General features: G+C 69.5%; 55 protein-coding genes and 2 pseudogenes (2 of these 57 running past the window's edge). 17 read left to right on the top strand and 40 right to left on the bottom strand.

Features of this window, described 5'->3' with window-relative positions; translation table 11 throughout:
- From AB0B82_RS02850 to AB0B82_RS02875, 6 genes are all read left to right on the top strand, one after another.
- Positions 1-515, top strand: the end of a protein-coding gene (locus AB0B82_RS02850; RefSeq protein ID WP_360161778.1) for a hypothetical protein. Its footprint begins 796 nt before the window's first position; only the last 515 of its 1,311 coding nucleotides appear in the window; its start codon lies beyond the left edge, outside the window; it ends in the stop codon at positions 513-515.
- Positions 516-525: 10 nt separating this feature from the next.
- On the top strand, positions 526-1,929 hold the full coding sequence (radA, locus tag AB0B82_RS02855) for a DNA repair protein RadA (protein WP_360161780.1): 1,404 nt from the start codon (positions 526-528) through the stop codon (positions 1,927-1,929).
- A 157-nt stretch (positions 1,930-2,086) separates the two neighbouring features.
- Positions 2,087-3,034: a beta-ketoacyl-ACP synthase III gene (locus AB0B82_RS02860; RefSeq protein ID WP_360161782.1), complete on the top strand. Its 948-nt coding sequence runs from the start codon at positions 2,087-2,089 to the stop codon at positions 3,032-3,034.
- 178 nt (positions 3,035-3,212) lie between these two features.
- Positions 3,213-4,307: a DNA integrity scanning diadenylate cyclase DisA gene (disA, locus tag AB0B82_RS02865; protein ID WP_360161784.1), complete on the top strand. Its 1,095-nt coding sequence runs from the start codon at positions 3,213-3,215 to the stop codon at positions 4,305-4,307.
- Between the two features lie 121 nt (positions 4,308-4,428).
- A complete protein-coding gene (locus AB0B82_RS02870) occupies positions 4,429-5,001 on the top strand; it encodes a PadR family transcriptional regulator (protein WP_360161786.1) in 573 nt (190 codons plus the stop codon).
- Complete coding sequence (locus tag AB0B82_RS02875) at positions 4,977-6,488, top strand: DHA2 family efflux MFS transporter permease subunit (protein ID WP_360161788.1); 1,512 nt, start codon at positions 4,977-4,979, stop codon at positions 6,486-6,488. Before AB0B82_RS02870 ends, AB0B82_RS02875 begins: the two co-directional genes overlap by 25 nt.
- On the opposite strand, the gene AB0B82_RS02880 is transcribed toward AB0B82_RS02875, so the two are convergent.
- Complete coding sequence (locus AB0B82_RS02880) at positions 6,476-7,177, bottom strand: hypothetical protein (RefSeq protein WP_360161790.1); 702 nt, start codon at positions 7,175-7,177, stop codon at positions 6,476-6,478. The two genes, AB0B82_RS02875 and AB0B82_RS02880, sit on opposite strands and share 13 nt — an antisense overlap.
- Positions 7,178-7,201: 24 nt before the next feature.
- On the opposite strand from AB0B82_RS02880, the gene AB0B82_RS02885 reads away from it, so the two are divergent.
- Positions 7,202-8,095, top strand: a complete 894-nt coding sequence (locus tag AB0B82_RS02885; protein ID WP_360161792.1) for an A/G-specific adenine glycosylase — start codon at positions 7,202-7,204, stop codon at positions 8,093-8,095.
- A gap of 67 nt (positions 8,096-8,162) precedes the next feature.
- On the opposite strand, the gene AB0B82_RS02890 is transcribed toward AB0B82_RS02885, so the two are convergent.
- From AB0B82_RS02890 to AB0B82_RS02915, 6 genes are all read right to left on the bottom strand, one after another.
- Positions 8,163-9,113, bottom strand: a complete 951-nt coding sequence (locus tag AB0B82_RS02890; protein ID WP_360161794.1) for a DivIVA domain-containing protein — start codon at positions 9,111-9,113, stop codon at positions 8,163-8,165.
- A 72-nt stretch (positions 9,114-9,185) separates the two neighbouring features.
- Positions 9,186-11,135, bottom strand: coding sequence for a kinetoplast-associated-like protein (locus tag AB0B82_RS02895; RefSeq protein ID WP_360161796.1), 1,950 nt, complete (start codon positions 11,133-11,135; stop codon positions 9,186-9,188).
- Positions 11,136-11,518: 383 nt separating this feature from the next.
- Positions 11,519-14,068 (bottom strand): ATP-dependent Clp protease ATP-binding subunit, encoded by a 2,550-nt coding sequence (locus tag AB0B82_RS02900; RefSeq protein ID WP_360161798.1) that lies wholly within the window; start codon positions 14,066-14,068, stop codon positions 11,519-11,521.
- A 352-nt stretch (positions 14,069-14,420) separates the two neighbouring features.
- Positions 14,421-14,750 (bottom strand): Lsr2 family protein, encoded by a 330-nt coding sequence (locus tag AB0B82_RS02905; protein WP_360161800.1) that lies wholly within the window; start codon positions 14,748-14,750, stop codon positions 14,421-14,423.
- 229 nt (positions 14,751-14,979) lie between these two features.
- Positions 14,980-16,500: a lysine--tRNA ligase gene (lysS, locus tag AB0B82_RS02910; RefSeq protein ID WP_360161802.1), complete on the bottom strand. Its 1,521-nt coding sequence runs from the start codon at positions 16,498-16,500 to the stop codon at positions 14,980-14,982.
- A gap of 10 nt (positions 16,501-16,510) precedes the next feature.
- The gene (locus tag AB0B82_RS02915) at positions 16,511-17,746 is read right to left on the bottom strand and encodes an MFS transporter (RefSeq protein ID WP_360161804.1); all 1,236 of its coding nucleotides are present in this window, start codon (positions 17,744-17,746) and stop codon (positions 16,511-16,513) included.
- Positions 17,747-17,804: 58 nt separating this feature from the next.
- On the opposite strand from AB0B82_RS02915, the gene AB0B82_RS02920 reads away from it, so the two are divergent.
- From AB0B82_RS02920 to AB0B82_RS02935, 4 genes are all read left to right on the top strand, one after another.
- Complete coding sequence (locus AB0B82_RS02920; RefSeq protein WP_360161806.1) at positions 17,805-18,371, top strand: winged helix-turn-helix domain-containing protein; 567 nt, start codon at positions 17,805-17,807, stop codon at positions 18,369-18,371.
- Between the two features lie 105 nt (positions 18,372-18,476).
- Entirely contained in the window at positions 18,477-18,923 is a 447-nt protein-coding gene (locus AB0B82_RS02925; RefSeq protein ID WP_360161808.1) for an NfeD family protein, read from the top strand.
- Positions 18,911-19,858, top strand: a complete 948-nt coding sequence (locus AB0B82_RS02930) for an SPFH domain-containing protein (protein WP_360161810.1) — start codon at positions 18,911-18,913, stop codon at positions 19,856-19,858. The genes AB0B82_RS02925 and AB0B82_RS02930 overlap by 13 nt, the downstream gene beginning before the upstream one ends.
- Before the next feature lie 47 nt (positions 19,859-19,905).
- The gene (locus AB0B82_RS02935) at positions 19,906-20,589 is read left to right on the top strand and encodes a DedA family protein (RefSeq protein ID WP_360161812.1); all 684 of its coding nucleotides are present in this window, start codon (positions 19,906-19,908) and stop codon (positions 20,587-20,589) included.
- Here AB0B82_RS02935 and AB0B82_RS02940 read toward each other — a convergent pair.
- The 8 genes from AB0B82_RS02940 to AB0B82_RS02975 all read right to left on the bottom strand — a co-directional run bounded on the left by AB0B82_RS02940 (position 20,575) and on the right by AB0B82_RS02975 (position 28,989).
- On the bottom strand, positions 20,575-21,882 hold the full coding sequence (locus tag AB0B82_RS02940) for a hypothetical protein (protein ID WP_360161814.1): 1,308 nt from the start codon (positions 21,880-21,882) through the stop codon (positions 20,575-20,577). The genes AB0B82_RS02935 and AB0B82_RS02940 overlap by 15 nt on opposite strands.
- Positions 21,883-21,970: 88 nt before the next feature.
- Positions 21,971-23,407 carry a multicopper oxidase family protein gene (locus AB0B82_RS02945; protein ID WP_360161816.1) on the bottom strand — a complete coding sequence of 479 codons (1,437 nt, stop codon included), beginning with the start codon at positions 23,405-23,407 and terminating at the stop codon, positions 21,971-21,973.
- A gap of 34 nt (positions 23,408-23,441) precedes the next feature.
- On the bottom strand, positions 23,442-23,849 hold the full coding sequence (locus AB0B82_RS02950) for a hypothetical protein (protein ID WP_360161818.1): 408 nt from the start codon (positions 23,847-23,849) through the stop codon (positions 23,442-23,444).
- Between the two features lie 109 nt (positions 23,850-23,958).
- A complete protein-coding gene (locus tag AB0B82_RS02955; protein ID WP_360161820.1) occupies positions 23,959-24,768 on the bottom strand; it encodes a type III pantothenate kinase in 810 nt (269 codons plus the stop codon).
- Positions 24,768-25,622: a carboxylating nicotinate-nucleotide diphosphorylase gene (gene nadC / locus AB0B82_RS02960; RefSeq protein WP_360161822.1), complete on the bottom strand. Its 855-nt coding sequence runs from the start codon at positions 25,620-25,622 to the stop codon at positions 24,768-24,770. The genes AB0B82_RS02955 and nadC overlap by 1 nt, the downstream gene beginning before the upstream one ends.
- Positions 25,615-27,291, bottom strand: coding sequence for an L-aspartate oxidase (locus tag AB0B82_RS02965; RefSeq protein WP_360161824.1), 1,677 nt, complete (start codon positions 27,289-27,291; stop codon positions 25,615-25,617). The genes nadC and AB0B82_RS02965 overlap by 8 nt, the downstream gene beginning before the upstream one ends.
- A gap of 22 nt (positions 27,292-27,313) precedes the next feature.
- Complete coding sequence (gene panC, locus AB0B82_RS02970) at positions 27,314-28,141, bottom strand: pantoate--beta-alanine ligase (RefSeq protein ID WP_360161826.1); 828 nt, start codon at positions 28,139-28,141, stop codon at positions 27,314-27,316.
- Positions 28,138-28,989 (bottom strand): Rossmann-like and DUF2520 domain-containing protein, encoded by an 852-nt coding sequence (locus AB0B82_RS02975; protein ID WP_360161828.1) that lies wholly within the window; start codon positions 28,987-28,989, stop codon positions 28,138-28,140. The genes panC and AB0B82_RS02975 overlap by 4 nt, the downstream gene beginning before the upstream one ends.
- A gap of 237 nt (positions 28,990-29,226) precedes the next feature.
- Here AB0B82_RS02975 and AB0B82_RS02980 point away from each other — a divergent pair.
- Positions 29,227-29,865 (top strand): annotated as a pseudogene (locus AB0B82_RS02980) (SAM-dependent methyltransferase); the annotation flags it as partial.
- A gap of 101 nt (positions 29,866-29,966) precedes the next feature.
- Here the strand turns inward: AB0B82_RS02980 and AB0B82_RS02985 are convergent.
- Positions 29,967-31,427 carry a PH domain-containing protein gene (locus tag AB0B82_RS02985; protein WP_360161830.1) on the bottom strand — a complete coding sequence of 487 codons (1,461 nt, stop codon included), beginning with the start codon at positions 31,425-31,427 and terminating at the stop codon, positions 29,967-29,969.
- Positions 31,424-31,912, bottom strand: coding sequence for a PH domain-containing protein (locus AB0B82_RS02990; RefSeq protein ID WP_360161832.1), 489 nt, complete (start codon positions 31,910-31,912; stop codon positions 31,424-31,426). The genes AB0B82_RS02985 and AB0B82_RS02990 overlap by 4 nt, the downstream gene beginning before the upstream one ends.
- Positions 31,913-31,938: 26 nt before the next feature.
- Between AB0B82_RS02990 and AB0B82_RS02995 the strand changes: the two genes are divergently transcribed.
- Entirely contained in the window at positions 31,939-33,138 is a 1,200-nt protein-coding gene (locus AB0B82_RS02995; protein ID WP_360161834.1) for an NADH-quinone oxidoreductase subunit D, read from the top strand.
- A 60-nt stretch (positions 33,139-33,198) separates the two neighbouring features.
- Here AB0B82_RS02995 and AB0B82_RS03000 read toward each other — a convergent pair whose 3' ends face one another.
- The 16 genes from AB0B82_RS03000 to dacB all read right to left on the bottom strand — a co-directional run bounded on the left by AB0B82_RS03000 (position 33,199) and on the right by dacB (position 47,145).
- Positions 33,199-34,155, bottom strand: a complete 957-nt coding sequence (locus AB0B82_RS03000) for a hypothetical protein (protein WP_360161836.1) — start codon at positions 34,153-34,155, stop codon at positions 33,199-33,201.
- A 130-nt stretch (positions 34,156-34,285) separates the two neighbouring features.
- On the bottom strand, positions 34,286-35,053 hold the full coding sequence (locus tag AB0B82_RS03005; protein WP_360161838.1) for an inositol monophosphatase family protein: 768 nt from the start codon (positions 35,051-35,053) through the stop codon (positions 34,286-34,288).
- A 24-nt stretch (positions 35,054-35,077) separates the two neighbouring features.
- Entirely contained in the window at positions 35,078-35,482 is a 405-nt protein-coding gene (locus AB0B82_RS03010) for a hypothetical protein (protein ID WP_360161840.1), read from the bottom strand.
- A gap of 22 nt (positions 35,483-35,504) precedes the next feature.
- On the bottom strand, positions 35,505-35,861 hold the full coding sequence (locus tag AB0B82_RS03015) for a hypothetical protein (RefSeq protein WP_360161842.1): 357 nt from the start codon (positions 35,859-35,861) through the stop codon (positions 35,505-35,507).
- A 95-nt stretch (positions 35,862-35,956) separates the two neighbouring features.
- Entirely contained in the window at positions 35,957-36,409 is a 453-nt protein-coding gene (locus AB0B82_RS03020; protein WP_360161844.1) for a DUF3180 domain-containing protein, read from the bottom strand.
- Positions 36,410-36,477: 68 nt separating this feature from the next.
- Positions 36,478-37,035, bottom strand: a complete 558-nt coding sequence (gene folK / locus AB0B82_RS03025) for a 2-amino-4-hydroxy-6-hydroxymethyldihydropteridine diphosphokinase (protein ID WP_360161846.1) — start codon at positions 37,033-37,035, stop codon at positions 36,478-36,480.
- Positions 37,032-37,421, bottom strand: coding sequence for a dihydroneopterin aldolase (gene folB, locus AB0B82_RS03030; RefSeq protein WP_360161848.1), 390 nt, complete (start codon positions 37,419-37,421; stop codon positions 37,032-37,034). Before folB ends, folK begins: the two co-directional genes overlap by 4 nt.
- Entirely contained in the window at positions 37,418-37,891 is a 474-nt protein-coding gene (locus AB0B82_RS03035; protein ID WP_360161850.1) for a nuclear transport factor 2 family protein, read from the bottom strand. The genes folB and AB0B82_RS03035 overlap by 4 nt, the downstream gene beginning before the upstream one ends.
- A complete protein-coding gene (folP, locus tag AB0B82_RS03040; protein ID WP_360161941.1) occupies positions 37,888-38,685 on the bottom strand; it encodes a dihydropteroate synthase in 798 nt (265 codons plus the stop codon). The genes AB0B82_RS03035 and folP overlap by 4 nt, the downstream gene beginning before the upstream one ends.
- Positions 38,686-38,823: 138 nt before the next feature.
- Entirely contained in the window at positions 38,824-39,993 is a 1,170-nt protein-coding gene (locus AB0B82_RS03045) for a S1 family peptidase (protein ID WP_360161852.1), read from the bottom strand.
- A 163-nt stretch (positions 39,994-40,156) separates the two neighbouring features.
- Entirely contained in the window at positions 40,157-40,729 is a 573-nt protein-coding gene (gene folE, locus AB0B82_RS03050) for a GTP cyclohydrolase I FolE (protein ID WP_360161854.1), read from the bottom strand.
- A 91-nt stretch (positions 40,730-40,820) separates the two neighbouring features.
- Positions 40,821-42,857: an ATP-dependent zinc metalloprotease FtsH gene (ftsH, locus tag AB0B82_RS03055; RefSeq protein WP_360161856.1), complete on the bottom strand. Its 2,037-nt coding sequence runs from the start codon at positions 42,855-42,857 to the stop codon at positions 40,821-40,823.
- 221 nt (positions 42,858-43,078) lie between these two features.
- The gene (hpt, locus tag AB0B82_RS03060; RefSeq protein ID WP_360161858.1) at positions 43,079-43,630 is read right to left on the bottom strand and encodes a hypoxanthine phosphoribosyltransferase; all 552 of its coding nucleotides are present in this window, start codon (positions 43,628-43,630) and stop codon (positions 43,079-43,081) included.
- Positions 43,631-43,635: 5 nt separating this feature from the next.
- Complete coding sequence (gene tilS, locus AB0B82_RS03065; RefSeq protein WP_360161860.1) at positions 43,636-44,676, bottom strand: tRNA lysidine(34) synthetase TilS; 1,041 nt, start codon at positions 44,674-44,676, stop codon at positions 43,636-43,638.
- Positions 44,648-45,742, bottom strand: a complete 1,095-nt coding sequence (locus tag AB0B82_RS03070; protein WP_360161862.1) for a zinc-dependent metalloprotease — start codon at positions 45,740-45,742, stop codon at positions 44,648-44,650. Before AB0B82_RS03070 ends, tilS begins: the two co-directional genes overlap by 29 nt.
- Before the next feature lie 35 nt (positions 45,743-45,777).
- A complete protein-coding gene (dacB, locus tag AB0B82_RS03075) occupies positions 45,778-47,145 on the bottom strand; it encodes a D-alanyl-D-alanine carboxypeptidase/D-alanyl-D-alanine-endopeptidase (protein WP_360161863.1) in 1,368 nt (455 codons plus the stop codon).
- Between the two features lie 50 nt (positions 47,146-47,195).
- Between dacB and AB0B82_RS03080 the strand changes: the two genes are divergently transcribed.
- The 3 genes and pseudogenes from AB0B82_RS03080 (at position 47,196) to AB0B82_RS03090 (ending at position 48,093) form a co-directional block, all read left to right on the top strand.
- On the top strand, positions 47,196-47,684 hold the full coding sequence (locus AB0B82_RS03080) for an inorganic diphosphatase (protein WP_360161865.1): 489 nt from the start codon (positions 47,196-47,198) through the stop codon (positions 47,682-47,684).
- 32 nt (positions 47,685-47,716) lie between these two features.
- Positions 47,717-47,878, top strand: a pseudogene (locus tag AB0B82_RS03085) (LysR family transcriptional regulator); the annotation flags it as partial.
- Complete coding sequence (locus tag AB0B82_RS03090) at positions 47,878-48,093, top strand: hypothetical protein (protein WP_360161945.1); 216 nt, start codon at positions 47,878-47,880, stop codon at positions 48,091-48,093. The pseudogene AB0B82_RS03085 and the gene AB0B82_RS03090, both read left to right, overlap by 1 nt.
- A 65-nt stretch (positions 48,094-48,158) precedes the next feature.
- On the opposite strand, the gene AB0B82_RS03095 is transcribed toward AB0B82_RS03090, so the two are convergent.
- The 5 genes from AB0B82_RS03095 to AB0B82_RS03115 form a co-directional block, all read right to left on the bottom strand.
- Positions 48,159-49,595, bottom strand: a complete 1,437-nt coding sequence (locus AB0B82_RS03095) for a C40 family peptidase (protein WP_360161867.1) — start codon at positions 49,593-49,595, stop codon at positions 48,159-48,161.
- Between the two features lie 285 nt (positions 49,596-49,880).
- Positions 49,881-50,693 (bottom strand): endonuclease/exonuclease/phosphatase family protein, encoded by an 813-nt coding sequence (locus AB0B82_RS03100; protein WP_360161869.1) that lies wholly within the window; start codon positions 50,691-50,693, stop codon positions 49,881-49,883.
- 85 nt (positions 50,694-50,778) lie between these two features.
- Complete coding sequence (locus tag AB0B82_RS03105; RefSeq protein WP_360161871.1) at positions 50,779-51,858, bottom strand: oxidoreductase; 1,080 nt, start codon at positions 51,856-51,858, stop codon at positions 50,779-50,781.
- A 10-nt stretch (positions 51,859-51,868) separates the two neighbouring features.
- A complete protein-coding gene (locus AB0B82_RS03110; RefSeq protein WP_360161873.1) occupies positions 51,869-53,185 on the bottom strand; it encodes an RICIN domain-containing protein in 1,317 nt (438 codons plus the stop codon).
- Between the two features lie 42 nt (positions 53,186-53,227).
- Positions 53,228-54,094, bottom strand: coding sequence for a helix-turn-helix transcriptional regulator (locus AB0B82_RS03115; RefSeq protein ID WP_360161875.1), 867 nt, complete (start codon positions 54,092-54,094; stop codon positions 53,228-53,230).
- 99 nt (positions 54,095-54,193) lie between these two features.
- Between AB0B82_RS03115 and AB0B82_RS03120 the strand changes: the two genes are divergently transcribed.
- Positions 54,194-54,934 (top strand): SDR family NAD(P)-dependent oxidoreductase, encoded by a 741-nt coding sequence (locus tag AB0B82_RS03120; protein WP_360161877.1) that lies wholly within the window; start codon positions 54,194-54,196, stop codon positions 54,932-54,934.
- A 6-nt stretch (positions 54,935-54,940) separates the two neighbouring features.
- Here the strand turns inward: AB0B82_RS03120 and AB0B82_RS03125 are convergent, their stop codons facing one another.
- On the bottom strand, positions 54,941-55,240 hold the full coding sequence (locus tag AB0B82_RS03125; protein WP_360161879.1) for a thiamine-binding protein: 300 nt from the start codon (positions 55,238-55,240) through the stop codon (positions 54,941-54,943).
- Between the two features lie 29 nt (positions 55,241-55,269).
- On the bottom strand, positions 55,270-55,830 hold the end of the coding sequence (locus AB0B82_RS03130; RefSeq protein WP_360161881.1) for an MDR family MFS transporter. The gene runs 1,014 nt beyond the window's last position; 561 of the gene's 1,575 nt are visible here — the last part of the coding sequence; the start codon falls outside the window, past its right edge — the gene reads right to left on this strand; it ends in the stop codon at positions 55,270-55,272.

Genomic DNA, 55,830 nt, shown 5'->3' on the forward strand with positions numbered 1-55,830 from the left:
ACCTCGCGGCCGACGTGGCGATCGGGATCAACCTGGCGGCCGTTCAGCTGTACCAGCACGACGCCGACGGTGCGCTCGAACAGCTGCGGACCGCGGTGGCGCGCGCGACCGCGGCCGGCGACGTCAGCGGACAGGCCCACGCCTTCGAACTGATGGGCGTCGCCGCGTGGATGCTCCGCAACACCCACGAGGCCCTCAGCCGCTGGGAACACGCGGCCCACCTGTACGCCGAGATCGACGAACGCGAGGGCCACGCGCGCTGCCTGCAGCACCTCGGCTCCGCGGCCGTCGTCACCGGCTCCCTCGATCGCGCCCTGGAACTGCTCGAACAGAGCGCCCTGCTGCGGGCCACCGACAGCGAGATCCTGACCACGTACCTCGATGCGGCCCGCCGCACCGCGGAGCTCCCGGCCGTCGCCGAGGATCCACCGCACCGGCGGCCGGCCACCTGGCTGAAACGCACCTTCTGGCGCGGTGAACAGGCCTTGCGGCGATTTGTCGGTGGGCTGAAATAGGTTGACCCGTATGGCGAAGGCGGCGGCGACACAGGCCAAGGGCAAAGCGGCGTACGCGTGCTCCGAGTGCGGATGGACCTCGGCGCGCTGGATCGGGCGATGCGGCGAATGCCAGGCCTGGGGCACGGTCGCCGAAGTCGGTGCACCGAAGGCTGCCCGGATCGCGGCCGGGCCGGTGACGTCGCCCGCGATGCCGATCGCCAAGGTGTCCGCGATCGAGGCCGAGTCCCGGCCGACCGGGATCGGTGAGCTCGACCGGGTGCTCGGCGGCGGTGTCGTGCCGGGTGCGGTGATCCTGCTCGCCGGCGAGCCGGGTGTCGGCAAGTCCACGCTGCTGCTGGAGGTCGCGGCGCAGTCCGCCCGCGGCGGCCAGCGCACGTTGTACGTCTCCGGCGAGGAGTCCGCCGCCCAGGTGCGGCTGCGCGCCGGGCGGACCGACGCCCTCGTCGACGACCTGTTCCTGGCCGCGGAGACCGACCTGTCCGCGGTGGTCGGCCAGGTCGACGCGGTCGAGCCGACCTTCCTCGTGATCGACTCCGTGCAGACCATGGCGCATCCCGAGGTCGACGGTGCGCCCGGCGGCGTGACGCAGGTGCGCGAAGTGACCGGAGCGCTGGTCCGGCTCGCCAAGGAGCGGCACATCGCGGTCGTGCTGGTCGGCCACGTCACCAAGGACGGCGCGATCGCCGGCCCGCGGATGCTCGAGCACCTGGTCGACGTCGTGCTCGCGTTCGACGGCGACCGGCACTCCGGGTTCCGGATGGTGCGCGCCACCAAGAACCGCTTCGGCCCGTCGGACGAGGTCGGCTGCTTCGACATGGTCGACACCGGCATCGTCGAGGTCACCGACCCGACCGGCCTGTTCGTCTCCGAGCACGCCGAGCCCGTCGCCGGCACCTGCGTGACCGTGATGATGGAGGGCCGCCGGCCGTTGCTGGCCGAGGTCCAGGCGCTGGTCGGCCCGTCCGCCGCGCCACAACCCCGCCGTACGACGTCCGGGCTGGAGTCGTCCCGGGTCGCGATGGTGCTCGCCGTGCTCGGTAACCGCGCCGGCCTGAAGCTCACCGACCAGGAGGTGTACGTCGCCACGGTCGGCGGCGTGAAGATCACCGAGCCGGTCGCCGACCTGTCGGTCGCGATCGCGGTCGCGTCCTCGGTGATGGACAAACCGATCCACCCCGGGCTGGTGGCAATCGGCGAGGTCGGCCTGGCCGGTGAGGTGCGCCGCGTCGGCGGGCTGGAGAAGCGGCTCGCGGAGGCGGCCCGGCTCGGGTTCACCAAGGCGATCATCCCGGCCGACGTGCCGAACCGCGGCAAGGAGGCCAAGCCGATGGACATCCAGAAGCGCTACGGCCTGCGCACCTTCGCCGCCGGCGATCTGCGCTCCGCCCTGCACGCCGCGGGGCTGGCCTGACGCCCGGGGCCTGACTCGTGGCCGGAGACCCCTGTGGCGCGCGCCACAGGTGAGACGGGCCATCCCCAGCCGCTGCGCCGGGAACGTACTCTGGGTGCGCCCCCCGCCGGGTTCAGTGTCGAGCACCGGCGCCTCGCCGCGGACCGCAGGAGACCTGATGACCGGATCCAGAGTTGTCGCGCTCGGCCACTACCAGCCGGAACGGGTGCTCACCAACGACGAGCTCGCCACCATGGTCGAGACCAACGACGAATGGATCCAGAGCCGGGTCGGGATCCGCGAGCGGCGGATCGCCGCGCCGGACGAGTCCGTCGACGAGATGGCCTGGCGCGCCGCCGACAAGGCGATTGCGAACGCCGGTCTGGACGTCACCGAGATCGACTACGTCGTGGTCGCCACCTGCACCGCGATCGACCGCTCGCCGAACGTCGCAGCCCGGGTCGCCGCCCGGCTCGGCCTGGGCAACCCGGCCGCCATCGACCTGAACACCGCCTGCTCCGGGTTCGCGTACGCGCTGGCCACCGCCGACCAGGCGATCCGCGCGGGCGCGGCGAGCAAGGCGATCGTGATCGGCGTCGAGAAGCTCAGCGACTGGACCGACTGGACCGACCGCACCACCTGCGTGCTGATCGGTGACGGCGCCGGTGCCGCGGTGCTGGTCGCCGACGAGACCGAGGACGCGGCCGGCGTCGGTCCGGTGGTCTGGGGTTCGGTGCCGGAGATGTCCGACGCGGTCCGGATCGAGGGGCGCGAGGGGCCGTTCCAGCAGGAGGGTCTGAGCGTCTTCCGCTGGGCCACCACGCAGCTGCCCGAGATCGCCCGGCAGGTCTGCGCGAAGGCCGGCCTGGAGCCCGAGGAGCTCGGCGGCGTCGTCCTGCACCAGGCGAACCTGCGGATCATCGAGCCGCTCGCCAAGCGCCTCGGCGCGGTCAACGCGGTGGTCGCCCGGGACGTCGTGGAGTCCGGCAACACCTCGGCCGCGAGCATCCCGATCGCGCTATCCAAGCTGGTCGAGAAGCGCGAGATCCCGTCCGGCGCGCCGGTACTGCTGTTCGGATTCGGCGGCGGTCTGTCGTACGCCGGACAGGTCATCCGCTGCCCCTGAGCCGGCCGTTCCGGTCCCCGCGCGGGCGGGTCCACGCGGGGATTCGGCGTTGCACGGTCCGATGCACGAGCGGGTGCACGCGCAGGCCCGCCCGGGGGCCGACCGGTGACCGACCGCGCACCCCGCTGGGCGGATATCGGCAGAACCGCAGGTACCTGACCGCATAGACTCAGGTTCCGTGGCGGCGAACACGGACAAGAACAGCACCGGCGCCCGGCTCCGCGCGACCCTCGCGGCGGTGGCGCCGGGGACCGAACTACGCGAGGGCCTGGAACGCATTCTGCGCGGCCGGACCGGCGCACTGATCGTGCTCGGCCACGACAAGGCCGTCGACGCGATCTCCACCGGTGGCTTCGAGATCGATGTCGAGTTCACCGCGACCGGGTTGCGGGAGCTGAGCAAGATGGACGGCGCGATCGTGCTGGATCGGGACGCCACCCGGCTGATCCGGGCCGCCGTGCACCTGATGCCGGACCCGTCGATCCCGACCCAGGAGACCGGCACCCGGCACCGGACCGCGGACCGGGTCGCGCGGCAGACCGGCTTCCCGGTGATCTCGGTGTCGCAGTCGATGCACATCATCGCGCTGTACGTCGACGACCAGCGCTACGTGCTCGAGGACTCCGGCGCGATCCTGTCCCGCGCCAATCAGGCGCTCGCCACCCTCGAGCGCTACAAGCTCCGCCTGGACGAGGTGTCCGGCACGCTGTCCGCGCTCGAGATCGAGGACCTGGTCACCGTCCGGGACGTCGCCGCGGTCGCGCAGCGGCTGGAGATGGTCCGCCGGATCGCGACCGAGATCGACGGGTACGTCGTCGAGCTCGGCACCGACGGCCGGCTGCTCACGCTGCAGCTGAACGAACTCGTCGCCGGGGTCGCCGGCGAACGCGAACTCGTCGTCCGCGACTACCTGCCGCCGGCCACCGGGCGCCGCCCGAAGACCGCCGACGACGTGCTCGCCGAGCTCGACGCGGTCAGCGCCACGGACCTGCTGGACATCGGCCAGGTCGCCCGCGCACTGCAGCTCGGCGGCGCCGAGCAGCTGGACGCCGCGGTCACACCGCGCGGCTACCGGCTGCTGGCCAAGGTGCCACGACTGCCGGGCGCCGTGATCGACCGGTTGATCGACCACTTCGGCCATTTGCAGAAGTTGCTCGCGGCAAGTATCGACGACCTGCAGACGGTCGAGGGCGTCGGCGAGAACCGGGCCCGCACGGTCCGCGAAGGCCTGTCCCGGCTGGCCGAGTCCAGCATCCTCGAGCGCTACGTGTAAGCACCTTTCGCAACCTGTCGCCTCCGGTTCGTGATCGAGCCGGAGGCGACTTGCGTTCTGCTGCTCCGTGACGAATACTCCATATGGAACATTTCGCACGGAACAATCCACGTGGAGCACTATGGCCGACCTGACCCCGCTGGCGATCTCGGTGCTGGCGCTGCTCGAGGAGCGGCCGATGCACGCCTACGAGATGTACCAACTGCTGATCGCCCGCCACAACCACCGGCTGGTGAAGGTCCGCCCCGGCTCGCTGTACCACACGGTCGAACGGCTCGCCGGTCAGCAGTACGTCCGCGCGATCGGCACCGAACGCGCGGGCAACCGCCCGGAGCGGACGACGTACGAGATCACCGCGGCGGGCAGCGAAGCGTTGCGGCAGCGGGTGGAGACCGCGATCGAGACCTGGACCAACGAGTACCCGCTGTTCCCCGTGGTGCTGAGCGAGGCGCACAACCTCGACGCCGACGACGCGGTCCTGCGGTTCCGCCGTCGCATCGAGCAGCTGAACCAGCAGCTGGCCGAGATCACCGAACGGCTCGACGACGCCCGGGCACGCGGGGTACCGGAGGTCTACTGGATGGCCGGGGACCTCGTCCGCGGTCAGCTCACCGCGGAACGCGACTGGCTGACCGCGACCACCGAACGTATCGAGAGCAAGGATCTGGAATGGCAACCCCGCAAGGAACAGTGAGGCCGGAGGTCCGGCCGTGGCCGGCGCTGTGGGCGCTGGTGCTCGGCTTCTTCATGATCCTGGTCGACTCCACCATCGTCTCGGTCGCCACCCCGGCGATCCTCGAGGACCTCGGCTCGGATGTCGGCACGGTCGTCTGGGTGACCAGCGCGTACCTGCTCGCGTACGCCGTCCCGCTGCTGATCACCGGCCGCCTCGGCGACCGGATCGGCCCGAAGAAGCTGTACCTGACCGGACTGACGGTGTTCACGCTGGCGTCGGTGTGGTGCGGTCTGACCGGCACGATCGAGCTGCTGATCGTGGCCCGCGTGTTCCAGGGTCTCGGCGCCTCGATGATGACGCCGCAGACGATGGCCGTGATCACCCGGATCTTTCCGCCGGATCAGCGCGGCCGGGCGATGAGCCTGTGGGGCGCGACCGCCGGCGTCGCCACGCTGGTCGGCCCGATCCTCGGCGGCGTCCTGGTCGACGGACTCGGCTGGCAGTGGATCTTCTTCATCAACGCACCGGTCGGAGTGGTCGGGTTCGTCCTGGCGCTGCGCCTGGTCCCGGATCTGCCGACGCACGAGCACAAGTTCGACCTGCTCGGCGTTGTGCTGAGTGCGATCGGATTGTTCCTGCTGGTGTTCGGGATCCAGGAGGGGCAGAAGTACGACTGGGGCCAGATCGCCGGCCCGATCTCGGTGTGGTCGCTGATCATCGCCGGGCTCGTCGTGCTCGCGGGCTTCGTCTTCTGGCAGTCCCGCAACCAGGGCGAGCCGCTGCTGCCGCTGCAACTGTTCAAGGACCGGAACTTCTCGCTGGCGAACGTCGCGATCACCACGGTCGGCTTCGCGATCACGGCGATGGCGTTCCCGCTGATGCTGTGGGCGCAGGCAGTTCGTGGCCTGACGCCGACCCGTGCCGCCTTGCTGCTGGTGCCGATGGCCGTGATCTCGGGTGCGCTGGCGCCGTTCGTCGGCCGGCTGGTCGACCGTACGCCGCCGCGGTTCATCGCCGGATTCGGGCTGCTGTGCTGCTCGGTGTCGCTGTTCTGGATGAGTCAGGTGATCGAGCCCGACGTCCCGATCTGGGAACTGCTGCTGCCGATCGCACTGCTGGGCGTCGCCAACGGATTCATGTGGGCGCCGATCGGGACGACGGCGACGCGGAACCTCCCGCTGCACCAAGCCGGCGCCGGCGCAGGCGTCTACAACACGACCCGGCAGGTCGGTGCGGTGCTCGGCAGCGCGAGTATCGCCGTACTGATGGAATCGCGACTCGCGCACAACCTGCCGGCCGCGGCCGGTGGAACGCCGGCCGGCGAAGGGTTCACGACCGGCCGGTTGCCGGAAGTGATTCGGCCCGGGTTCAGTGACGCGATGGCGCAGTCGCTGATCCTGCCGGCGCTGGTGCTGCTGATCGGGCTGGTCGCCGCGCTGCTGTTCGTCGCGCCGAGCCACCTGCGCCGGCCGGCCGAAGCGCAGCCGGTCGATCAGACGACCTGAAAAGCCTGCAGGCTCGACGGGCGGCCGGCGTACTCGGCCTTGACCACATAGGTCCCGGGCTTGGCGACCGGCTGGCCCGGCAGGCAGCCGGGCCGGGACCGGCGTCCGTCCCACGGCACGGTCACCGCCGTCTGCTTGCCCTTGGCAACGACCAAGGTGGCCGTCTTGATCGCTTTCGTGCACTGCGTGGACGTCCAGATCAGGTCCGCGCCCGAGGTCACGGTGACGGTCAACCGGTCGGCGTCGACGGTCGCCTTGCAGCCGTCACCGGTCGGCTTCAGTTCGACCACGAAGTTCAGCACCGAGCCGGAGACGATCTTGCGGTTCGCCGGTAGCGCCTGGACGGTCACGTCGCTGCCCTGACACGGCAGGTCGGTGGGCGGCGTGGTCTTGGCGGGTGTGGTCGGTGTGGTCGGTGTGGTCTTGGTCGGCGTCGCACTGGTCTTGGTGCTCGTCGCCGCTGAAGTGGTACCGGCCGACGGGCTGCTGGTGGGGGTCGTGGTGGGTGCCGGAGCGGCGCCGCTGGGATTCGGCAGCGGATCCGACGCGGCGGCGTTCTTGGTGTCGTCACCGCCGAACAGCCGGGCGATCAGGATGACCAGGACCACGACGACCGCGAGCACAAGTCCGCGCCGGAACCAGTAGACGCTGGCGGGCAGATGCCCGACCGGACGGAGCAGGCTGCTCATGAAGCGCACTCTAATATCGGCCCTGTGCTCCAAAGCTCAGGCTCGCCGGTAGGTGCACTCCACGCCGCAGTGCTGGAGTGGTACGACGCGAACGCCCGCCAGTTGCCGTGGCGGGAACCCGGGGCCGGAGCCTGGGCGGTCATGGTCAGCGAGTTCATGCTGCAGCAGACACCGGTCAACCGGGTACTCCCGGCGTACCTGCGCTGGCTGGAGCGGTGGCCGAAGCCGGCAGACCTGGCCGCAGAGCCGCCAGGCGAGGCTGTGCGGGCCTGGGACCGGCTCGGGTACCCACGGCGTGCACTCCGCCTCCATGCGGCCGCTCAGGCGATCGTGGAGCGTCACGGCGGCGACGTACCGGACGACCACCAGGCGCTGCTCGCACTGCCCGGCGTCGGCACGTACACCGCGGCCGCGATTGCATCGTTCGCGTTCGGCCAGCGGCACGCGGTCGTCGACACGAACGTCCGCCGCGTCCTCGCCCGTGCCCTCACCGGAGTCGCCCAGCCGAGCATCTCCCCCACCGCCGCCGACCAACGGCTGGCGGTCAGCGCACTGCCCGCCGACGAGGCCACAGCGGCGCGATGGGCCGTGGCGTCGATGGAGCTCGGCGCTCTCGTCTGCACCGCCCGCACGCCGCGGTGCGCCGACTGCCCGATCCGCGCGCAGTGCGCATGGGTCCTCGCCGGCAGTCCGCCGTACGACGGCCCGCCGCGGCACGGACAGACCTACGAGGGCACCGACCGCCAGGCCCGCGGGCGGCTGCTCGCCGTACTGCGGTCCGCATCGGCGCCGGTGCTGAAAGCCGACCTGGACGCGTGCTGGCCGGACGCGGTGCAGCGCGAACGCGCACTGGACGGCCTGGTCGCCGACGGCCTCGTCGAACCACTGAGCCGCGGCCGCTACCGGCTGCCGGCCTGAACTGTGCCCGGACGCCGAGAAGCCGGCTCGAACGGACTCGAGCCGGCTTCTTCGGTGGGTGCTGCGGTCAGTTCTTCTTGCTGCCCGCGGCGGCGTCCTCGTCGTCGTCGGCCAGCAGGTCGAGCGGCATCGCCGGGCTGCCGGACAGCGTCGCCAGCATCTGGCGGACGTTGGTCAGCTGCGCGTTGATGCTGTCGCGGCGCTGGGTCGCGGCCGCGAGCTCGCGCTCGGACTCGGCCCGGATCCGCTCCGCCTTGTCCTTCGCGGCGGCGACGATCTCCTGGGCCTGACGGTTCGCGTCGGCGAGCTGCTGCTGCGCCAGCCGCTCGGCCTCGGCCCGCGCGCGGTCGGCCTCACGCTGCACCTGAGCAGCGCGGTCGGTCACGGCGGCCAGCTGCTGCTCGGCCAGGGCGGTCCGGGCGGCGAACTCCTGCTCGACCTTGCCCCGGCGCTCGGCCAGGGTGGTCTCGAAGGCGGCCGCGGCCTGGGCGGACTTCGCGCGCTCCTGCTCGTACAGCGCCTGAGCCTCGCTGCGCCGCGCGGTGGCGTCGCGCTCGGCCTCGTCGCGCATGTCGTCGGCCTGGGTACGGGCCTCCTCGAGGATCCGCGCGGCCTCGGCGTCGACCTCGCTCTTCCAGTCCAGCGAGTACTGCTCGGCCTCCTTACGGACCTTCTTCGCGTGCGACTCGGCGTCGGCGATGATCGCCTCGGCGTCGGTGCGCGCACGGGTCACCAGGTCGCGGGCCTCGTCGTCGGCCAGCGACAGGATCTTCGCCACCCGCTCACCGAACTCGGTGAAGGTAGGCGCACGGTCCTTGGATTCCTCCTGGGCGGAAATCACCGCCGCCTCAGCCGCATCCGTGCGGGCCTGCAGCTCCTGCACGTGCCGCTGCAGCTGCTCGGACTGCTGCTGCAGGGCAGTCAGAGAGGTGGTCAGCTCACGGATGTGCTGGTCCACCTGGGCTGGCTCGTAGCCGCGCAGAACGGTACGGAAGGGGGTTGGGCTTTCACTGCTCATGTTTTCCGATGCTCACTTCGATGGGTGGGTGGATCACACATTGTCACTGACAAGGATCTGACTGTCACGTCCTCATCCTGATTCCCCCGTGGAACCCTCACTGGAGGACATTCCACCACCTGGGCGGAACCCCGGTACAGCGAGTGCCTCGATCACACCCGAAAGCTGAGTGAGCTCCTTGGTGATCTCATCACGGCGCTGGTTCAGCACCGCGACTCTCGCCTCGGCGTCGGCGAGAAGTTTCCGGGCCTGGGCCCGCAGATTGTCGGCGTGCTCGCGGGCCTGGGCCTCCAGCTGCTGCGCTTCCGAGCGGGCCTTGCGGATCAGTTCGTGCGACTGGCGCTGCGCCTCGGACAGGTCGTTGGCAGCGCGCTCCCGCAACACCTGTGTGCTTGCCTGGGCCTCGGCCTCGCGGCGGTTCGCCCGCTCGATGATCTCCTGCGCGTCCTGGGCGGCGGAAGCCTTCAGCCGGTCGGCCCGGGCCTGCGCCTGGGCGGTGACCTTCTCGGCCTCCTGCTGGGCCTTGGCCAGGGTCGCCTCGGCCTGCTCGCCGGCCGAGTACAGCGTCTCCTCGGCGAGCTTCGTCATTTCGGCATTCTCGCGGGCGATCGCCTCCTGGGTCTGCTTGAGCCGGCTGGTCGACCGGCCGACCACGCGGCGCAGGTGCGCGCGCTTGTCCTTCAGCAGCCGGGCCGCGTCGGCGGCGGCCTGGTCGCGGATCGCCTGCGCCTCGGACTCCGCGGCGGCGATCAGATCGTCGACGGTCTTCCGGCTCCACTGCGTCTGCTTCTCGGCTTCGGCCAGCGCCTGCTCGGCAGCCTGGTTGGCCTCCTCGACGATCCGGCGGGCCTCGGCAGTCGCGGTCCGGCGGTCCGCCTCGATCGAGTCCACGACCAGCTTGGCCTGGGCCCGGGCATCGGCCATCAGCCGCTCGTTCTCGGCCTCGGCCGCGGCCTTGCGCTCGGCGATCTCCGCGACCGCCTCGGCCCGCAGCTTGTCGATCTCCAGCGAGATCGCGGCCAGCTTCGCCCGCTCGGTTTCCTCGAGCTCGGCGGTCCGGCGCTCGAGCTCGGTCCGGTTCTCACCGCGCAACCGCTCGATCTCGGCGTGCGCCTCGGCGATCTCGGCCCGGGACCTCTCCCGGGCAGCCTCGACCTCACGCTCGACCGCGGCCCGCAGCTCGCTCGCCTCGGCCTCGGCCCGGGCGATCAGCTCGGCCTCGTTGCGGACGGCGGCCTGCGACACCAGCGCGGCCTGCTCGCCCGCGTCGGCGACCAGCTGCTGCGCCTCCTTGCCGGCCCGGTCGACCATCGCCTGCGCCGACTGCCGGGCCAGCTGCGCCTCTTCGAGCAGCTCGTCGGCCTCCTCGCGCAGCCGAACGGCCTCGCTCTCGGCCTCCGCGATCCGCCGATCGGCCGCCGCCTGCGACTCGGCCCGCAGCTTCTCCGCCGCGGCTTCGGACTCGGTCTTCAGCCGATGCGCGAGCTCGCCGGCTTCGCGGCGGACCCGCTCGGCCTCGGCCGTCGATTCGGTGCGAAGGCGGTCGGCCGTCTCGGCGGCCGCGGAGCGCAGGCGTTCGGCCTCGGCGGCCGCTTCGGAGGTCAGTTGCTCGGCTTGCGCGGCCGCTTCGGAGGTCAGTTGCTCGGCTTGCGCGGCTGCCTCGGAGGTGAGTTGCCTGGCCGCGGCGGCAGCTTCCCGCCGTACCCGCTCGGCGTCGGCCTGCGACTCCGAACGCAACTGCTCGGCGGCTCGCTCGGCGTCGTCCAGGACCCGCTGGGCGGCGGCCATCGCATCCGACCGGAGCTTCCGGGCGGCCTCCTCGGCCTCGGACTTGAGGCGCTCGTTCTCCGCGCGAACCCGGCTCGCCTGCTCGAGGGCGAGATCGTTCTCGCGCTCGGCCTGCTCCCGCAGAGTGTCGGCGATCCGCTGGGCCCGCTCGAGCACCCCGCCCGCCTGCCGCACGCCAAAGGAACCGGCGTCGACGACCGGTTCCTGGGTCAGTGGCAGACGCGGTGCGTCCATGCGACGAGATGATTCCATCCCCGGCCCCCTTTCCGACAGTCCGGGTCCGAACAGCGTGCTCACACGGTGACAACGCGGTAGACAGGCGGTAAGTAACTGCCTCATCAGCAGTTGCGCGATCTTCCCACCGAACCGGCGACCCACGGAAGCGGTCTCCGTACCGAGTTGATCACGCTCCGCAGGACGATACGACCAATCAGTAGCCTGCACGCAAATCAGGCGTGTCATCGGTACGCCGAACGCGCCACCAGTACTCCTGCGGTACTGCCCGCCGCCGCGGCGCGTCGTGCCGGTCCAGGCCGGAACGAGCGAGACGCTCGGCGGCCAGTTGCCGCCGAGCGTCTCGGGTTGGTGCTTCGGGCAGGGGTCCTGCAGTACCTCGGTTACGAGTCCTGCAGACCGGTCGAGCCGGTGGAGCCGGTGCCGGTGGTCAGGTCGGTGAGCTCCAGGTCCGACGTCGAGGACTTCTCGGTGCCGGTGAAGGTGAAGTACTCCGCCAGGCCGTCGGAATTGACCGTCCCCTCGGGGGCCGCGTCGACCACGACGATCTGACCGGGGCGCAGTTCCCCGAACAGGATCTTCTCGGCCAGCACGTCCTCCACGTCGCGCTGCAGTGCGCGGCGCAGCGGGCGGGCACCCAGGACCGGGTCGAAACCACGCTTCGCGACGAGTTCCTTCGCCGCCGGCGTGAGCTCGATGCCCATGTCCTTGTCCTTCAGCCGCTCCTCGATCTGGCCGACCATCAGGTCGACGATCTTGACGATCTCTTCCATACCGTGCTGGTGGAAGACCACGATCTCGTCGACGCGGTTCAGGAACTCCGGCCGGAAGTGCTGCTTGAGCTCCTCGGTGACCTTGGCCTTCATCTTCTCGTACGACGTGGTGGTGTCGTTCGCCTGCGAGAAGCCCAGGCTCACCGCCTTCGCGATGTCCTTGGTGCCGAGGTTCGTGGTCATGATGATCACGGTGTTCTTGAAGTCGACCACGCGGCCCTGGGCGTCGGTCAGGCGACCTTCGTCCAGGATCTGCAGCAGCGAGTTGAAGATGTCCGGGTGGGCCTTCTCCACCTCGTCGAACAGCACCACGCTGAACGGCTTGCGGCGGACCTTCTCGGTCAGCTGGCCGCCCTCTTCGTAGCCGACGTACCCGGGCGGCGAACCGAACAGCCGGGAGGCCGTGTGCTTCTCCGAGTACTCCGACATGTCGAGGCTGATCAGCGCGTTCTCGTCGCCGAACAGGAACTCGGTCAGCGCCTTCGACAACTCGGTCTTACCGACACCGGACGGACCGGCGAAGATGAACGAGCCGCTCGGGCGGCGCGGGTCCTTCAGCCCGGCGCGAGTACGCCGGATCGAGCGGGACAGCGCCTTGACCGCGTCCTCCTGGCCGATGTACCGCTTGGCCAGCTCCTTCTCCATGTCCAGCAGCCGCGAGGACTCCTCCTCGGTCAGCTTGAAGACCGGGATGCCGGTCGCGGTGCTGAGCACCTCGGCGATCAGCTCCTCGTCGACCTCGGCGACGACATCCATGTCGCCGGCCTTCCACTGCTTCTCCCGCTCGGACTTCGCGTTGATCAGCTTCTTCTCGTCGTCGCGGAGCCGGGCGGCACGCTCGAAGTCCTGCGCGTCGATCGCGGACTCCTTCTCCCGGCGCACGGTGGCGATCTTCTCGTCGAACTCGCGCAGGTCCGGCGGCGCGGTCATCCGGCGGATCCGGAGCCGGGCGCCGGCCTCGTCGATCAGGTCGATCGCCTTGTCCGGCAGGAACCGGTCGGAGATGTACCGGTCGGCCATCTGCGCGGCGTTCACCAGCGCGGCGTCGGTGATGGTCACCCGGTGGTGCGCCTCATACCGGTCGCGGAGGCCCTTGAGGATCTCGATCGTGTGCGCGATCGAGGGCTCGGCCACCTGGATCGGCTGGAACCGGCGCTCCAGCGCGGCATCCTTCTCGACGTACTTGCGGTACTCGTCGAGGGTGGTGGCGCCGATCGTCTGCAGCTCACCGCGGGCCAGCATCGGCTTCAGGATGCTCGCCGCGTCGATCGCACCCTCGGCCGCGCCGGCGCCGACGAGGGTGTGAATCTCGTCGATGAACAGCACGATGTCGCCGCGGGTGCGGATCTCCTTGAGCACCTTCTTCAGGCGTTCCTCGAAATCGCCGCGGTAGCGCGAACCGGCCACCAGGGCGCCCAGGTCGAGGGAGTAGATCTGCTTGTCCTTCAGCGTCTCCGGGACGTCACCACGGACGATCTGCTGGGCCAGACCCTCCACGATGGCGGTCTTGCCGACGCCCGGCTCACCGATCAGGACAGGGTTGTTCTTGGTCCGCCGGGACAGCACCTGCATGACCCGCTCGATCTCGGTCTCGCGACCGATCACCGGGTCGAGCTTGGCCTCGCGGGCCGACTGGGTGTAGTTCCGGCCGAACTGGTCGAGCACCAGGGAGCTGCTGGGCGCCCCTTCCGGAGCGGTGCCCTGCGGCTGCGTCTCCTTGCCCTGATATCCGCTCAACAGCTGGATGACCTGCTGCCGGACCTTGTTCAGGTCCGCGCCGAGCTTGACCAGGACCTGCGCGGCGACACCCTCACCTTCGCGGATGAGGCCGAGCAGGATGTGCTCGGTGCCGATGTAGTTGTGGCCCAACTGCAGGGCCTCACGCAGGGAGAGCTCCAGCACCTTCTTGGCGCGGGGGGTGAACGGGATGTGCCCACTCGGTGCCTGCTGGCCCTGGCCGATGATCTCCTCGACCTGGGAGCGAACGGCCTCGAGCGAGATACCCAGGCTCTCGAGAGCCTTGGCGGCGACACCCTCACCCTCGTGGATCAGGCCGAGCAGGATGTGCTCGGTCCCGATGTAGTTGTGGCTGAGCATCCTGGCCTCTTCCTGTGCCAGGACGACTACCCGACGGGCGCGGTCCGTAAATCGTTCAAACATCGCCAAAGCGCTCCTTGCCTCAGAGGAGTCGGACGTGCCGTGTAGGCCGACCCCCGTACATGCATGCTAGTCCCCGGCGCCGACAGGCTCGCTCTCGGCGAACACCCGATCACGTTGCTTCCGGCCGTCAGGGCGGCATCACAAGGGAACAACCGCACTGATCACCAGCCTGTTCCCGGATCACCGCACCCGCACAGCGTGTTCGCCACCAGCGAATTTCCCCGAACTACCTGCGAGGTCAGCCATCGACGCGACACGCCGGTGTCCCACTCTGTGAAACAACCGGAATGCGGACGGTCCCGGCGCCCGCATTGGGCGCCGGGACCGTCGGCAAGCGGATCGCGACCGGTATTTACTTGGCCTCGTTGTACGCCGCGCGCACCTCGGCGGAGATCCGCCCGCGCTCGCTGACCTCGTAGCCGTTCTCCTTCGCCCAGGCCCGGATGTCGGCGGAGTCCGAGGCCGAGCGGCTCCGGCTCCGCGCCCGGCCCGCCGAGCCGCGGCGGCCGGAGACCCGGCGGCCGGCGCCGACGTAGGCCGCGAGGGCGTCGCGCAGTTTTGCGGCGTTCTTCTTGGACAGATCGATCTCGTACGTCGTCCCGTCCAGCCCGAATGTCACGGTCTCGTCGGCCTTACCGCCGTCGAGATCGTCCTCGAGAACCACCTGCACCCTTTGCGCCATCGATGACAACCTTTCTGCGCCCGCCATCGGGCACAATCCCCCTGTCGAATTCTTCGCACCTGATTTGTACCGCACAAACCAGGTACTTGTCATTCATCGACGCTGTGCAGTCATCGTGACCTTGTGTATTCACCCCGCTGATCCGGCCCGGCCGGAATACATTCGGACCCGGGATTTGCGAAGGCCGTCCGTTGTGCTATGCAACGACCTCCGCACGGAATAGGGGGAATCACTCCGGACGCAGCAACGGGAACAGAATCGTCTCCCGGATACCGGTTCCGGTGAGCAACATCACCAAGCGGTCGAGCCCCATTCCCATACCGCCGGCCGGCGGCATCCCGAACTCCATCGCGCGCAGGAAGTCCTCGTCCAGCTCCATCGCCTCCGGGTCGCCGGCGGCGGCCTGCAACGACTGCTCCACCAGGCGTTCGCGCTGGATCACCGGGTCGTTCAGCTCCGAGTAGGCGACCCCGAGTTCGACGCCGTTGACGAACAGGTCCCAGGCCTCGACCAGGCCCGGAATTTCCCGGTGCGGCTTGGCCAGCGGCCGCGCCGACTCCGGATAGTCGCGGACAAACGTCGGCTGGATCAGCGTGTGCTCGCACAGCTTCTCGAACAGGTCGACGGCGATCTCGCCCGCATTCCGGCCCGGCCGCAGCTCGACGTCGTGCTGTTCGGCGAGCTTGGTCAGGGTGGCCAGGTCGGTGTTCACGTCGACGTTCTCGCCGACCGCCTCCGACAGCAGGCCGAAAAGCGTCGCGTGCCGGAACGGCTGCTCCACGTCGATGGTCTGACCGTCGCGCGCGGTGATCGAGGTCCGGCCGATCGCGCGGCCGGAGTTCCGGATCAGCTCCTGGATCAGCTCGGCCATCGTGTCGTAATCGCCGTACGCCTCGTAGGCCTCGATCATCGAGAATTCCGCCGAGTGGGTCGAGTCGAGTCCCTCGTTGCGGAACGTGCGGCCGATCTCGTACACCCGATCGACGCCGCCGATCATCGCGCGCTTGAGGTCGAGCTCGAGCGCGATCCGCAGCTTCATCTCCTGGTCGAACGCGTTCAGGTGGGTGGTGAACGGCCGGGCCGCGGCGCCGCCGTTGGTCAGCTGCAGCACCGGCGTCTCGACCTCGATGTACCCGTGCGCGTCGTACGTCGCGCGCAGCGCCTTGAGCACGGCCGCCTTCGCCCGGACCATCTCGCGCGCCTCGGGGCGGACGATCAGGTCGACGTACCGCATCCGGACACGCGCCTCTTCGCTGAGCGGCTTGTGCTCGTTCGGCAGCGGACGGAGGGTCTTCGCGGCCATCTGCCAGCTGGTGGCCTGCACGGACAGCTCACCGCGCCGGCTGGTGATCACCTCGCCGTGCACGGACAGCAGGTCGCCGATGTCGACGAGCTGCTTGAACCGGGCCAGCTCCTCCTCACCGAGATCGGCCAGCGACAGCATCACCTGCAGCTCGGTCCCGTCGCCTTCCCGGAGCCGCACGAAGCACAGCTTGCCGGTGTTGCGCAGGAAGATCACCCGGCCGGCCACCGAGACCTCTTCACCGGTCCGGGTGTCCGGCGGCAGGTCCTGGGCGTCGTACTTGGCCCGGAGGTCCTTCAGCAGGTGCGTCCGGGGCACCGAGATCGGATACGGCTCGACGCCCTCGGACAGCAGGCGGTCACGCTTCTCCCGGCGAACCCGCATCTGCTCGGGCAGGTCGTCCTGCCCGCTGTCGGGGTTCACCGGGTCCACGTGTGCGTCAGTCATGGCCTCAAGGCTAGTGACTGACTGCCTCCAGCTCCGAATCCTTTGTTGAATCCTTGGTTTCGGCCTGACTCCGCGCGACCGGGTATCCGACCACCACAGCGGCCACCGCGCAGGCCACGCCGCAGGTCACGAAGGTCCACCTCGGACCGAGCAGGGTGCCGGCCAGACCGCCCAGCAGCATCGCCAGGATGCTGAACGACCGGACCGTACCGTTCAGCGCCGCGATCACCCGGCCGCGCACCCGCTCGGCCGACCTGGTCACCACGAGCGCACTCGTCGCCGCGTTCAGCATCCCGCTGCCGACGCCGATCGCGAAGGCCCCGACCATCAGCGTCACGAAGTCCTGGGCAAGCCCCATCAGCACGCTCGATCCGCCGATCGCCGCCATCCCGGCGACGACGCTGAACGCCCGGGCCCGGTCACCGTTCAGCCGGCCGCTGTACCAGGCACCGGCGATCGCCCCGGCGCCGGTGGCCGCGCCCGCAGCGCCGTACAGTGCCGGGCCGAGACCGAGTTCGCCGGTGATCAGGAAGACCTCGACGACGTTCACCGCCTCGCCGGCGACGACGAACACCCACAGCGCCGGGACCAGCACCCGCAGCAGGCTGTCGTCGAAGATCACCCGCAGACCGGCCGACACCCCGCCACGCTCGCGGGCCGTGCCCGGCTCCGGCTGCCGCCGGGTCCGGACCGCCCGGGCGACGAAGACCAGGACGAGGAACGTCGAGGCGTCGACGAGCAGTGCGCCGCGCGTCCCGACCCATCCGACCAGCAGACCGCCGGCCGCCGAGCCCGCCAGGGTTGCGGCTCCGATCAGGGCCTGGCTGGTCCCGGTACTGCGACCTACGAGTTCCTCACCCACGATCCGCGGGATCAGTGCGCCCCAGGCGGGTCCGGAGACCGCTTGGCCGACCTGCAGTACGCACACCAGCGCGAGCATCGGGACCAGGTCATGGACGAACGCGACGCCGACCCCGGCCGCGACCTGCAGCAACCCTGACCAGACCAGGACGGTCCGCGAGTCGAAGCCGTCCACGATCCGTCCGGCGAACGGGATCATCGCCACGGTCGGGACGGCGAAGGCGAGCAGCAGCGCGGTCACCGCGGCCGGACCGTGGCCGTCGGACACCCGCAGCATCAAGGCGATCAACGCGATCGCGTCCCCGGCGTAGGACAGCGCCCGGGCCGGCAGTACCAGCCGGACGTCCCGGTACGACCAGATCGAGGTCTGAAGGGTTTGCTTCATAATTGTGAAGTAAACCCTTCACGATTGACGTCGTCAAGGTCTTCGCTACGCTGATCTCGTGGCGACGAAGAAACGGCTGGTGATCACGGACCCGCGGGCGATCCGCGCGCTCGCGCATCCGGCGCGGCAGGTCGTCATCGACGAGCTCTTCAACGGCAAGGTGCTGACCGCGACCGAGTGCGCGGAGCTGGCCGGGCTGACGCCGTCGGCGATGAGCTACCACCTGCGGGCGCTGGAGAAGTGGGGCATTGTCGAGCGCGCCGAGGAGTCCGCCGACGGCCGCGAGCGCCCGTGGCGGGCGCCGGCCGCGAGCCTGACCATCACCTCGCAGTCCAGCAGCGCCGGGCGGGTGGCCAGCCAGGCGATGATCCGGACCGCGCTGGACAACGTTGTGAGCCAGTTCGAGGAGATGGACGCCGACGACCCCTGGGACGACGTCAGCTCGCTGCGCCGGTCGCGATTGTGGCTGACCCACGAGGAGGCGGAGGAGCTCGTCCAGGAGCTCCAGGACCTCGTCGACCGGTACAAGAAGGGCCGGACGGCGACCCGGCACCCGGCCGGCACCCGCGAGGTGACCGCGCTGACCGTGGTCGTCCCCAACCCGGAGCACCCGCGGGGCAACTGAACCGAAGGCCCGCGGGCAGCCGAACCGTTAGCTGCGAGCCCGGGAAAACCTGCGGATCCAGGAGTACCTTCGAATCCAGAGGGTTCCAACCGCCAGGTGGTCGTCATGCAGTCCTGGATCCTGTGGTTGATCATCGCCGTCGTCCTCGGATCGGCCGAGTTGATGACAGCGACCTTCGACCTGCTCCTGCTCGCCGTCGCCGCGCTCGCCGCGGCCGGGGTGGGCGCGGTCGGCCTCGGTCTCGGCTTCCAGCTGCTCGCGTTCGCCGTCACCGCGGCCGCGATGATCGTGCTGGTCCGGCCGGTCGCCCGCCGGCACCTGATGGGTCACCCGAAGCTGCAGACCGGCGTCGCCGCGCTGGTCGGCCGGGAGGCCGTCGTGCTCGCCGACTGTGACCGCGACACCGGCCGGGTCCGGATCGGCGGCGAGGAGTGGAGCGCCCGTTCCTACGACCCCGGCCTGCGGATTCCCGCGGGGACGCGGGTCGACGTGTTCGCGATCGAGGGGGCCACCGCCCTCGTGCATCCCCAGGAGGAACCATGGCCGAACTGATCATCGGACTGGTCGCCGCCCTGCTCGCCGTCGTGCTGGTCCTGCGGACCGTCCGGATCGTGCCACAGGCCCGGGCCAGCAACGTCGAGCGGCTCGGCCGGTACCTGCGCACGCTCGAGCCCGGGCTGAACCTGGTGATTCCGTTCGTCGACCGGCCCCGGCCGCTGATCGACCTGCGCGAGCAGGTGGTCTCGTTCGAACCGCGGTCGGTGATCACCGAGGACAACCTGGTCGTCGACATCGACACGGTGCTGTATTTCCAGGTGACCGATCCGCGCGCGGCGGCGTACGAGATCGCGAACTACATCCAGGCGATCGAGCAGCTGACCGTGACCACGCTGCGGAACGTGATCGGCTCGCTCGACCTCGAGCAGGTGCTGACCTCGCGCGAGCACATCAACTCGACGCTGCGCGGCGTCCTCGACGAAGCGTCCGGCAAGTGGGGGATCCGGGTCAACCGGGTCGAGCTGAAGGCGATCGAGCCGCCGCCGTCGATCAAGGAGTCGATGGAGAAGCAGATGCGGGCCGAGCGCGAGAAGCGCGCCGCGATCCTGGCCGCCGAGGGCCAGCGGCAGTCCCGGATCCTGACCGCGGAGGGTGACCGGCAGGCCGCGATCCTGCGGGCCGAGGGCCAGGCGAAGGCGATCGACACCGTGTTCGACGCGATCCACCGCAACGACCCCGATCCGAAGCTGCTCGCGTACCAGTACCTGCAGATGCTGCCCGAGCTGGCCAAGGGACCGGGCAACACGTTCTGGGTGATCCCGTCCGAGGTCACCGCCGCCATCCAGAACGTCACCAAGGCCTTCACCGGCGCGGCCGGCACCAAGGCCGACACCAGGAGCGACACCAGCACCGACACCGAGATACCGGCACCCCAGGCCCAGGACATGCTGTCCGGGAACGGGCACAACCCTGAAATCACCCGGAGTTAGCTGTCCGGTCATCAAATCGTTTGTCCCTCGATGTCAAGATAGTGGGCATGGGGGAACCTCTGCTGCTCGCGCAGGCGATCACGATTCCGACCTCGATGGCCGTGCTGGCATACCTGGTGGTGGGGCTCGTCATCGGCGTGGAGAGCATGGGGGTGCCACTCCCCGGTGAGACCACGCTGATCGCGGCCGCGCTGATCGCGTCCCAGCAGCACGAGCTGAAGATCGAGTGGGTGATCGCCGCCGCGGCCATCGGCGCGATCGTCGGCGACTCGATCGGCTACTTCATCGGCCGCAAGGCCGGTCGCCGGTTGTTCGAGCGGCTCGGCCGCCGGTTCCACCATTTCTCGCGGGACCGGATCGTCCGGGCCGAGAAGTACTTCCACAAGTACGGCGTCTGGACGGTGTTCTTCGGCCGGTTCGTCGCGCTGCTGCGGATCTTCGCCGGACCGATGGCGGGCATGTTACGGATGCACTACCCGCGCTTCCTGGCCGCGAACGCCGCCGGCGGTATCGCCTGGGCGACCACGATCGGCCTGGTCGCGTACAAGATCGGCGACAACGCCGACACGATCTTCGGGCGGCTCTCGGTCGTCGCGCTGGCCGTCCTGGCGGCCGCCGCGGTCGCGGTGTACGTCGTCCGCAAGGTCCGCGCGCGGCGCCGTACCCCTGGGACGACCGCAGACGAGCCGGCCGGGGTCGCCGTACCGGCAGTCGAATCAGCGGACGTGTAGCACCAGCTGCGGTGTCGTGGTGCCGTCCATCGGGCGGCCGAACATCATCGCGCCCGGAATCACGAACCGGTAGGCGAAGTCGCCCGGCTGCGAAACCTTGAACGCCAGCGCGGCCTGCCCGTTGCGCATCGGCACGGCCTTCGAGTTCACCCAGCGCCGGGTCTGCCGGTTCCAGGACTGCAGCATCACGGTCGTGTTCATCGCCGGCTTCACCGCGACCGACACAGTCACCGTCGAGCCACGCGGCTTCGACGCCGGACCGCCCGCGAAGCCGGCCGACGCGACCCGGACGACGCTCTTCGTGTACGCCGGTTTGCTGGTCGACGTACCGGTGTGCGTGTTGCCCTTGGTGTATTGCGGAACGGTGATCTTGTACGGACGGCTGGCGCCGGTCGGGACCGAGATGTCGTAGTACCCGCCCGCGGTGGTCGAGCCGCGCGCGGCCGGTGTCCAGCGCGCGCCGGGTGTGACCTGGGTGAGCACCACGACCGGCACGCCGGCCGGCGTTGCGCGCTTCGTCGTACACGGCGATTCGAGGTCACAGCTCACCTGCTGCAGGACGACCCGCCCGCGGACCCGGATCGGCACACTGAACTGGGCCTTCGACGGCACGGCGGCGTTGATCGAACTGGTCAGCCCGAGCACCTGTCCGCCGATCCGGTCACCCCACTCGTTCTCGGTCCGCAGCTGGAACGTGTACGGCGGCTTGACGCTCTTGATCAGCTGGTGGTTCGCGGTCGTCGCCGGGCCGATCTCCTTCAGCATCTGGCCCGGGCGCCCGATCATCGGCACGTAGCGCTGAGTCTTCTTGCCCTGCACGTCCAGCGGATCGTTCGGCGTGAAGTCCTGCGGCGCGGCCGGGACCGACCATTTGATCAGCACGCCGCGCCCTTGCTGGGCGACCGTCGTCGCGCTCGGCAGCACCGGCCCGTCGGTGTCGAACACCGGTGACCTGGTGAGCTTGCTGGTCACGCCGCCCTGCGACGTGCCGGTCGCCACCGCAATCTTGTAGTTGCCCTCGGGCGGGAACGCGGCCGTCGGGATCTCCCAGCGGTTCGGGTCACCGGCCGGGATGTACTTCACGTACGACGGGCTCTCACTGAGCACGCCCTCGATCGTGATCCGGTTCGGCTGCCCGGTGTCCTTCCAGGTGACGACCACCGCGGGCCGGCCCTTCGGGGCCCAGGCGACGGCGACGTCGGTCGGTGCCGGGTCGGACGCGCAGGCGGTCAGCCCGGCGGCTCCGGCCGCCAATGCCGACGCCACGGCGACCACTCGCCGCACTCCAGCCATCCGCAGTCTCCTCACCCCGACCGGGTGAACCATACCCAGTCCGCGGGGGCCTGCCCCCACCACCGTTGCCGGATCGGTACCGAGGGTGCTACTCGGGCTGGTTGTCCGCGGCGCCGCCGAGGCGGAAGCCGGTGGTGACGCCGTTGTACATCAGATGCGTGATCAGGCCCTCCGCGGCGTGCGGCAGGTTGTGGCAGTGGTCCACCCAGATGCCCGGGTTGTCGGCCACGAAGGCGACCTCGTAGGTCTCCTTGTCCTCGACGTTCAGCGAGTCCGTCCACCACGGGCTCCCGGACGCCGGTACGCCGTTGCGGCTCAGCACGACGACGTGATGGCCGTGCAGGTGCATCGGGTGGACCTGGCCGGACCCGTTCTTGATCGTCATCCGGACGACCTCGCCCTCGTTCACCATGAACATCGGCACGTCCGGGAACTGGTGCCCGTTGATCGTCCACCACAGCCCGGGTTTGCCGTCGAAGAACCCGGGGCGCCGGCCGATCTCGTACCGGAACGACCGGGTCGCCTTCGCCGGGTCGAGGCCGAGCGGCTTCGGCGTGCCGTAGGTCAGCAGATCCACCCGTTCGCCCGGCTCGGGCCCGCTCGGTGCGTCGCCGTCGCCGATCACCAACGTCGTCGGTCCGCCGCCGAGCCCGATCCGGACCGCCTGTCTGGTCGGCACCTCGAGATCGATCCGGCCGCCTGCGGTGACCAGGATCGCCTTGTTCTCGACCTGCGTCGGCGCGTTGATGTCGGTCCCGTCGACCGCGAGCACCTGGTACGGCGCCCCGTCGACCCAGATCGCCATCGGCCCGTTGTCGGTATTGATCACCCGTACCCGCGTCACCGGACCGGGTGCCTTGACGCGCCGTTCGCCGTACTCGCCGTTGACGGTTCGCACCTTGTCATACGTGTGCACGGCCGCGACCACGTCCGCCGGCGTCGGCTGGATCACGAGGACGCCGTACAGCCCCTTCCGCACCTGCTCGTGCGAGACCTGATGCGAGTGGTACCAGTACGTGCCGGCGTCCTCCGCGACGAACCGGTACACGTGCGATCCACCGGGCCGTACCGCGTCCTGCGTCACGCCTGCGACGCCGTCCTCCGCATTCGGTACGTCGACGCCGTGCCAGTGCAGCGTGATCCCCTCGGGGATGTTCTCGTTGCGCAACGTGATTTCGACCAGATCACCCTGGCGCGCGACGATCCGCGGCCCTGGCGACGTGTGGTTCAGGGTGTAGCCGTCGGTCTGTCCGCGGCCCGGGATGTCGAAGCGCTCCTTGCGCGCGACGAGTTCCACCGCCACCGCGGGCTTCCCGGTCGCGGGACCGGTCAACTGGCGGACGTCGGTGCCGGTCGCGTGATGCTGGTGCGTCGCGGCCGGCCCGCCACCGTGGTCGGCGTACCCCATCTGCATCGGCGACAGGTCGTTCGGGACCAGGCTGCGCTGCCAGAAGAACGCGAGCGGCGCCAGCACCACGACCGTCGCGACGATCGCGATCAGTGCACGGCGCGGCGGCGGCCGCATTTCACGACCGCCGCCGCTCAGTTGCCAACGGCATCTAAGTGGTCGTCCTGGTCGCCGCGGCCGACGGCTGCACGGCCGGCGCCGAAGCCCGGCGCGCGGCCATCGCCGCGACGGCCGCCAGGGCAAAGGCGTTCAGCCCGTGCAGCGCACCGACGAACGGCGCACCGAACGACCCGAACGCCAGCGCGATCTGCAATGCCACCAGGCCGAACACGTACAGCGCCCACTTGACGCCGCCGTCGACCTTCGCGAAGAACGAGATGATCAGCAGCAGGATCGCCAGCAGCGGAATGATCCCCATACCGAAGATCGTGTGCGTCATGTGGCCGACGTTGAAGTCGGAGTTCTTGTCGAACACCAGACCGCCGTCGACGTCCTTGATGACCGTGAACCACGCGAGCCCGATCGCCATCGCCTGGATCACGACACTGATCGCGATCAAACCGGACAGGGCACGATAAACAGACCTCATGTGTTCCCCCAAACCCCCAGAAGTCACCCGTGGGGGACATAGTGATCCCGATCACTCGGGGGCACAAGAGGTTGTGCAACTACTGCGCGTGATTGCGCACGAAGGCCTGGTGCAGACCACGCAGCGTCAGCAGGGGTTCGTCGTGCACCGGTGTGGTGAGTTCGGCGGTCAGCAGCGGCGCGAGGGCGCCGGTGAGAACGACCGGCTGGTCTTCAACGGACTGCTCGGTCCGGATTCGCTGGATCAGCCCGTCGACCATCGCCGCGAACCCGTGGATCGCGCCGGACTGCAAAGCCTCGACGGTGTTCTTGGCGACCACCGACCGCGGCCTCACCAGCTCGACGCGGCGTAACTGCGCGGCCGACTGCCAGAGCGCGTCAGTGGCCGTTTCGATGCCGGGGGCAATCACTCCGCCGACGAACGCGCCGGCCGGGTTGACCACGTCGATCGTGATCGCCGTACCGACGTCCACGACCAGGCACGGAGCGCCGTACAGCGTCATCGCCGCCAGAGCGTTGGCGATCCGGTCGGTGCCGACCTCGCGCGGATTGTCCACCAGCACCGGCAGGCCGGTCTTCACGCCCGGCTCGACGACCACGCTGGGGACCCCCGGGTAGTACCGCGCGACGACGTCCCGCAGCTCGTGCAGCACGTGCGGCTCGGCCGAGCAGACCGCGATCCCGGACGCCGGTGGCTCGCCCGCGAGCAGGCCTTGGAGCAACACACCCCACTCGTCCGCCGTCCGCCGCGGGTCGGTGCCGACCCACCAGTGCCGTTTGACCGTGCCGTCGAACACCAGGCCGATCAGAGTCCTGGTGTTCTCGACGGCGACGGCCAGCACGTTCGTCGGCACCGCGGCGTTCGCCGGCACCGCAGCGTTCGCCGGCATCAGGCCGCTCGCAGGTCCAGACCGATGTCGAGGACCGGGGCGGAGTGCGTCAACGCGCCGATCGCGAGGAAGTCGACGCCGGTCTCGGCGACCGCGCGGGCCTTGTCCAGCGTCAATCCGCCGGAGGCCTCGAGCTTCGCCCGGCCGGCCACCTTCTCGACCGCCTCCCGCAGCAGCGCGACGTCCATGTTGTCCAGCAGGATCAGCTCGGCGCCGGAGTCGACCGCGACCAGCGCGTCCGCCACCGAGTCCACCTCGACCTCGACCGGAATCTCCGGGTACGCCTTGCGCACCAGCCGGAACGCCTCCGCGACACCACCGGCGGCGACCACGTGGTTGTCCTTGATCAGCGCGGCGTCGGACAGGCCCATCCGGTGGTTCTTCCCGCCGCCGCAGCGCACGGCGTACTTCTCCAGCGACCGCAGCAACGGCATCGTCTTGCGGGTGTCACGGATCACCGCGCCGGTGCCCTCGACCTCGTCCACCCAGCGCCGGGTCAGCGTGGCGACGCCGCTCAGGTGGCACAGCAGGTTGAGCGTGGTCCGCTCGGCCGTGAGCAGCTGCCGGGTCCGGCCGCGGGCGGTCAGCAGCACGTCGCCGCGACGGACGGTCGCGCCGTCGCGGACCGAGTGCTCGATCTCGATCTCGGTCGGTGCGGCCACCTGCCGGAGCACCAGCTCGGCAATCTCCAGGCCGGCCACCACGCCGTCGGCCCGGGCCACCAGCTCGGCGACCGAGACCTGGCCCTCGTCGATCGTGGCGGTGGTCGTCACGTCGACGCCTCCGGCCAGGTCCTCCTCGATGGTCGCCCGCACGAGGTCATCGACCCATTGCCGGTCGACTGTCTCATCCATGCCGGTCATTCTCCTCGGATTCGCGCGAAACAAACGTCGCCCGCGGCACTGCCTGGTCGCCGGTCGCGGGCTCGAGTGTCAGGTCCAGGCTTCCGGACCAGTGCAGATCATCGCGGTCCGGGTGGTCTTCCCGCCAGTGCGCGCCGCGGCTTTCTTCGCGCGCGGCCGCCGCCGCGATCAAGGCCGAGGCGACGGTCACCAGGTTGGTCGCCTCCCAGCCCGGGGTCCCAGCCTCGCCGGCGGGCTGCTCCGCCAGCTTGCCGATCGTCGCCGTGGCCTCGGCCAGCCCGGACGCGCTCCGGATCACCCCGGCGCCGACGGTCATCGACCGCTGCAGCTCGGGGACGACGTCGGCGTCGGCGAGCCCCGCCGTACGCCGGTCCGCGGCCGGCTGGCGCAGCGCGGGCAGGGCGTCGGCGAGGTGCGCCGCGATCCGGCGGGCGAACACCAGGCCTTCGAGCAACGAGTTGGAGGCCAGCCGATTGGCGCCGTGGACGCCGGTGCAGGCGACCTCGCCGCACGCGTACAGGCCGGGCACCGAGGTGTGGCCGTTCAGGTCCGTCCAGACGCCACCGGAGGAGTAGTGACAGGCGGGTGCGACCGGGATCAGCTCACGGACCGGGTCGATACCGTGCGAGCGGCAGGACGCCAGGATGGTCGGGAACCGGACCCGCCACTTCTCGTCGCCGAAGTGCCGGGCGTCGAGGTACACATGGTCATTGCCGGTGGCAAGCATCTGCCGCATGATCGCCTTCGCGACGACGTCTCGCGGCGCCAGGTCGGCGAGCTCGTGCTGCCCTTGCATAAAACGCTTTCCGGTGTGATCCACCAGGAAAGCGGCCTCACCGCGGACCGCCTCGGAAACCAGCGGTTGCTGGCCTTTCGCGCTTTTTCCGAGCCACAGCACGGTCGGATGGAACTGGACGAACTCCAGGTCGCGCACCTTCGCACCGGCCCGCAACGCGAGCGCCATCCCGTCACCGGTGGACACGCTGGGGTTGGTCGTTGCCGCGTACAACTGCCCGAGACCGCCGGAGGCCAGGATCACCGCCCGGGCACGGATCGCGCCGACGCCGTCGAGCTGCCCCTCACCCATCACGTGCAACGTGACGCCGGCGACCGCGCCGTCCTCGGCGGTCAGCAGATCCAGCACCAGCGCGTGTTCGACCAGCCGGATGTCCGGCGCCCGCTTCACCGCGGCGACCAGCGCCCGCTCGATCTCGGCGCCGGTTGCATCACCGCCCGCGTGCGCAATCCGGTTGCGGTGATGGCCGCCCTCGCGGCCCAGCGAGATCTCGCCGTCCGCCAGGGTGTCGAAACGCGCGCCCAGCTCGATCAGGTCGCGGACCGCCTCCGGCCCTTCGGTGACGAGCACCCGGACGGCCTCCTCGTCACTCAGGCCGGCGCCCGCAACCAGGGTGTCGTGCAGGTGCTCCTCGGGTGAGTCCTCCGGATGGAGGGCAGCGGCGATCCCGCCCTGCGCCCACTGCGTGGACCCCGAGGCGACGACGTCCTTGGTCACCACCAGCACCGAGCCCAGCTCGCGGGCCTTCAGCGCGGCCGTCAACCCGGCGACCCCGGACCCGATCACCACCACGTCGACGGTGTCGGTCCACCCGGGCTCCGGCGCGGCCAGCCGCTGCGGGACCGGGACTGCGAATGCGGTCATCCCGCGACCGTATCAACGGTTTTCATCTGAGGGTGATGGAAATGTTGTCAATGAGACGCGTCTGGCCGACCCGGGCGGCGATCAGCATCCGCGCCTCGCCGGGCCCGATCACCGGGCCCAGATCGGGGGCCCGCAGCGCCAGGTAGTCGATCTTCACCGATGGCACCGCCTCGAGCTCGGCCTGCGCGGCGGCCAGCACCGCGTCCGGCCCGTTCATCCCGGCCTTCGCGCCCGCGCTCAGCGCCCGGTAGAGCACCAGGGCCTCGTCACGCTCGGTTTCGCTCAGGTACCGGTTGCGTGAGGACATCGCCAGACCGTCGGGCTCCCGGACGGTCGGCACCGGCACGATGTCGACGTCCATGTCGAGGTCGCAGACCATCTCCCGGACCAGCGTGAGCTGCTGATAGTCCTTCTCGCCGAACAGCGCCATGTCCGGAGCGGTCAGGTGCAGGAGCTTCGCCACGACCGTGAGCACACCGGAGAAGTGCCCCGGGCGGAACACGCCTTCCAGCTCGTCGGCGAGCGGGCCGGGATGGATCGTGATCGACGGCTCGTTCGGGTACAACTCGTCGCGGGACGGGTTGAAGACCAGGTCCACCCCCTCGTTCTTCGCGATCGCCAGGTCGCTGGCCAGCGTCCGCGGGTACCGGTCGAAGTCCTCGGCCGGCCCGAACTGCAGGGGATTCACGAAGATCGTCAGCACCACGCTGCCGTCCGGTCCGACCCGCTCGCGGGCCTCGGCCAGCAGCGCCGCATGGCCTTCGTGCAGTGCGCCCATCGTCATCACGACCGCGCGGGGCCGGATCGCGGCCGCCGCCCGCAGTTCGGCCTTGGTCTGGGTGAGTCTCATCGAGGTGCCTCCCCTGTCCGATGTGCCCGGTGCCCGTCCAGTACGTCGGTCAATCGGCGGGCCGTTTCCGCGTCCAGCCGGCCGTCCGCCGTGGCCAGTTCGACGGTCGCGTGCGCCAGCTCGGCGTACGTGCGCGCGGTCCTCCCCCGCAGTACCGACAGGTGTGCTGCCACCGTCTCGACATCTCCCCGGGCGATGGGCCCGGTGAGCGCATGATGACCGGATCGCAGCGTGTTGTCGAGGGTTGCGGTCACCAGCGGACGCAGCGTCGCCTCCGGGTCCGCCACGCCCGCTTCCCGCAGTACGGCGACCGCCTGCGTGATCAAGGTGGTGAGGTGGTTCGCCCCGTGGACCAGGCCCGCGTGGTACCTGGACCGCTGCTCGTCGGCCACCCACTGCACCTGCGCGCCGACCGCCTTGACGATGCGCTCCACAAGCGGCCGCGCCGCATGGGGCGCGGTCGCGGTGAACATGACCCTGGTCAGCTCGACCGGACTGCCGGTGAACGTCATCGAGGGGTGCAACGCGACCGGCGTGGCCGCGAGGCCGGCCAGTGGCGCCAGGCCGTGCGCTCCGGACAGGTGCACGACGTACTGCGTGTCCGTGAGCGGCAGCGTCTGCGCCACCTGCTGGATCAGGTCGTCCGGTACGGCGACCAGGACGACGTCGGCGCTTCTCGTCACCTCGTCGGCGCTCAGCACCGGCACAGCGGGCAGCAACCGGGCGGCGCGCTCTCGGGACGCGTCCGACCGCGCGGTGACTCCGACCAGGGGATGTCCGGCTGCCGCCATGGCTGCTCCCAGGGCGGTCCCGGCCCGGCCGGCTCCGATTAGGCCGATCCGTTCCATTGCTCACTCTCTTCTCGTTCCAGTCCCGCTGCCGGGTACCAGACGATGTATCTGTCAGCGTAGGTGATGAGAGCATGGCGCGGTGAGTGATGCGTGGGCAGCAAAGACCGAATTGACGGCGATCCTCATCACAGTCCCCGAGCTCACGGCCTACCTCCACCCATGGCAGTCGGTGTCTCGCTCTCAGCTGCCCCTGACCAGCCTCATCCCACCGCACTCGGTGTCGGCCGGTGTCCGATGAGGTTTCGGGCGGCGTGGGAAGGGGCGCTGTACGGAGCTGGTGGGTTCTACCGGCGGGAGCGGCCGGGGGCGCATTTTCGGACGTCGGTGCATGCGTCACCGCTATTCGGGCGGGCGATCGCGCGGCTTGCCGGGGAGCTGGGGCTGTCCACCGTTGTCGACATCGGCGCCGGATCCGGTGAGCTGGGGGTTGTCCTACGAACTGCAGGTCTGACGGTCGTCGACGTCGAACTGGACGACGAGCTGCCCGAGCAGCTGACCGGTCTGGTCGTGGCGAACGAGTGGCTCGACAACGTCCCGTGTGAGGTCGTGGAGTGGGACGAGGACGGCGTACCGCACTATCTACTCGCCGACTTCACGCCAGGACCTGTTGTCGACGGCAAAGATCTGGCATGGCTCGGCCACTGGTGGCCTGGTGCGCCAGGCGACCGCGCCGAGATCGGCCGCACCCGCGACGAGGCCTGGGCCGACATCATCGGCCGGCTCACCGGGGGAAGCCTTGCCGTGGCGATCGACTACGGACATCTGCGGTCGTCGAGGCCGCCGTACGGGACGCTGACCGGCTTCCGCGCCGGCCGCGAATGCGCACCGGTCCCCGACGGTAGCTGCGACATCACCGCGCATGTCGCGCTGGACTCACTCGGCGGCACACTGATGACGCAGCGCGACGCCCTGCAGGCCTTGGGTGTCAGCGCGCAGCGCCCCAGCATCGAGCTGGCATACAGCGAACCGCAGCGCTACCTGTCCGAGCTGTCCTCGGCCGGAGAGGCTGCCGAGCTGCTGGACCCGTCCGGGCTCGGTGGGTTCGGCTGGGTGTGGACCGCTGTCGACGAACCGACGGTACGGCGCGCCTCGCGCGCCCTGGCCGCCTGAGCCTCGACGAGCGCTGCAGCCTCCACCTGGTCGCGGTGCAGCGCGGTGGCGTCGGTCGGACCCAGCGGTGTGTCCACGTGAACGTTGGCGAGTCCGAGGCGGCGCTGCAGCGGCCCCTGTTCCATCCGTACCGACTGCGTCTTGTGATGCAGCACGATCGACGTACGACGGCTCACCCAGCCCTTGGTGGTGACCAGGACCTGCGCGTCGACGCCGTACGCCAGGAACCGCCAGCCGATCGGACGCAGCCACTTCGCGCGCTCCGGTGCCCGGCGCATCTCGATGCGGCTCAGGTCCAGACCGGGCAGCACGCGGTTGAGGACGTACGCGACCTCGGCCCGCTCGCCGACCGGCAGCAGCTGCGCGCCTTCCAGCTCGTCCTCGCCGTCTTCCTTCTGGCCCGCGACGCCGGCGATGTCCAGGTCGACCCGAGCCCAGCCGAGCAGGCGCCAGATCAGCGGCTCGGTGATCAGCAGACCCTGCACCCGGCCCGGCGGGACGGTCTGCCGCTGGACGTCGAACAGACCGCGTTTGGTGCGTAGCCCGTGCCTGGACTCGGTCAGCGTGAACCCGTGGTTCCCGACGACCTGCTTCCAGATCGGCTGCACGACACCGAGCAGCAGCGGCAGACCGGCGAACAGACCGATGTGGAAGTCCAGCACCATCGTCGCGACGATCAGCCAGATCAGCGCACCGGCGCTGGCGACCACGGTGGACGACAACAGCGTCGCCCCGAGCAGACGACTCGTCGGAACCGTCAACAGCGGCGGAACCAGCGCCTCGGCCTGCTGCTCGTCCGCCTGCTGTTCAGCGGCCGTCTTGCCCTTCGCCCGGATCAGCAGCGTGGTGCGGAGCTCGTGCGCCTCGGCGTACCGGAAGAAGCTCAGCCGCCCGTCGCTGCGGCCACCGCCGGCCACGTCCATCCGCAGCTCGGCCATGCCGAACAGGCGCGCGACGAACGGCTGGGCCACGTCGATGGCCTGGATCCGGTCGAAGCGGATGATCCGGGTACGACGGAACAGGAACCCGCTGTCCACCCGGATCGCGTCGTCGGTCAGCTGCCACTTGGTGAACCACCACGACAGCGCGCCGAGCAGGATGCCGCCGACCAGCACCGCGGCCAGGCCGATACCGGCGATGGTCAGGTTCTGCCGCAGGCCTTCGTTGTTCACCAGGGCGATGGCCGCGACGACGAAGTACCCCCAGCCCTTCACGAACGGGGTGAGCGGATGCAGCCGCTGCCCGACGACCTCCGGGGCGCGCCCTGGCTCGCCGGTCTGGTTCGCCCGACCGGTGTGGCCGGTCTGCTCGGCTTGCTCGCTCATAGGCCCCACGCCTGTGCCTGACCGAGGGCGGACAGCCGGTCGCGCAGCCGGCCCGCCTCGTCCGGATGCAGCCCCGGGATCTTCGCGTCGGTCGCCGGCGTCGCGGTGTGCAGCTCGACGGTGGCCAACCCAAACGCGCGCTCCAGCGGACCGGCGGTCACGTCCACGAACTGCATCCGGCCGTACGGTACGACGACCAGCTCGCGGAACAGTACGCCGTGGCTGACCAGCAACTCGTCCTCGCGCTCGGCGTACTTCCACGACCGCTGGTTGCGGCCGATCAGTACCCACGCCCACGCGAAGAGCAGCGCGATCACCACCACGGCGAGCAGCCCGTACCACCAGCCCACCGTCAACCCGAGCGCAACCAGCGCCACGATCGCGGCCAGCCCCGAGGCGATCGCCGCGTTCAGTCGGCGCAACGTCGCCAACTTCGGCGAAACCGGCGTCCAGCTGACATCCGAGGGTGCGAAGAGGTCATCCACGGGTCAAGCCTGTCACGATAGTGGTCATGGGTACCGAAAGAGTCGTCGGTGTTGGCGCTGGGGCCGCTGGATTCGACCCGGCGTACGAGCGGGGTGGGGCCGGGAACGGGTCGGAGCTGCCGACCACCGACATGGTGCTCAACATCGGGCCGCAGCACCCGGCGACGCACGGCGTACTGCGGTTGCGGCTGACCCTGGACGGCGAACGGATCGTCAGCTGCGAGCCGATCATCGGTTACATGCACCGCGGCGCGGAGAAACTGTTCGAGGTCCGCGACTACCGGCAGATCATCGTGCTGGCGAACCGGCACGACTGGCTGTCCGCGTTCGCCAACGAGCTCGGTGTGGTGATCGCGGTCGAGCGGATGATGGGCCTCGAGGTCCCCGTCCGCGCCGTCTGGCTGCGGACCCTGCTGGCCGAGCTGAACCGGGTCCTCAATCACCTGATGTTCCTCGGCTCGTACCCGCTGGAGCTCGGCGCGATCACGCCGGTGTTCTACGCGTTCCGCGAGCGGGAAACCATCCAGGCGGTGATGGAGGAACTGTCCGGCGGCCGGATGCACTACATGTTCAACCGCGTCGGCGGCCTCAAGGAGGACCTGCCGTACGGCTGGCTCGGCCGCGCGGCCGCCGCCTCCGCCGCGGTCCGCACCCGGCTGCCCGACATCGAGGAAATCATCCTCGGCAACGAGATCTTCCGCGCCCGCACGATCGGCGTCGGCAAACTCTCCCCCGAACTCGTCGCGCAGTACGGCGTCTCCGGCCCGATCGCCCGCGCCTCCGGCGTCGACGCCGACCTGCGCCGCGACGAGCCCTACCTGGCGTACGGCGAACTGCAGGACGTGCTGCGCGTCGTCACCCGCCCCGAAGGCGACTGCTACGCCCGCTTCTCGGTCCTGCTCGACCAGGTGAAGGTCTCACTCGACCTCGTCGACGCCTGCCTCGACAAGCTGTCCGCCCTCCCGGCCGGCCCGGTCAACGTCCGGCTGCCGAAGATCCTGAAGGTCCCCGAAGGCCAGACCTACGCCTGGACCGAAAGCCCGCTCGGCATCAACGGCTACTACCTGGTGTCCCGCGGCGACAAGACCCCCTGGCGCCTGAAGCTCCGCTCCGCCAGCTTCAACAACATCTCCGCCCTCCCGGCCCTGCTCCCCGGCACCATGATCCCCGACATGATCGCCATCCTCGGCAGCATGTTCTTCGTCGTCGGCGACATCGACAAGTAAGCCCGCCAAGCAGGTCCCACTGGGAAAGAAATGGGCACCTGGTGACCATTTGTTTCCCACTCAACGCACCGGGCAGGTCGCGCCGCAGGGGTGCGCGGGGAGGGTGGGGTCCTTGCGGCGCAGGACCTGCAGCACTTGTACGGCGGCCGCGCACGGACGGCTCGTGATGTCGAGCCAGCCGTACCGCAAGGTTCTCTCGGACCTGAGCGCGGCGCGGTTGTCACGGTCGAGGTCCCGCCACCGCCGGGCGGGCGCGAAGTGGAAGCGACCGTCCAGCTCGACCAAGAGTTCGTACGGCAGATAGGCGACGTCGGTGAACTCGCCGTCGACGGCGCGCTGCCGCTGCCCTGACGGCAAGCCATGGGCTCGCTCGACGTCGCGCAGGTACCGAAGCTCGAGCAGTGAGTGCGTGCCGCTTGCCACGTCCGCGAGGATGGGCCGGAGTGCAGCGCCGTGGCGCAAGCCTCGACGATTGGCAAGCGCGTCCAGGACCTGGCCGGCTCGCAACCGTCCACTCTGACAGGCCTCCGCGACAATGGCCGCGGCGTCGTCCAGGGTGTTGGAGATGCCGACGATGTCCAGCACGGACTCGGCCGGCCGGGTCCGCGGTGGAACGACCACGGCCAGACGATCCTCCCAGTGCGAACTGCGGGTGATCACCAGATTCGGCCGTGGCCGTACCCGCCGGCGCCAGGGGATCGTCACGTACACAGGCCGGCCTCCGTCCGATGGGATCAGTCCGAGCTGCTCCGCGGCCGTGTAGTGGCTCCACGCCGCCTCCGGCCCGGCGTAGAGCAGTGCGGCGAGGCGGCGTTCGTCGTACCCGATCGGGCCGGTGTGGGTGAGGTACACGCCTGGATGGATCGTCTGCCAACGGCGGCCGCGGAGCCGGCGCCGTACGTCGAGGTCCGACAAGCCGGCCGCGATGAGCTGTACTCGCGCCACGACGCCCTGCTGCTCGTGGATCAGGACCGCGAGCCCTTCGTCGTGCAGTTGTTGCCGCCACCACCAATCCACCCACACAGCGTGACGGATTTTCCCGGCACCCGCAGATCCGCCTGTGGATAACCCGCCTGGCGGGCGTCGACGGGATCTCGCTGGGAAACAAATCGGCACGTGGCGACGAAAAGCTTCCCAGCGAGCGGGTTCAGAGCAGCGCGAGCAGTGCGTCTTTCAGGGCGGGGGTGACGGCGAAGGTGGCTTGGGAGTCGGGGGAATGGTCCGTGCCGTCGTGGTCGAGGACGAGCAGGCCTGCTTCGCGGCAGATGGCGACGCCGGCCATCGTGTCCCAGGGGTTGTTCGAGAACATGATCATTGCGTCGAAGAAGCCGTTCGCGGTCCAGGTCAATGCGGTGGCCGCGGTACCGATCATGCGGATCCGCTGCACCTTCGGGAACAGGCGCTCGGTGAGCGCGAAGCGTTCCGCGTTCAGCTCGTCCGCGCCGGGGCCGACCGCATAGTCGCCCACGGCAACCAACGCCTCGGACAGTTCGGTGCGATCGCTGCCGTGGATCGGCTGCCCGTCACGCGTCGCGCCCAGTCCCTCGGCGGCGCTGTACGTCGTTCCGAGCGCGGGGTGGTCGATGACGCCGACGACCGCGCGGCCCTCGTGGATCAGCCCGAGCGAGATCGCCCACAGCGGTACGCCGTGGATGAAGTTCACCGTGCCGTCGACCGGGTCCAGCACCCAGCGCGTACCGTCGGTCGCGCCACCCTCCTCCTCGCCGAGGACGCCGATGTCCGGCGTCTCGGATTCGAGGAACGCGCGCACCTCGCGCTCGACCGCGAAGTCGACCTCGGAGGCCATGTCCCGGTCGCCCTTGAACGTCAACTCCCCCGGTACCATCCGCTCGGTCACCGCCCGTCCACGCTCGACGGCGGTCTCGGCAATCGTCAGCAGCTTCGCAAGATCCACACCCAGCAACCTACGCGAAGCGGCTCACTCGCCGCGGGCCAGTCCGAGCTCACGCCGCCGCCGGCGCCAGGCGGCGGCCGCGGCAACCGTGCCGACGGCCAGTACGCCGGCCCCGACCGCCTGGCCGATCTTGATCGGGCAGCCCGACGCGCACTCCGGGATCGGGTACGGCTGACCGGGGTTCAGCTCATGGGTTTCCGCGGCGGAGACGTACGCCTCGTCGGCCGGGAACGGGAATCCCTCGGGATTCAGCAGGCGGTACCAGTACTCGTCTTCCCAGGCCTTGCGTTTGCAGGTCACGTTCACCGACGGCGACTCGTACGGCGTGGGCCCGAGCTGGCCGATCGGCAGATGATCCTGGTTGTAGACCGTCACGTGCCCGTTCGGGTCGTTCATCGTCACCGCGGGATAGCGCGCGTCGAGCCCCATACATCGCAGTATGGGGTGCGGGTCAGGAGGCGGCCAGGCCTCGCAGCTTGAGGTCCACGACGGTCGGCGCGTCGGCCTGCGAATGCTTGTCGCCCGCGGCCACGACGGTCGCGACCTCCTGGTCGATCTTGTCCAGGCGCTGGTCGATCTTGTCCAGCCGGCGCTGCATCAGGTCGACGAACTCCGCGTTCTCGACCACCCGGGCGCTGGTGATCCGCGAGTACTCCTGCGCGACCTGCGCGCGCTCGTCGGAGTGGGCCAGCCGCTCGACCAGCAACTGGTGCCGAAACAGCACCGAGGCAGCGATCGCGACCAGCACAGCAGCACCGGCGGCCGCCCGGAGAATCCAGGCATTCTGCGAGAACAGCGCGACACTCACGCTCAGGCAGACAACGATCAGTAATCCGTTGGCGACGGTGAGAACTGTGGTCCTGGTTCGACGGCGGCTACCCCTTGACCCCATGGGTCGCCATGTTAAGGGGTCTCGTCGGGGTCCTCAGGAATCCGACACGCACGTTCGAGCAACAATCCGGCCGTGACGACCAACACCGAGATCACGGCCGCGGCTCCGGCCATGATCACTCGGTTCCGGGGCCCCGCGGAGCCCATCGCTCGCAGGAAGCTTAACGCGAACCCTGCGTAAACACCGGTGCACAACGCGCCGACAAACGCGCTGGCTTTCCCGAGCATCAGCAGGAACACCGCGCGCGACGGCTCGACGCGTTCCCGCCGTACTTGGATCCGGTGGTGGGTGTTGCGGGCCGCCGCGAACAGCAGCGCGGCCAGGAACGCCCAGGCGATCAGGGTCAGCCAGGACACCGTCGGCGCGACCCCGCCGCCGGCCTCGATCGCCTTCACCAGCGTGACACCGACCGCGACGCCGAGGACGGCGATCGCGACCAGCAGCCGCCGCGACGTCGGCCGCACCGATCCCGGCGGCGGATCCTGCCTGCCGTTCCCGGGCGCCCGACCGGGCTCGGTACCGCCGGACACCACTACTGCAACTCGATGTCGAGCTTGGTCACACCGTCGGTCCCGACCTTGGCGAGCAACTCCGCGACCGGGCCGTGGCCGGGCAGTACGGCGTCCCGCTCGATGTCGAGCCACGGCGCCAGCACGAACGCGCGCTCGTGCGCCCGCGGATGCGGGATCGTCAACTCCTCGGACTCGATCGTCTTCTGCCCGTAGGTGATCAGGTCGACGTCCAGGGTCCGCGGTGCGCCCGGGACGCTGCGCTCCCGACCGAACGCCTGCTCGACCGCGTGCGCCCGCTCCAGCAACAGGTCGACCGCGAGCGTCGTGTCCGCCAGAAGCACGACGTTCAGGTACGGGCCGGAGTCGGCCGGTCCGCCGACCGGCTGCGTCTCGTAGACCGGTGACACCTCGACCACCACGACGTCCGGGGTGTCCCGCAAGGCGTCGATCGCCCCTTGCAGGTTCGCCTCCCGGTCGCCGAGATTGCTGCCGAGCGACAGGATCACCTGACGGATCGGCTTCAGGCCGCCGCTCAGGGTGTCCGCGTCGATGACGTGGGGACTAGGGGTCTCAGTCACGAGGATTCTCCGGCTCTGCGCTGCACGGTCAGGGAAACGTCGTCGAACGGCACCGTGATCGGCGCCGAGGGTTTGTGTACGGTCACCGCCGCCGCTGTCACCCGCTTGTCGGCGAGGCAGAGATCGGCGATGCGCTGGGCGAGGGTCTCGATCAGGTCCACCGGGTCGGTCTCGATCGCCCGGTGCACCTGCTCGGCCACCGCCCCGTAGTTCACGGTGTCGTTCAGGTCGTCGGAGGCCGCCGCGGGCCGGGTGTCCAGCTCCAGCCGGACGTCCACGACGAACTCCTGTCCGTCGGCCCGCTCGTGGTCGAACACCCCGTGGCGCCCGAACCCGCGGATGCCCCGGATCTCGATCACATCAGGAGGAGCTGCGGGACCGTTCATTCCGCCTCCTCCTGTCGGCCCCCAGACGACAGTACCGGGGAGGCATGGTGGATCCACAACCGCCAGCCGGAGGAAGTTCGGCGGAAGACGTTCGTGGCGAGCGCCTTTCCGCCCGCGAACCCCTCCTCCGGGGCGCCCTCACCGGACGACAACACGTTCTCCGTGCACGTGACATAAGCCACGTCGCCGTCCACCCGCACCTGGACGTCGGTGAGGAAGAACTGGATGTACGGCGTGTTCGCGAAGATCATCGCCCACGCGCGCATCATCTCGGCGTACCCGGAGATCGCGGCGTTCCCGGGATGGATGCAGACCGGGTCGGGTTCCGGCAGCCAGACCGCCGCCATCAGATCCAGGTCGCCGGCCTCGAACGCGTTGTAGAACGCGGTGTTGGCCCGGAGCACGACGTCCTCCACCGTGGCGCCGGCCTGCCCCTGGGGCGCACCCTCCGGCCGCGGTCCGTCCGTCATACGGTTTCCCATCTCCTCGCCACCCGGACCGCGTCCGCGTTCGGTGCCACCGCATGGGCCCGGATGCACCAGGCTCCCGCGGCGGCGGCCAGGGCGGTGACGGCCACACTCGCGTCGTCTCGTCGTACGGCCGGTCTGGGTTCACCGGTCTGCTCGTCGGCGAGCAGCCTACCGAGGAACGCCTTCCGGGACGCACCGATCAGCAACGGTCTTTGCAGTACCGCGAATTCCCGCAACCGGCGCAGAATTTCCCAGTTGTGCTCCGCGTTCTTCGCGAAACCGAGTCCCGGATCGAGTGCGACCCGGTTCAGGTCGATGCCCGCGGCGGTCAGCGCGTCGAGGCGAAGGCGCAACTCGGCGATGACCTCCGCGACCACGTCGCCGTACTCGGCCTTGTTCTGCATGTCGACCGAATGCCCGCGCCAGTGCATGCACACGTACGGCGTCCCGCGCTCGGCGATCAGCGGCAGCATGTCCGGATCGGCCAGCCCACCAGACACGTCGTTGATCATCGTGGCGCCCGCGTTCAGGACCAGCTCCGCGACCCGGGACCGCATGGTGTCGACGGAGATGATCGCGCCCTCCGCGGCGAGCGCTTCGACCACCGGGATCACCCGGCGGATCTCTTCTTCCTCCGAGGGGCGCACCGCGCGCGGGCGGGTCGATTCACCGCCGACGTCGAGCAGGTCCGCGCCCTCGGCCAGCAACTCGCGGCCGTGCTTGATCGCGGCGCTCGGCTCGAACCACTCGCCGCCGTCCGAGAACGAGTCCGGTGTCACGTTCACCACACCCATCACGAGACACCGGTCCAGGACCGGTAATCCGTCGACGTGACCCCATGACTCAGTTCTCACCCACACACCGTAGTAGCCCACGCGGCTCGGCTGTAGCGCGACCTCGTGGTTTGCCGTGTCGGGCGGCTGATCTGCGGGTCAGCGCGCGAGGATCAAGCGGGACTTCGTGGACTGCAGCACCGGCGTGATCGGTTGCGCGTACGACTCGTTCGTCTGGCCGTGCTTCTCCAGGCACTGCCCGTCGATCAGCGCCGCGCCGCTGGTGATGCCCTGCGCGTAGTTCCCGGTCATGCTCGCGCCGCCGGAGTCACCCGCCTCGACACAGGCGGTGTGCTGGAACAGGCCGCGCACCACGCGGTTGTTGCCGTAGTTGACCGTGACGTTCCGCGCGACGATCCGCCCGCAGGTCCAGCCGGTGCTCTTGCCGGACTTGCACAGCGTCGAGCCCACGGTCGGCTCGGCGATCCCCTTGACCGCCACATTGCCGTTGCCCCAGCCCTCGACGTATCCCTGCTGGTCCCAGCCCTGGATCACGCCGACCGACCCGAAGTCGCTGCCGGGGAAACTCGACATCGACGTGTTGCCGAGCACGTACCCGTTGCGGGAGAACGACGGCCGCCCGGACGTGCAGTGCCCCGCGGTCAGGAAGATCCGGTTGCCCTTGCGGGTCACCGCGTTGAACCCGAGCGAGCAGACGTACCCGGTGTTCTTGTCCACCTGGACGCCGCCGCGCAGGCTGAAGTCGTCGGCGGTGGTCCGGACCGTACCGGACACGCGGCGCACGGTGACCCGGTCGCCGTTCGCCTCCGCGCGGGCCACGAACCGCTTGGTGATCGAGTCCCGCGCGGTCCTCGGCACCGAGACCACCACGGTCCCCGACACCGGATCGACGTACCACGAGCGCACCTTGCCGGCGCTGGAGCTGGTGGCCAGCCGATCCAGCTGGTGCTGTACGGCGGTCAACTGGCGGGCGGTGTACTTCACCAGGTGCGGAATCGCGCCGAGCTGGCGGACCAGTGCGGCCGTCGTCAGGTCCGACACCGCGACGACCAGCTCACCGGCCTCGTCGTAGTAACTGCCGACAACGCCGTCGTCGGAGCCGAGCTCGGCCTCGAGGGTTTCCGCGACGAGCGGATCCACCGTCGCCTTCCCGGTCTGCTGGCGAGTCTGCTGGGCGGTCTGCTGGCCTGCCTTGGGGCCGGTCTGGGGGCGCGTGTCCGCCGTCGCCCAGTTCGCCGCGACCAGGCCGCCTGCCGTCAGGACGACGACCCCGGCAAGTGCGGCGCCGACCCGGAAACGCCCTGACATCCTGTCCTCCTCACGCCGGCACCTGGTCCCCGTTGGCCAAGCACCAACACGGAAAGTAAACGCTCAGCCACAGAATGTCCATAGTCCCGGACTCTCAAACGTCAACGAGTGCGCCGGGCGACGGGCTACGGGTGGCCGGCAAAACCAGCCCTGCCGCCGACAATCAGCCGACGATCAGGCTCATCGCCTCGGCCCGGGTGACCGGGTTGCGGAGCTGGCCGCGGACGGCCGAGGTGATCGTCTTCGCCCCCGGTTTCCGGACGCCGCGCATCGTCATGCACAGGTGCTCGCACTCGATCACCACGATCACGCCGCGCGGCTGGAGGATCTCCACCAGCGACTCGGCGACCTGCGTGGTCAGCCGCTCCTGGACCTGCGGCCGCTTCGCGTACACGTCGACCAGCCGGGCCAGCTTCGACAGCCCGGTCACGCGGCCGTCGCGGCTCGGGATGTACCCGACGTGCGCGACGCCGGTGAACGGGACCAGGTGGTGCTCGCAGAGGCTCCAGACCTCGATGTCCTTCACCAGGATCATCTCGTCGTGCTCGAGCGCGAACGTGGTGGTCAGCACGTCCTCGGCGCCCTGACCGAGGCCGGCGGTGATCTCGGCGTACGACCGGGCCACCCGGGCCGGTGTGTCCTGCAGGCCCTCGCGGTCCGGGTCCTCGCCGATCGCGAACAGCAGCTCGCGGACGGCCCGCTCGGCCCGCGCGTGGTCGAACTTCGGTGACGTCACCCCCGAACGCTACCGCCCGGAACAAGCCGATGCCCGCCACCCCGGGTGGGGATGACGGGCATCGTGCCGACTCAGATCAGCGCAGATCAGCTCACTGGTTGCTGGGCGGCGGCGTCGGGCCGCTGCCGTACTCCGGCGGGCGGATCGCCTCGTCCGGGCCGACGGACCCGCCCGGCAGGACGTCCTGCAGCGAGCCGTTCTGCTCGGCGCGGTTGTTGACCGGCATCACCGGCGGCTGGTCGGACGGGACCCGCGTGGCCGAGCCGGTCCAGGCCGGCCGGCGGTCGCGCTTGACCACCGGCGCGAAGACCCGGGCGATCTCGTTCTTGTCCAGGGTCTCCTTCTCCAGCAGCTCCTCGACCAGGTGGTCCAGGACCGCCCGGTTCTCGTTCAGGATGTCGAAGGCCTCCTGGTGCGCGTTCAGGATCAGCTTGCCGACCTCCTCGTCGACCGCGGCCGCGATCTCCTCGGAGTAGTTCCGCTGGCTGCCCAGGTCACGACCGAGGAACGGCTCGCTGCTGTCCTGGCCGAACTTGATCGCGCCGAGCCGCTCGGTCATGCCGTACTGCGTGACCATCGCCCGGGCCAGCGCGGTGGCCTTCTCGATGTCGTTGCTGGCGCCCGTGGTCGGGTCGTGGAAGACCATCTCCTCGGCTGCCCGGCCGCCGAGCATGTAGGCCAGCTTGTCCAGCATCTCGGAGCGGGTGGTCGAGTACTTGTCCTCGTCCGGCATCACCATCGTGTAGCCGAGCGCGCGGCCGCGCGGCAGGATCGTCACCTTCTGCACCGGGTCGGAGTGCGGCAGCGCCGCCGCGACCAGGGCGTGGCCACCCTCGTGGTACGCGGTGAGCACCTTCTCCTTGTCCGACATCAGGCGGGTCCGCCGCTGCGGACCGGCGATCACGCGGTCGATGGCCTCGTCCAGCGCCCGGTTGTCGATCATCTGCGCGTTCGACCGGGCGGTCAGCAGGGCCGCCTCGTTCAGCACGTTGGCCAGGTCGGCACCGGTCATGCCCGGCGTCCGGCGGGCCACGGCGGCCAGGTCGACGTCCTGCGCCATCGGCTTGCCGCGGGCGTGCACCTTGAGGATCTTCAGCCGGCCGGGCAGGTCCGGCGCGTCGACGGCGATCTGCCGGTCGAAGCGGCCGGGCCGCAGCAGCGCCGGGTCGAGCACGTCGGGCCGGTTGGTGGCCGCGATCAGGATCACACCGCCGCGGACGTCGAAGCCGTCCATCTCGACCAGCAGCTGGTTCAGCGTCTGCTCGCGCTCGTCGTGACCGCCGCCGAGGCCCGCGCCACGGTGCCGCCCGACGGCGTCGATCTCGTCGATGAACACGATCGCCGGCGCGTTCGCCTTGGCCTGCTCGAACAGGTCCCGGACCCGGGAGGCACCGACACCGACGAACATCTCGACGAAGTCCGAACCGGAGATCGAGTAGAACGGCACACCGGCCTCACCCGCGACCGCACGGGCCAGCAGCGTCTTACCGGTACCGGGCTGTCCGTAGAGCAGCACACCCTTGGGGATCTTGGCGCCGACCGCCTGGAACTTGCCCGGCTCCTGCAGGAACTCCTTGATCTCCTGCAGCTCCTCGATCGCCTCGTCCACACCGGCGACGTCGGCGAACGTGGTCTTCGGGGTGTCCTTGGTGACCAGCTTGGCCTTCGACTTGGCGAAGCTCATCACCCGGGAGCCACCGCCCTGCATCGAGTTCATCAGGAAGATGAACACGACCGCGATCAGCAGGAACGGGATCAGCGTGGAGAACACCTGGCCGATGAAGCTCGGCTTCGGGTTCTCGACGTCGTACCGCTCGATCTTGCCGTCGGTGAACAGTGTCTGCAGGTCGTTGCCGAGCCCCTGGCCCTGGCCGTCCACCCAGTGCGCCCGGACCTTGGTGCCGTCGGTCTTCTCGACCCGGATCTCCTGGTCGGGATTCACCAGCGTGACCGTCTTGATCGTCTTGTCGCTCGACGACTTGGCCTGCTGGATCAGCTGGACCACCTGGCCCGTGGGCTCGGTCTTGTACCCGGTCGAACCGGTCAGGAGCTGCCCGATCACCAGCACGCCGAGGAAGGCGACGACGATCCAGAACAGGGGTCCGCGGAAGATGCGCTTCACGTCCATGATCGAGGCCGAGGCCTCGTCCCTCCTAGCTCGGCAGGCCCGGGTGTGACGGGCTTGTGTCGGTAGTACCAGTCCAAGTGTCTCGTGCCGCACAAGACAACACAGCACGAGGGTCACGTAAGACGGTACGACCCGTTGTACAGGCCGTCACCAAGTCTGCCCTGAACCCCGGGTCGGGGCCATGGGGTCGGGGAGGGTATCTGCGCCGCCCGGCGCAGCTGTCAGGAATACACGTGCGGTGCCAGCGTGGCGACGCAGCGCAGGTTGCGGTACTTCTCCGCGTAGTCCAGCCCGTAGCCGACGACGAACTCGTCCGGCAGTTCCAGGCCGACGTACTTCACCGGGACCCGCATCTTCGCCGCGTCCGGCTTCACGAACGCCGTGCACAGCTCCAGCGAGGCCGGCTTGCGTGACTCCAGGTTGCTGACCAGCCAGCTGAGCGTGAGGCCGGTGTCGATGATGTCCTCGACGATCAGCACGTGCCGGTTGGTGATGTCGGTGTCCAGGTCCTTCTGGATCCGCACCACACCCGACGACTTGGTCCCCGAGCCGTACGACGAGATGGCCATCCAGTCCATCTCCACGTGCCGGCTGAACGACCGGGCCAGGTCGGCCATCACCATCACCGCGCCGCGCAGTACCCCGACCAGCAGCAGGTCCTTGCCCTCGTAGTCGGCCTCGATCCGCGCTGCCAGCTCGCGCAGCTTCGCGAGGATCTGCTCCTCGGTGTAATGGATCTTGGTCAGGTCCTTCTCGATGTCCGCCGCATCCACGCCGCTCAGGGTGTCACATCCCGTCCGAAGATGATGAATCCGCCCTGGCGGATCGCGCGAACGCCCTGGGGCAGGTCGATCCAGCGCTGACCGCGCCAGTCGGTCACCAGTTCGTCGACGGACGCGACATGGCCGGCGGTCAGGTCGGTGGCGCGGCAGCCTGCTTCCAGCGCGGCCTGGCGCAGTACGCGCGTGCGGATCGCGGCCGGTTGCTCCTCGAGTACGGCGATGTCCGCGCGCACCTGTCCCTCGACGCGGCTCAGTGCGCTCTCCGCAACCTCCGCGGCGAGCTGGTCCAGCGCGTCCGCATCCGCCCGGAGCAGTCCCGCCGTACGGGCCAGCGCCTCGACCACACCCGGTCCCAGCGCCTCCTCCAGCACCGGCAGCACCTCGTGCCGCACCCGGACCCGCGTGTACTGCGGGTCGTCGTTGTGCGGGTCGTGCCACGGCCGGAGCCCCGACGCGATGCACGCTGCGGCCGTCGTGGCCCGCGGCACCTCCAGGAACGGGCGGCGCAGCAGTCCGACAGCCGGAGCCATCCCGGCGAGCGAACGAGCACCGGACCCGCGGCCCAGCCCGAGCAGTACGGTCTCCGCCTGGTCGTCGCGGGTGTGAGCCAGCAGTACGACGTCCGCGCCGACCTCGTCGGCCGCCGCGCGCAGAGCGTCGTACCGGGCCGAGCGGGCTGCTCCCTCCGGACCGCCCTGGTTGCCGACCTCGACCTCACGGACCTCCACAGGGTCCAGTCCGAGTCCACGGCACTGCTCGGCCGCCGTCCGGGCCACATGTCCCGAGTCGGGCTGCAGCCCGTGGTCCACGATCACCGCGCCGGCCCGTAGGCCCAGTTTGGGCGCTTCGAACGCGGTGGCGGCCGCCAGCGCGAGTGAATCGGTGCCGCCGGAGCAGGCGACCAGGACCGTCGTCCCCTGCGGCAGCTCGCTGAGTGTGGCACGGACGGCCTCGCGCGTCCGGGCGACGGCCGGGTGCAGCTTCCCCCGCCGTTGCCGGACCAGGCGCTCAGCCGTGGAGTCGGGTGACCCAGTCATCGGGGTTGGCGATCTCGTTCTTGGTCGGGAGCGTGTTCGGTCCGGTCCAGACGCGGTTGAAGCCCTCCATCCCGACGCGGTCGACCACACGGCGTACGAACGCGGCACCGTCCTTGTACTGCCGCAGCTTGGCGTCCAGACCGAGCAGCCGCTTCAGCAGCTGGTCCACCGGGTTGCCACTGGCACGGCGGGACGTGAACTTGGAGCGGATCGTGTCGACGGTCGGAATGACCGTCGGCCCCACACCGTCCATCACGAAGTCGGCGTGGCCCTCCAGCAGCGACATCACCGCGGTCAGCCGGTCCAGCACCGCACGCTGCTCCGGCGACTGCATCAGGTCCACCAGACTGAGCTCGGCCTCCCCGCGCACCGAGCGGCCCAGGCGCTGGACGGCCTCGCGGAACATCGCGGCGTACGCCGATGCGTCCAGCTCGGCCTGGTCCAGGAACAGGGCGATCTCCGAGCGCAGGTGGTCTCGCAGCCAGGGCACCGCGGTGAACTGGACCCGGTGCGTCTCCTCGTGCAGACACACCCACAGGCGGAAGTCCCGCGGTACGACGCCGAGCTCGGACTCCACGTGCATGACGTTGGGAGCCACCAGCAACAGCCGTCCGGTCAGACCGGGACGGTCCGGGTCGGGCTGCGCCGGGAAGAACGGGTCGAACTGGCCCAGGACCCGCGACGACAGGAAGGCCAGCAGCGCACCGGCCTCGATTCCGGTCACCCGGGAGCCGACCGCGGACGACAGGCCCGGGCTCCGCTCCGCCTTCTCGCGCAGCTTGTCCGCCAGCGGCTGCAGGACCGTGCGGAACCCGTCCGCGTTCGCCTGCACCCAGCCCGGCCGGTCGACGATCAGCACCGGGGCCGTGGCCGACGTGGCCTGCAGCCCGGTGAAGTCGCGCACATGGGTCTCGGACTCGGCCGCGAACTGCCGCAGCTCGCCCACCACCTGGTCCGCCTCCGTGCGGCTGACCGCCGGGCCCGGACGCAGCAGCTTCCGCGCCACACCGGTCGCCAGCTGCCAGTCGACCATCTCGCTCGTGGTCCCGCCATCAGCCGTGCTCATACAAAGACCCTAGTGGTATGTCACAACCTTTGGGGTCAGCAGCCGCAGTTGGCCAGGGCGGCGGTGGCGCGGTCGAGGGCGGCGCGGGCGTCAAGGGTCTTCGGGACCGGCACGCTGTCGCTGGCGACCGCGAACACCAACAGCGTCCCGGTGCGGTCCAGCGCATACCCGGCGAGGCTGTGGACGCCGGTGAGTGTTCCGGTCTTCGCCCGGACCACGCCGGTCCCGGTACCGGTGCCCGCGGTACTGAACCGCTGCGCGAGGCTCCCGTTGAACGCGGCCACCGGCAGACCGGTCAGCAGGTGCCGGAGCTCCGGGTGATCCTTCGACGCGGCCACCCGGACCGCGCCGGCCAGCAGGTCGAGCGGGACCTTGTTGCTGCGGGTCAGGCCGCTGCCGTCGTAAATCCTGGCCTTACTGACGTCCAGGCCCAGCTTGGTCAGCGTGGCCCGCAGCCCCTTGACGCCCCCTGCGTACGACCCGCCGTTGCCGGTCGCGACACCGACCTGCCGCAGCAGCACCTCGGCGCCGTCGTTGTCGCTGTGCAGGTTCACGTACTCGACGATCTGGCCGACCGTCGGCGACTTGACCAGGGCGAGCGAGGTGGCCCCGGCCGGGGCCTTCGTAGGCTTCACGGTGGCAGCGACCTTGACGCCGTTCTGCTGCAGGAGCTTCTGGAACGCCACCGCGGCGGACTGTGCCGGGGAGCTGGAGCGCTTCGCCATGCCAGGCGTCAAGCGGCCTTCGTTCACCCAGAGCGCCGACGTCGGGGCCGCGATGCCCTCCGGTACGTAGTTCGCCTCCCAGTTCGCGTTGATCGCCGGGCCGGTGAACAGCGTCGCGTCGTACCCGAGCGTCACCGAGGTGACCCCCTGCGCCTTCAGCGCCTTCGCCGTACCGGCCGCCAGCGTCTGCAGCGTCGCGCGCGCCGGGAAGCCGTCCCGCGCGGACGGCTTGATCGTCAGCAGTGGGTCACCGCCGCCCACCAGCACGATCGACGCCGCGCCACCGGACGCCGGGGCGCTGCTCACGACCCTCGTGGTGAACCGGTGGTCCGGTCCGAGCGTCGCCAGCGCCGACACCGTGGTCAACAGCTTCAGCGTGGACGCGGGCGTGTACGGCGTCGCGGCGCCGACCGAGAACACCGCCTTGCCGCGCGAGGCGTCGTACACGTAGATGCCGCGGTGCGTGCCCAGTGACGGGTCCTTGAGGATTGTCGTGAGCGCCTTGCCAACGCCGGCCGCGGTCGGCGCGACCCCCTTGGCGGCCGCGGGGGCGAGCACCGGTGGCGCCTGTTCGGTCGCCTGCACCGATCCGGGTACGGCGCTTGCGCTGCCGACCAGTCCGGCGCACAGCGCCGAGGCGATCAGCGTGACGAATGCCGCACGGGCAGGTCGGGCCACCGGGCTGCTCCTGTCAATAGGACGGTAGAAACCGTGACAGTATCTGCCGTATGGAGTTCGACGTCTTCATCGAGATCCCCAAGGGCACCCGCAACAAGTACGAGCTGGACCACAAGACGGGCCGCCTGCGGCTGGACCGGACACTGTTCACCGCGACCCAGTATCCGGCCGACTACGGGTTCATCGAGGAGACCCTCGGTCAGGACGGCGACCCGCTGGACGCGCTGGTACTGCTGCCGGAGCCGACGTTCCCCGGCTGCCTGATCCGCGCCCGCGCGATCGGCATGTTCCGGATGACCGACGAGAAGGGCCCTGACGACAAGGTCCTCTGCGTCCCGGCCGGCGACCCGCGCCAGGAGCACCTGCGCGACATCCACCACGTCCCCGAGTTCGACCGCTTGGAGATCCAGCACTTCTTCGCCGTCTACAAGGACCTCGAACCGGGCAAGTCCGTCGAAGGCGCCAAGTGGGTCGGCCGAGCCGACGCCGAAGCCGAGATCACCGCCTCCTTCGACCGCCTCAAAACCGAGGGCCACTGACCCGCGGGCCCGGGCCGCCCTAGGCTCGTCGGGTGGAACTGCGGCAGTTGCGGTACTTCGTGGGGGTTGCGGAGGAGTTGCACTTCGGGCGGGCGGCGGAGCGGTTGTTCATCTCAACGCCGACGCTGAGTCAGCAGATCAAGCAGCTCGAGCGGGAGACCGGGGCTGTGTTGCTGGTGCGGCACAGTCGCGGGTGGAACTGACCCCGGCCGGCGAGGTTTCCTGGCCGGCGCTCCGGCTGCTCGAAACCGGTGAGATCGATCTCGGCCCGGTCCGTACGCCGCTCACCCTGCCACCAGGCGTCGTGTCCGAGCACCTGGCCACGGAGGAGCTCGGCGTGCTGGTCGTCGACAACGGCTTCGTGACCGGGACCGTACTGCACGCCGACGGCGGCCACCGGCTGGTCTGATCATGCGGTGTCCCCGGCAACAAGCTCGTTGCCGGGGACAACTCGAGGGGCCGGTTCGGAAGTGCCTAGGGCCGGCCGAAGAAGTCGGGCGGTTCCCAGTAGTACACGCTGTCGATCTGGACGGGTTTGCCGGTGCGGGGGGCGTGGATCATGCGGCCGTTGCCCAGGTACATGCCGACGTGGTGGATGGTGCCGGGGTCGTCGGGGTCGATGGACCAGAAGATCAGGTCGCCGGGACGCAGCTCGTCCTCGTCGATGTGCCGGATCTGCTCGTACTGCGCGACGCTGTAGTGCGGGAGTTGTACGCCGGCCCGCGCCCAGGCGGCCTGGGTCAGGCCGGAACAGTCCCAGCGATCCGGTCCGGTGCCGCCCCACAGGTACATGTCGCCGCGCTGCCGCAGCGCGAAGTCGATCGCAGCCTGGGCGCCCTTCCGGCTGCCGCGGCTCGGGCCGTCGTCGTCCCGCGGCGGCTTCGGCGGCTTCGGCTTCGGCTTGTGCCGCTTCGGCGGGTCCTGCCGCTGGTTGTCCTGCTTCTCCCGCTCGCGCTCGGCCTTTTCCCGGCGCGCCTGCTCGGCCGCCTCGCGGGCCCGCTGGGCCTCCGCGGCGCGTCGCTCCGCGGCCTCCCGGGCCGCGATCCGGCGCTGCAGCTCGGCGGCCTTGCGGGCCGCGATCTCGGCGGCGCGCTGCCGCGCCAGCTCCTCCAGCCCGCGCTGGCGCTGGGCGGCCACCTGGACCGAGATGTTCTGCAGGGTGGCGAGCTGCGTGATCGACTTCTGGCGTTGCGCGCCGATCGACTGCACCGCGGCCGTCTGCGCGGCCTCGGCCGCTTCAGCGGCCTTCTTCGCCTTGGCAGCCGCGTCGGTCGCCGTCTTCACCTTGGCGACGGCCTGGTCGGCCTGGACCTTGAACAGGTTCGTCATCACCTGCGTCGCGGTGAAGCGCAGGTACGACCCCTGCATCGCCTGCGACACCGTGTGCGCCGTACCGGCCGAATCGAGCAGTTCCTGCGGCCCCTCGGCGGTGAACAGTGGCGCGATCTTCGCCACGTCGCCACCGCCTTGGTACGACGCGGCGGCGAAGCGACCGATCTGCTGCCGCTGGGCGGCCAGTGTCTGCTGCGCCTCGGCTGCCCGGGCCGCGGCGGCGGCCGCGTCGGCCTTGGCCTGCTGCAGCCGGTACACGGCGCCGTTGTACGCCTCGTCGGCGATCCCGGACTGGATGCCGAGCTGCTCCAGCCGCGCGTTGGCTGCGGCCAGCTGCTGCTCGATCGCGGCGACCTGGGCGGCCTTCGAAGCGGCGGCCTGCTTGGCCCGCTCGACCGCGGCCTTGGACGGAATCACCGGCGGCTTCGGCTTGGCGGCCTCGGCCGGGAGGGTGGGCACGGCCATGGTGCCGGCCAGGCAGATCGCGAGCACCCCGGAGGACAGCAGCTTGGCCGCCCTACCGGTCTTCCCAGCACCCGTGACCCGCCCGCCGGACGTGGCCCTGGTGGGCGTCCGCATCGGGATGGTTCCTTCCGCCGGTCACGAACCCCTTCCCCAGGGTTCGTGAACTTTTGGTCCTCCTGGACCACATACGTGACACTAGTTGCCTCAAGCCCCATTGGGAACAGTTTTCACACAAGTATCTTTGTTTCACCTGCGTGTCGGCTTGACAAACTACAAGCTTGTAATTCGGCGAATCCGCAGGTCGGCGCACGAAAACGCCCCTCCGGCCGGGCCGGAGGGCGTTGCAGCTGAGGCCAGTGGTTCAGCTGAGGTGGTTCAGCTGGAGCCGGCCGAGGTGGTTCAGCTGAGGACGAACGAGGCGACCACCGGGAGGTGGTCCGAGGCCGGCGTCACCGGTACGGCGGCCTTGGTCGGGCGGAGTCCCGCGCTGTGCAGCTGATAGTCGATCCGCGCGGTCGGATTGTCGGCCTCGATCGTGTAGCCGGGCCCCTCGCCGACCTCCTCCCAGGTGTCGGCGTACGCCGCGGTCAGCGTCTTGATCTCCGGCTTCTCGGCCGTCGCGTTCAGGTCGCCGACGATCAGGGTCGGCGTCTTCGAGCCGCCGAGCAGCTCGATCACCTTCTGCGCCTGCTCCAGCCGTTCGGCGTTGTTGTTGTGGGTCAGGTGCGTGTTCGCGAAGCGCAGTTTCGCGCCGCGCACAGTGATGTCCGCGACCGCGAGCCCGCGCTGTTCACCGCCGGGGTAGAGCGGCAGCGGCGTGTTCTCGAAGTGCTGGATCGGGTACTTCGACAAGATCGCGGTGCCGTACTGGCGCCGCGGCTCCCCCGGGTTCACCGGCGGTAGGTCGAGGTTCGGGGCGTACGCGTAGTGCAGCTTGAGCCGCTGCGCGAACCAAGCGGCCTGGTCGACCCAGTCGCTGCGCGCGTCCCAGTGCCGGTCGACCTCCTGCAGGCCGATGACATCGGCGCCGGACTGCTCGATCAGGACGGCGATCCGCTCGAGATCGAGGACGCCGTCGGTCCCCGCGCCGTGGTGGATGTTGTAGGTCATGACGGTCAGCGGCCGGCCCGGACGACCCGCGTCGGGCTGAGCCGCGGCAACAGTGGGGATCACGATCAGGAACCCTACGAGGACGGTCAGCAATTTACGCATGCCCTCATCCTTGCGGAAAACCGGCGACACCCGCGCGACGTGCGAGTGTCGCCGGTCCGAACACGCGACAGCCGGCGCTCGAGTGCTAGTGCACGAGGCGGGCGACAGCGCCGCCGGCACCGGAGGCCCAGCAGCCCGCGTTCAGGCCGTGACCGGCGCACTCGACGCTGTCGAAGCTGCCGTCGTAGAACTGCTTCCAGCTCCGGCCGCCGTCAACGCTGACATCACTACCGGACGGTCCCACCGCCACCACGGTGGTCGGCGACCACGGCACGAAGTGCGATCCGCTGCGGTAGCCCTTCGGCGCCTTGTCGGCGGGCACCAACTTCCAGGTGCGACCACCGTCGTACGTCACCGACGCGGCCTCCACCGCCTCGGTCGGCTTCAGGAAGTCACCGCCGACGGCAACGCCGAACAACGAGTTCCGGAATGCCAGGCTGAAGATTCCGGCCGCTTCACCGCTGGCCATCGGCGAGTCCGACACCGTCCAGCGCCGGCCGCCGTCGACGGTCCGGAACACGCGCGGCCGGTCAGCACCGCCAGTGGCGAACCACGCCGTACGGCCATGGCCCGCGACCAGGCAGGTACCGCTGGCGGCGAAGGCGAACTCGCCCGGCAGCGCGGCCGGCATTCCGGCGGACGACTGCACTTTCCAGGATTTTCCGCCGTCTGCCGTCGCCGCGATCCGGAACTTTCCGTCGACCGGGTCGCTCAGCGCCAGCCCGTGCTTGTCGTCGTTGAACGCGAAGCAGTCGTAGAACGCGTTCGGATCCGTGTTCCGGAAAGTTTCCGACCACGTTTTTCCGCCGTCCGCCGTGCGGTACACCCGGGAGTCCTCGCCGTTCCCGATCGTCAGTGCGACCGCACGCCGCGCGTCGAAGGCCTCGACGTCGCGGAACTGCAGGGTTTCCGCGCCGGGCGGACTGACGTTCTGCCAGTGTTTCCCGCCGTCCACCGTCCGCAGCACCGTTCCGCCGGCCCCGCCCACCCAGGCGACGTTCTTGCTCACCGCCGCGAGTCCACGGAACTGCGCCGTGGTCCCGGTCGGCGTCAACTCCCAGCGGTACGACGGACCCGACGAACCGCTGTGTGCCTGGGCGGGCACGACCTGACCCATCAACAACAGACCTCCTGCCGCCAGAGCGGCCACACGCAGGATTCTCATGCGCGGCAATCTAGCCCGCTGTCAGCCGAAAGGACTGCGACACGGAGCCGTTGCAGGTGAGTTGGACCAATTGGATGCTGTCGGCGGTCGAACCGCCGGGCACGGTCAGGCACTTGCTGCTGTGCCGGCTGACGAAATGGAACGCGCCGCCGCCTTCGGAAACGGCCTGCCATTGCTGATTGTTTCCGCCGCCGTACGCCCACAACTGGAGGCCGGCGTTGTCCGCCGCGGAAACTCCGGTCACGTCGATCACCTTCGTGGCGTCGTTGCGGTTGTTGACCCTGGTAAACCCACCGGACGTCGGCTGGAACTGGAACTGCTGCGCCTGCGTACCGTTGCAGCTGTACTGCTGGATCACCGTCCCGTTCGCAGTACCGGCCGCGCGCGCGTCGACGCACTTTCCGTTGGCCTGGTTGACGATCGAGTACCACGTGGACGGCGACGGCTGATCGACCGGCGGCGTCGTACTCGAGCCGCCCAGCCACGCCAGCGCGTCCATCATGAACTGGTTCTGCGCCGGACTGTCGAACGTCGAGGAAAGCCGGGTGTTGGTTTCGTAGTTCATCGCGTTGTGACCGAAGTTCGCGTAGATCATCTTGTAGTTCTTGTTCGTCCAGATGATCGGGTAATAGCCGCCGTACCAGGTCTGGTTCGGGTCGGTGCCGACCGGGAAACTGGACGCGTCGATCGACGCCAGGATCTGGATGTTCGGGTTGTTCCGAAGATCGTTCTGCCAGCTGTACCACTCGCTGACCGACGACTGGAACGTCGCGCCGGTGTTCGCCAACGCCGGGTGCGACCGGTTCTCGGTCCGCAGCGTGACGGCGGTCGGTCCCCAGGTGTTCGACTGGAACCGGCCGGTGCCGAGCAGCGTGTTGTTGAACCACGGCCAACCGCCACTGGCGTCGTTGTACGCCGTCACGTGGAACCCGAAGAACGCGCCGCCGTTGTCCAGGTAGTTCTTGAACCCGTTGCGCTGCGCGTCACTGTGCGGGGAATCGTCGAGGAACATCACGACCTGGTACTGCGACGCGCTCAGGTTGACGAGCTGATCCCAGTTGTTCGTGGCGGTGTACGTGAATCCGTACTGCGCACCGAACTGCGGAAACCGCTGATTCGCTTCTCTTACGAAGTCGATGTGCGCGGCGTCCCACGTGCCGCTGTAGAACGCGAGCACCTTGAACGTCGCGTCGGCCTTGGCAACTGCGGACGAGGTCAGGCCACTGATCAACAGCGCCAGCGCAAGTGCAGAGGCCAGCAGCGGGGACAGCAGGCTGGACAGCAGGGTGGACCGGAAAGTGGGCAGGCGAAAGCGATCGGAAAGCATGGGGGCGGACCTTTCCGTCAGTACATTCTGAAATTTCAGTTCTTAAATTAACTCCCGATCAAAGCCCTGTCCAGAGCTCATCTCCTGGCTGCCCAGGACGCTCAGCAACCGCAACTTCTCGGCACTCTCGCTGCCCGGCTCCGCGGTGAACACGATCAGTGTCTGCTGCCGGTCCCGGTTGTCGATCACCTCGCAGTAGAGCTCCAGATCGCCGACCGCCGGATGCTTGTACCGCTTGCTGCGGCTGTGCGCCCGGACCACCTCGTGCGCGTTCCAGACCTCGACGAACTCCGGGCTGAGCTTCCGCAACGCCTGCACGATCGAGGCGGCATACGACTTCGGGCCGTCGATGGCCATGGCGGTCCGGATCATCGTGGCGAGCAGGCGGCTGTGCGTCGACACCTCGGGCTCGGCGTACAGGGCCCGCGACTGCGGATGCGCGAACCAGCGGTACACCTCGCTGCGCTCCATGCCGTCGAAGTTGGTCAGCTCACCCATGAACGCGACGTGGGTCGGGGTTTGTGCGATGACCTCGGCCCATCGATTCAGCAACATCGCGGGCGTGTCCTGAAGCCGGTCCAGGATCCGCAGCATGCCCGGGTCGACGTGGTCGGCCCGCGACGCGCGCGGCGGCGTACCGTGGCCGGCCAGCAGGAACAGGTGGTCGCGTTCATCCAGCGTCAGGCGCAGAGCGCGCGCGATCGCCGCCAGCATCTCCGTGGACGGTTGCGGCCCGCGCCCGCCCTCGAGGCGGCTGTAGTAGTCGGCCGACATCGACGCGAGCGCGGCGACCTCTTCCCGGCGCAGTCCCGGCGTCCGGCGTCGGCGGCCGCGCGGCATCCCCACGTCCTCTGGTTGAAGCGCTTCACGGCGTTTGCGCAGGAAGTCGGAGAGTTCGGCGTACTCCATGTCTCCAGTGTCCACGGCCGCCGCACGTTAGCCACTGCTCGGCAAGCAGTGGCTGCGCGCAGCCTGGTTGCCGGTGGCATCCGAATCCACGCTGGAGGCATGAAAACCACAGGCAACACGATCCTCATGACCGGCGGCACGTCGGGTATCGGCCTCGAGCTCGCCCGGCGCTTCCGCGACCTCGGCAACACCGTCGTGATCAGCGGCCGGCGCAAGGACCTGCTCGACCGGATCGCGGCCGAGGACGGCATCGCCGGCATCCCGCTCGACGTCGCGGATCCGGCCTCGATCCAGGCCGCGTTCGATCAGGTGACCGCGGCGTACGACGTCAACGTGCTGATCACGATGGCCGGCATCATGCGGATGGAGGACCTCCGCGACCCGGCGCACCTGCCGACCGTCGAGCAGACGATCGACATCAACCTGCTCGGCACGATCCGGACCATCACCGCGTTCACGCCGTACCTGCTGCGGCAGACCGATCCGGCGATCCTCACCGTGTCGTCCGGACTCGCGTCGGTACCGCTCACGATCACGCCGACGTACAGCGCGACCAAGGCGGCGATCCACAGCTACACGCAGAGCCTGCGCATCCAGCTCGCGGACACCGCCGTCCAGGTGATCGAGATCGTCCCACCCGAGGTCCGCACCGACCTCCTCCGCAAGGGCGGCACCGACACCGCGATGCCGCTGGACGAGTACATCGCCGAAACGATGACACTGCTCGCCCAGCAGCCCGACGCCGAGGAGATCCTCGTCGACCGCGTCAAGTTCCTCCGCCACGCCGAACGCGAGAACCGCTACGCCGCCACCCTCGCTGCCGTCAACCAGCAGCACTGACAGGCGTCAGTCGGCCAGCGCCTGCTCGATGCGGTCGACCTTGGCGGTGAGTTGACCGGTGTAGCCGGGGCGGATGTCGGCCTTCAGGACCAGGCTGACGCGCGGAGAGACCGCGGCAACGGCGTCGACGGCCTGCTTGACGACGGCCATGACCTCGTCCCACTCACCTTCGATGTTGGTGAACATCGCGTTGGTTTCGTTGGGAAGACCGGAGGCGCGAACGACGCGAATGGCCTCGGCCACCGCTTCGCTCACGCCTCCGGTCTCGTCACCGGCTGCCGGGCTGATGCTGAATGCGACGATCATGCACCCAGGATCTCAGCCCGGGCCCACCGTCAGCGCGCCACCGTGTCCTGCGGACCCTCTTCCTGCGCGCGGCGCTCGGCGCCCGACGTGGTGAGCAGCGCCTTCTCCTTGATGAACAGCACCGCGATCAGCGCCAGTACCGCGAACGGCACCGACATCATGAACAGTTCCGCGGTCGCGTCGCCGTACGCGTTCTCGACGATCGCCCGGATCTCCGGGGGCAGCTCGGCGATGTTCGGTACGGCGCTGCCGCCGGCCGCCGTACCGCCGGGGTTCAGCGTCTCGGTGACCTTGTTCGCCAGGATCGCGCCGAGCACGCTGACGCCGATCGTGCCGCCCATGCTCCGGAAGAAGCTGACCGCCGACGTCGCCGCGCCCAGCTCGCGCGCCGGTACGTCGTTCTGCGCGGCGAGGACGAGGTTCTGCATCACCAGACCGATGCCGACGCCGAGGACCAGCATGAAGCCCCACAGCATGTACTTCGAGGTGTGCGCGTCGATCGTGCCGAACAGGCCGAGTCCGATCGGCAGCAGCACGCTGCCGACGACCAGGTAGATCTTCCACCGGCCGTACTTCGTGATCAGGCCACC

This window comes from Kribbella sp. NPDC048915, assembly GCF_040649595.1.
Classification (GTDB): domain Bacteria; phylum Actinomycetota; class Actinomycetes; order Propionibacteriales; family Kribbellaceae; genus Kribbella.

Excerpts from the sequence above, each read along its gene's own strand:
- radA (WP_360161780.1), top strand. The coding sequence starts at position 526 with ATGGCGAAGGCGGCGGCGACACAGGCCAAGGGCAAAGCGGCGTACGCG.
- AB0B82_RS02860 (WP_360161782.1), top strand. The coding sequence starts at position 2,087 with ATGACCGGATCCAGAGTTGTCGCGCTCGGCCACTACCAGCCGGAACGG.
- AB0B82_RS02870 (WP_360161786.1), top strand. The coding sequence starts at position 4,429 with ATGGCCGACCTGACCCCGCTGGCGATCTCGGTGCTGGCGCTGCTCGAG.
- AB0B82_RS02875 (WP_360161788.1), top strand. The coding sequence starts at position 4,977 with ATGGCAACCCCGCAAGGAACAGTGAGGCCGGAGGTCCGGCCGTGGCCG.
- AB0B82_RS02880 (WP_360161790.1), bottom strand. The coding sequence starts at position 7,177 with ATGAGCAGCCTGCTCCGTCCGGTCGGGCATCTGCCCGCCAGCGTCTAC.
- AB0B82_RS02890 (WP_360161794.1), bottom strand. The coding sequence starts at position 9,113 with ATGAGCAGTGAAAGCCCAACCCCCTTCCGTACCGTTCTGCGCGGCTAC.
- AB0B82_RS02895 (WP_360161796.1), bottom strand. The coding sequence starts at position 11,135 with ATGGACGCACCGCGTCTGCCACTGACCCAGGAACCGGTCGTCGACGCC.
- AB0B82_RS02900 (WP_360161798.1), bottom strand. The coding sequence starts at position 14,068 with ATGTTTGAACGATTTACGGACCGCGCCCGTCGGGTAGTCGTCCTGGCA.
- AB0B82_RS02905 (WP_360161800.1), bottom strand. The coding sequence starts at position 14,750 with ATGGCGCAAAGGGTGCAGGTGGTTCTCGAGGACGATCTCGACGGCGGT.
- lysS (WP_360161802.1), bottom strand. The coding sequence starts at position 16,500 with ATGACTGACGCACACGTGGACCCGGTGAACCCCGACAGCGGGCAGGAC.
- AB0B82_RS02915 (WP_360161804.1), bottom strand. The coding sequence starts at position 17,746 with ATGAAGCAAACCCTTCAGACCTCGATCTGGTCGTACCGGGACGTCCGG.
- AB0B82_RS02925 (WP_360161808.1), top strand. The coding sequence starts at position 18,477 with ATGCAGTCCTGGATCCTGTGGTTGATCATCGCCGTCGTCCTCGGATCG.
- AB0B82_RS02930 (WP_360161810.1), top strand. The coding sequence starts at position 18,911 with ATGGCCGAACTGATCATCGGACTGGTCGCCGCCCTGCTCGCCGTCGTG.
- AB0B82_RS02935 (WP_360161812.1), top strand. The coding sequence starts at position 19,906 with ATGGGGGAACCTCTGCTGCTCGCGCAGGCGATCACGATTCCGACCTCG.
- AB0B82_RS02940 (WP_360161814.1), bottom strand. The coding sequence starts at position 21,882 with ATGGCTGGAGTGCGGCGAGTGGTCGCCGTGGCGTCGGCATTGGCGGCC.
- AB0B82_RS02945 (WP_360161816.1), bottom strand. The coding sequence starts at position 23,407 with ATGCGGCCGCCGCCGCGCCGTGCACTGATCGCGATCGTCGCGACGGTC.
- AB0B82_RS02955 (WP_360161820.1), bottom strand. The coding sequence starts at position 24,768 with ATGCCGGCGAACGCTGCGGTGCCGGCGAACGCCGCGGTGCCGACGAAC.
- nadC (WP_360161822.1), bottom strand. The coding sequence starts at position 25,622 with ATGGATGAGACAGTCGACCGGCAATGGGTCGATGACCTCGTGCGGGCG.
- AB0B82_RS02965 (WP_360161824.1), bottom strand. The coding sequence starts at position 27,291 with ATGACCGCATTCGCAGTCCCGGTCCCGCAGCGGCTGGCCGCGCCGGAG.
- panC (WP_360161826.1), bottom strand. The coding sequence starts at position 28,141 with ATGAGACTCACCCAGACCAAGGCCGAACTGCGGGCGGCGGCCGCGATC.
- AB0B82_RS02975 (WP_360161828.1), bottom strand. The coding sequence starts at position 28,989 with ATGGAACGGATCGGCCTAATCGGAGCCGGCCGGGCCGGGACCGCCCTG.
- AB0B82_RS02985 (WP_360161830.1), bottom strand. The coding sequence starts at position 31,427 with ATGAGCGAGCAAGCCGAGCAGACCGGCCACACCGGTCGGGCGAACCAG.
- AB0B82_RS02995 (WP_360161834.1), top strand. The coding sequence starts at position 31,939 with ATGGGTACCGAAAGAGTCGTCGGTGTTGGCGCTGGGGCCGCTGGATTC.
- AB0B82_RS03010 (WP_360161840.1), bottom strand. The coding sequence starts at position 35,482 with ATGGGGCTCGACGCGCGCTATCCCGCGGTGACGATGAACGACCCGAAC.
- folB (WP_360161848.1), bottom strand. The coding sequence starts at position 37,421 with ATGAACGGTCCCGCAGCTCCTCCTGATGTGATCGAGATCCGGGGCATC.
- AB0B82_RS03035 (WP_360161850.1), bottom strand. The coding sequence starts at position 37,891 with ATGACGGACGGACCGCGGCCGGAGGGTGCGCCCCAGGGGCAGGCCGGC.
- folP (WP_360161941.1), bottom strand. The coding sequence starts at position 38,685 with ATGGGTGTGGTGAACGTGACACCGGACTCGTTCTCGGACGGCGGCGAG.
- AB0B82_RS03045 (WP_360161852.1), bottom strand. The coding sequence starts at position 39,993 with ATGTCAGGGCGTTTCCGGGTCGGCGCCGCACTTGCCGGGGTCGTCGTC.
- ftsH (WP_360161856.1), bottom strand. The coding sequence starts at position 42,857 with ATGGACGTGAAGCGCATCTTCCGCGGACCCCTGTTCTGGATCGTCGTC.
- tilS (WP_360161860.1), bottom strand. The coding sequence starts at position 44,676 with ATGACTGGGTCACCCGACTCCACGGCTGAGCGCCTGGTCCGGCAACGG.
- AB0B82_RS03070 (WP_360161862.1), bottom strand. The coding sequence starts at position 45,742 with ATGAGCACGGCTGATGGCGGGACCACGAGCGAGATGGTCGACTGGCAG.
- AB0B82_RS03080 (WP_360161865.1), top strand. The coding sequence starts at position 47,196 with ATGGAGTTCGACGTCTTCATCGAGATCCCCAAGGGCACCCGCAACAAG.
- AB0B82_RS03095 (WP_360161867.1), bottom strand. The coding sequence starts at position 49,595 with ATGCGGACGCCCACCAGGGCCACGTCCGGCGGGCGGGTCACGGGTGCT.
- AB0B82_RS03100 (WP_360161869.1), bottom strand. The coding sequence starts at position 50,693 with ATGCGTAAATTGCTGACCGTCCTCGTAGGGTTCCTGATCGTGATCCCC.
- AB0B82_RS03105 (WP_360161871.1), bottom strand. The coding sequence starts at position 51,858 with ATGAGAATCCTGCGTGTGGCCGCTCTGGCGGCAGGAGGTCTGTTGTTG.
- AB0B82_RS03110 (WP_360161873.1), bottom strand. The coding sequence starts at position 53,185 with ATGCTTTCCGATCGCTTTCGCCTGCCCACTTTCCGGTCCACCCTGCTG.
- AB0B82_RS03115 (WP_360161875.1), bottom strand. The coding sequence starts at position 54,094 with ATGGAGTACGCCGAACTCTCCGACTTCCTGCGCAAACGCCGTGAAGCG.
- AB0B82_RS03120 (WP_360161877.1), top strand. The coding sequence starts at position 54,194 with ATGAAAACCACAGGCAACACGATCCTCATGACCGGCGGCACGTCGGGT.
- AB0B82_RS03125 (WP_360161879.1), bottom strand. The coding sequence starts at position 55,240 with ATGATCGTCGCATTCAGCATCAGCCCGGCAGCCGGTGACGAGACCGGA.